A 57,671-nucleotide genomic window follows, 5' to 3' on the forward strand; every position below is an offset into this window, starting at 1 on the left:
GGCGCGCGACATGATCCTGCAATCCACACTGCCGGACGGCGTGCAGGTGAAGATGCCGGGCATCGTGCCAAGCTGTCCGACACGCCGGGCGAAGTGCGCTGGCAGGGGCCGGAGCTGGGCGAGCATACCGCGTCCGTGCTGGCGGAAATGGGCATGACGGCGGGCGATATCGAGCGCCTGCGCGAACAGGGAGTGGTGCAATGCTGATCGTCCAGGAAGTCTCCCCGCGCGACGGACTGCAGATCGAGCCGGTGTTCGTGCCGACCGATAGCAAGGTGGCGCTGATCGATGCGCTGTCCTCCGCCGGGTTCTCGCGCATCGAAGCAGGTTCCTTCGTTTCGCCCAAGGCCATTCCGGCCCTGCGTGATGGCGACGAAGTGTTCCGCCGCATCAAGCGCCGTCCGGGTGTGAAATTCGTGGCGCTGGTGCCGAACCTGAAGGGCGCCCAGCGCGCATTGGAGGCAAGTGCGGATGAACTGAACCTGGTGATGTCCGCCAGCCAGACGCATAACCGCGCCAATATGCGCATGACGCGTGCCCAGTCGCTGGCGGCTTCCGCGACATTGTTCAGGCCACGGGCGACGCGGCCACGCTGAACGGCGCGGTGGCCACGGCCTTCGGCTGCCCCTTTGAAGGCAGGATCGACGAAGACCTGGTGATGGCTATCGTCGACGACTACCTGCAGATGGGCATGCAGGGCATCACGCTGGCCGATACGACCGGCATGGCCAATCCGCTGCAGGTGGGGCGCATCGTGCGGCGCGTGCTGGAGCGCGTGCGCACCTCCCAGCTCACGCTGCACTTCCATAACACGCGCGGGCTGGGGCTGGCCAATGTGCTGGCGGCCTATGAAGCGGGCGCGCGCCGATTCGATGCATCGCTGGGCGGCCTGGGCGGCTGTCCTTTTGCACCCGGCGCTTCGGGGAATATCTGCCGCCGAAGACCTGGTTCATATGTGCGAGGAGATGGGGATTCCGACCGGGATCGATCTGCCTGCACTGATCGCGCTCTCGCTCACACTGCCTCCCGTGCTGGGGCATGACTTGCCGGGCCAGGTGGTCAAGGCGGGCCGCAACTGCGACCTGCACCCCACACCGCCTGAACTGCTGGCCGCCGCGGCCTGACCAAACCAAAACCAACCAGATGACCGGCCCTGCGAAGCGCCGGCAAAGGAGACTTTTTATGTCCACGCAAACCACACTGGCTGCCGGTGCGGCCAATACGGCGGGCGCCGCAGCAGGCGCCGATGCCCTCACCGAAGCGGCCGTCGTGCGCAAGACGGCCTGGCGCATCATGCCGCTGATCATGATCTGCTATCTGTTCGCCTTCTTCGACCGCATCAACATCAGTTTCGCCAAATTCCAGCTGCAGGGCGACCTGGGGCTGAGCGACACGGCTTATGGCCTGGGCGCCAGCCTGTTCGTGGTCGGCTATGTGCTGTTCGAAGTACCGAGCAATATGATGCTGTACAAGGTCGGCGCGCGGCGCTGGATTGCGCGCATCATGATTTCCTGGGGTATCGCCACGGCTGCCATGGTGTTCGTGCAAAGCGAGTGGCAGTTCTACGGCCTGCGCTTCCTGATCGGCGCGATGGAAGCGGGCTTCGCGCCGGGCGTGCTGTATTACCTGACGCTGTGGTTCCCCACCAGCTTCCGCGGCCGCGTAACGTCGATGCTGTTCCTGGCGTCTGCCTTCGCCGGACTGTTTGGTGCGCCGTTCTCGGGCCTGATCCTCAGCAATCTGGAAGGCGCGATGGGCATGCGTGGCTGGCACTGGCTGTTCCTGCTGGGCGGCGTGCCTTGCGTGGCGCTGGGCCTCGTCGTGCTGAACCAGCTGAAGGACCGTATCGAGGATGCGAAGTGGCTCTCACCGGCCGAGCAGGCCACGCTGCGCAACAGCATCACGCAGGCCGCGCCACATGGCGCCGGGCATTCGCTGTGGGCGGCCATCAAGACGCCGGGTTTCCTGACCCTGGGCCTTGTGTACTTCCTGATCCAGATCGCATCCTATGGCCTGAACTTCTGGACGCCGCACCTGATCCGCAGCGCCGGCACCCAGAATTCGACGGTGATCGGTCTGCTGACGGCCGTGCCTTATGTGTGCGGCGCCATCAGCATGGTGCTGATCGGACGCCTGTCCGATGCCAGCGGCCAGCGGCACAAATACGTGGCGGGTTTGCTGATCCTGGCTGCGTTGGGCTTCTTCAGCGCGGGAATCTTCGACAAGCACACCGGCCTGCTGGTGCTGGCGCTGGCCGTACTCGGAGCGGGTGTGGTGGCGTCGATCCCGGCCTTCTGGGCGCTGCCGCCGAAGCTGGTGACCGGCGCCGGTGCGGCGGGCGGTATTGCGCTGATCAACACGCTGGGCCAACTGGGCGGCATCGTCAGCCCGGTGATGGTGGGCCGTATCAAGGATGTCACCGGCAGCACCACGCCCGCGCTGTATGTGATCGGCGGGCTGGCGCTGCTGTGCGCACTGATCGTGCTGCGTGGCCTGCCGCAGCGCCTGCGGCAGAAGGAGTGATCAGTACAGCGGCGTGCCGGCGTTCTTCGCCGCGACGAAGGCTTGCCAGTCCAGCGTGACCTGGGTGGCGTAGTCGTAGGCGAAGTTCGCCAGCTCGGACTTGAAGCTGCTCTTGCTGGTCACGGCATCGGTCACCTGCTTGTCGATGCTGTAGCTGACGACGGTGGCGTCATAGTCCTGGTCCGCCAGCGCGTGGGCCGAGGCCAGCGCCTGGCCCAGGTAGGTGGCGGCGGTATTCGGCTTGCCGGCTGTGCTCAGCGCCGCCAGGTCGATGTCCTGCTGCCACGGCGATTTTTCGTGCAGGAAGAAAGCCATGCCATTGGCGCTGGTGTAGCCGGCCAGTACATCTGCGTTGATCAGCTGGGCCTTCAGCGTGCGCGCCACGCGGTTGCCTTCGTTGTAGGCGTAGGAAGAAGCAGGCAGCTTGCCGTTGTTGATGGTGGCGACCGCGCCGGAGACGGACTGCCTCATTTCGACGATCACGTCGTCCGAGGTGGAGGAGGATGGGCCTTCCAGCAGCAGGTAGTAGCGCAGCTTGCCCAGGCTGCCGACGCCGGAGCCCAGCTTCTGGCGGATGTCCTTCACGGTGTAATAGCTGGCTGCATACTGCTTCGATGCGGCGATCGAGTTGATGTAGCCGCTCATCGAATTCACCAGCGCCGTGTAGGTGGCGCCGCTGACGGGCACCAGCTGTGAGGTGGTCTGGAATACGCGTGCCGAGCCATTCAGTTGCGTGTATTTGGACAGCAGGCTGCTGCGGGAATCGGAGGCGCCGGCGCTGATCGTGTCCTGCACGGCGCCGCTGGTGTTGCCGTTCTTGAGCTGGAAGGTGAGTTCGTCGCCCGTGCCCTTGAAGGCGTCCATCTTGTCCAGGTAGGCACCAACCATGGTGTTGATGGCGGTCGTGATGTCCGCATCGGCGATGCCGTTTTCGCGGCCGGCCAGGATCATGCTGACTGCGAGACGGCGCAGGTCCCACACATACTGGCCCAGATAGCCCTCATCGAAGTCGCCGACGGCGAAGACTTGCGTGCCGCTGGAGTCGCGGTTCGAGCCGAAATTGCCGATATGGGTGTCGCCGCCCAGCCAGGTGTAGCCGGTTTGCACACTGGTGTAGAGGGAAGCGGGCAGGGTGGCCATGTCCTGCATGAAGACATGGTCGGTGCCGCGGTAGAACAGGAAGGGGCTGCCGGCCATGGTCGACATCTTGGTCGCCAGGTCCGCGCTGTTCGTCGCTGCGAACTGGTGGTTATAGGTGTAGACCTGGTTGACCACCCACGACGGGCGGGAAGAGGCTGCGTGGGCATGCATGGCCAGCACGGCGCTGGCCACCAGGAGAGCGATTTTCTTCATGTTTCTGCGTTCCTATCGGCGGTGGCAAATGGCCGCGGTATAGGAACGCGAGATGACAGGCCGATGACGCTGTGTGGCGCGCCCTCAGACGAAGAGGTTGAGAATGCCGTCCAGACCTACGAAGTTGAGGGCCACGCTGGCCTGTTCGCGCACCACGGGCTTGGCGCGGAAGGCGACGGACATGCCGGCGATGCTCATCATTTTCAGGTCGTTGGCGCCGTCGCCCATCACGATGGCCTGCTCCGGCGTGATGCCCAGCGAAGCGCAGACGTGCTCCACGGTCTTCTTCTTCACTTCAGCGTCCACGATCTCGCCCAGCACGCGGCCGGTCAGCTTGCCGTCGATGATTTCGAGTTCGTTGGCGCGCGTGAAGTTCAGGCCGAGGCGCTGCTTCAGGTGCTCGGTGAAGTAGGTGAAGCCGCCGGAGACGAGCAGGGTTTGCAGGCCCGCGGCCTGCACGGCTTTCAGCATTCGCTCCGCGCCGGGGAAAGCTGCAGGCGCTCTTCATATACGCGCTGCAGGGCGGAGGCGTCCAGGCCTTCCAGCAGGGCCACGCGGCGGCGCAGGCTTTCGGAGAAATCAAGTTCGCCGCGCATGGCCGCTTCGGTGATTTCGGCCACTTGCGGCTTGAGGCCCTGCATGTCGGCGATTTCGTCGATGCACTCGATGGTGATCAGGGTGGAGTCCATGTCCATCGCCACCAGGCGGAATTCGTTCAGGTGGTGATGACCCATCATATAGGTGGCATCCAGCTGGGCGGCATGCGCGGCGACCTCGATGGTCTGGCGCAGGGCGGGCGAATAGCTGATCCCTTCGCAGCGTACGGCGTTTCCGAAACGCGGTGAATGGACTTGGGCGCGGTCAGGGCGGCAATGCGCTCCAGGCGCGCTTCACAGTCGCCAGTGCCTTGCAGCACCAGGTTCATCGTCATGTCGTCGGTCGTCTTCATCAGGCAGTCAATTGTTTTATAGCAGTCTTGATCTGGTTCACACGTGCCGTAAGATCCGGCATGTTTGCGGTAATTTTAAGCTTATCCTGGCCATTCAGCTTGATGTGTCGCTGATTCTGGATCAGGTGAATGATGCGCATCGGGTCGATGGGCGGTTTGGACATGAATTGCAGGTTGGCAGCCTCGCTGTGCGCGTCGATCTTGATGATACCGACGGTCTTGGCCGCGATGCGCAGGCGGTGGGTCTCCACCAGCGCCTTGGCCTGCTCCGGCAGTTTGCCGAAGCGGTCGATCAGCTCTTCCTGCAGGGAATCGATGGCCTCCTGCGTTTCGCAGTTGGCCAGGCGCTTGTAGATGGACAGGCGCTCGTGCACGTCGCCGCAGAAGTCCGCGGGTAGCAGGGCGGGAACGTGCAGGTTGATTTCGGTGGTGGTGGCCAGCGGCGCGGCCAGGTCGGCTCCTTGCCCGCCTTCAGTGCCCGCACGGCTTCGTTCAGCATGTCGGTATAAAGCTGGAAGCCCACTTCCAGCATTTCGCCGGACTGGTCCTCGCCCAGCACCTCGCCTGCGCCCCGGATTTCCAGGTCGTGCATGGCAAGGTAGAAGCCGGAACCCAGTTCTTCCATCTGCTGGATCGCATCCAGGCGGCGTTGCGCCTGTTTGGACAGGCCCTGCACCTCGTTGACGAGCAGGTAGGCATAGGCCTGGTGGTGCGAACGGCCGACGCGGCCGCGCAGCTGGTGCAGCTGGGCCAAGCCGAATTTGTCGGCGCGGTGCATGATGATGGTGTTCGCGGTCGGTACGTCGATACCGGTTTCGATAATCGTGGTGCACAGCAGGATGTTGTAGCGCTGCGCCACGAAATCGCGCATGACTTTTTCCAGGTCGCGTTCGTGCATCTGGCCGTGGGCCACGGCAATGCGCGCCTCCGGCAGCAGCTCGGTCAGCGCCGCCAGGCGGTTCTGGATGGTATCCACCTCATTGTGCAGGAAATAGACCTGGCCGCCGCGCTTCAGCTCACGCAGCACGGCTTCGCGGATGATCGAACCATTCTCGTTGCGCACGAAAGTCTTGATGGCCAGTCGCTTTTGCGGCGCGGTGGCGATCACGGAGAAGTCCCGCAAGCCTTCCAGCGCCATGCCCAGGGTACGCGGGATCGGCGTTGCGGTCAGCGTCAGCACGTCCACTTCGGCGCGCAGGGATTTCAGCGCTTCCTTCTGGCGCACGCCGAAACGGTGTTCCTCGTCGATGATGACGAGGCCGAGGCGCGTGAACTTTACGTCGTCCGACAGCAGCTTGTGCGTTCCGATCACGATATCGACCGTGCCTTCCTGCATGCCCTTGATGGCGTTGGCGATTTCCTTGCCCGTGCGGAAGCGGGACATTTCGGCGATGCGCACCGGCCAGTCGGCAAAACGGTCGGCGAAGGTCTGGGCGTGCTGCTCGGCCAGCAGCGTGGTAGGCGCCAGGATGGCGACCTGTTTGCCGCCCATGACGGCAATGAAGGCGGCGCGCAGCGCCACTTCCGTCTTGCCGAAGCCGACGTCGCCGCAAACCAGGCGGTCCATCGGCTTGCCGGACGTCATATCCTTCATCACGTTCAGGATGGCCGCTGCCTGGTCCGGCGTTTCGTCGAAGCCGAAGCTTTCGGCGAAACGCTCGTAATCGTGGGACGAGTATTCGAAAGCGTGGCCCTGGCGTGCGGCGCGGCGGGCATAAAGGTTCAGCAGCTCGGCGGCGGTGTCGCGCACCTGTTCGGCGGCCTTGCGCTTGGCCTTTTCCCACTGGCCGGAACCCAGCGTGTGCAGCGGCGCATCTTCCGGCGAGCCGCCGGAGTAGCGCGAGATCACGTGCAGCTGGGGAGACGGGCACATAGAGCTTGGTGTCCTTGGCATATTCCAGGTGCAGGAATTCGGTTTCGCCTTCGCCCAGGTCCATGCTGGTCAGTCCCATATAGCGCCCGATGCCGTGATTGATGTGGACCACAGGGTCGCCGATCTTCAGCTCGGACAGGTCGCGCACCATGGACTCGACCTGTGTCACAGCCTCCTGCTTCTTTCTTGCCGACGCGGCGGCCGGTGCCGGCATACAGCTCGGTTTCTGTAATGAACGCCAGACCCTCGTCCAGTTCGAAGCCGGCATGCAGCGGCGCGCTACGCCCAGCACGACTTTGGCGTCAGACGCGAGGAAGCCCTCGTAACCTTCGATCAGTGGTGGATGCAGGTCGAATTCGGCGAAGTACTGCTGCAGCGTTTCGCGGCGGCCGTTCGATTCGGCGCAGATCATCACGCGGCGGCCGCTCTGCATGAGGTAGGCGCGCAGATTGGTCAGCGGATCGTCCAGGTGACGGTTGACGGCGATGTTCGGCACTGGCGCGCTGAGCTCCGATGCGGGCGCGGACATATCGCGGCTGATCGCAATGCGCGGGTGCGGCTTGGCCAGCACGAAGAATTGCTCGTCGCCGAGGAAGATTTGCTCGGGCGCGAGGATGGGACGCTCGCGGTCCGCCTTCAGGAATTTGTAGCGCGACTCGGTATCGGCCCAGAAACGCTTGATGGCAGCGTCGATGTCGCCCACCATGGCCAGCGAGGCGCCTTCGGGCAGGTAGTCGAAGATGGTCGCCGTCTCGTCGAAGAACAGAGGCAGGTAGTCTCGATGCCGGCGGAGGCGATGCCGCTGCTGATGTCCTTGTAGATCACCGTGCGCGACGGATCGCCTTCGAAGGCTTCGCGCCAGCGGCTGCGGAAGGTGGTGCGTGCCGCTTCGTCCATCGGGAATTCGCGGCCCGGCAGCAGGCGCACTTCCTTGACCGGATACAGCGAGCGCTGGGTATCGGCATCGAAGGTGCGGATGGTTTCCACCGTGTCGCCGAACAGGTCGAGGCGGTAAGGCAGGGCGGAGCCCATCGGGAACAGGTCGATCAGGCCACCACGCACCGAATATTCGCCCGGCGACATCACCTGGGTCACATGCGTGTAGCCGGCAAGCGTGAGCTGGGACTTCAGTCGGGTTTCGTCCAGCGACTCGCCCTGCTTGAAGAAGAATGTATAGGCGGCCAGGAAGGAGGGCGGCGCCATGCGCACCAGGGCGGTGGTGGCGGGGACCAGGACCACGTCACACTGGCCGGTCTGGATCTCATGCAGGGTTGCCAGGCGCTCGGACACCAGGTCCTGGTGCGGCGAGAAAGCGTCGTATGGCAGGGTTTCCCAGTCCGGCAGCAAGTGGCAACGCAGCTTGCCTTCGGCGAACCAGGGGATTTCTTCGAGCAGGCGCTGGCCGTCGCTGGCCTGGGCCACGATCACGGCCAGCATCTGGCCGCGCGATTTCAGTTCAAGCGCGGTCTGCGCGAGCGCATACGCATCCGCGGAGCCGAACAGATTAGGCAGCACAAAGCGGTTGCCGGGCTTGGGTATTGCTTTTTTTAAGTCAAAGGACATGCAGAAACGGAGGCGCTATCGAATGTCTGGCCCCACATTATAGTGCAGGGCACTGTCGCACGCCGCAAACCTACTCGTATGCCGTAAGCCGCTTCTGCTCCTGTGGCGTGAAGCGGGCGTCGCGCAACTGTTGCAGCGCGGCCGGGTCGCCGCCGAGGCGGGCGCGGTCAGCGCTGTAGGCGGCAATCCGCCGCCGCCAGTCCGTCTCCTCGCGATCCACCTCGGCCAGGCGCGCCGCAGCCTCGGGAGAGAGGGCCGCCGCACGCTGGCGGTAGACTTCATTGTCATCCGCTCCCCGGCTGCGCGACTCCGCCACGGCTGTTTCCAGCGTCAGCACCCGCGTTGGCGCATCGCGCTCCGCCCGCTCGACAGCGGACAGGCGGCTCTCGGCCGCAGCCAGCTTCGCCCGCCGCTCGGCTTCGCTCAGTTGCCTGTCCTGAGCAATTTCCAGCCGCGCCAGCGTTTCGCGGTCGCGTGCATCGGCCGCGCCGAACAGCCCTGCGAATTCGCTCAAGCTGAAATAATCCCTGCGCAGCCGCTGCATGGCTTCAAGACGGGCGCGCGCCGCCCCGGCGGCATCGCGCGCGGCCGGCATGGCGCGTTCCACGGCGACGAGCGCACGCTTGTAGGAAATATAGCGGTCGAGCAGGGCTACTGCCTTGGCGGCGGCCGTCGCGGACAGGCGCGTGCGCAGGTCGCGTTCGATGCCGGCGCGGATGGCGGGCAAATCCTGCTCACCCAGCGCCGACAAGTAGTAGTCGAACAGGTGCAGCAACTCTTCGTTGATCACCAGGTGGTCAGACGCGTCCTGGCGCAAATCCCCGTCCGGCCGCGTGCCGGCCATGGAGGGCGCGAAGGGAGGCGGCGCGGCGGCGATGGCGGCCGTTGCCGACTGCGCGCTGGCCGCCGGCAACGGCGCCGCGCCGGGCGGCCACAGCACCCATACCGCGGGCGCCGCGGCCGCCACGGCCAGGGCTGAATACTTCAGCAGCCTCACAGGCCCAGTCCCTGCAGGCGGTTGGCCTGCTGGCGGTAGAGAGTAACGGGGCTGGTTTCGAACAGATTGCTGATGCCTATCATCTGATTGACTTCGTCGAGGTGGTTGAGGGCATAGTCGTCGCGGATCACGCGGCCCAGGTGGCTGGAGCAGCTGGAAACCAGTCCGTCATTTTTCGCACCGCCGAAGGCGAGGGAGGTCAGGGCCAGGAAGGGATCGGCCGGGTCGAGCGCATTGGTCCAGGGCTGCGCCCCGCTCCAGGAGAAGTAGTAGACGCCATTCACTTGATAAGCGCCTTCGCCGCAAGCGGAAATGGGCACGCCTTCGGGATGCTGCGCATTGAAGGCTGCCGTGCCCGCGGTGCTCAGCGACACCGCAGCGGCGCGCGAGCTTTGCGGCAGCGTGGGGCTGCCCGAGATCAGCGAGATCAGGCCGGCCAGGCCATTCGCCACGTCGTACGCTACCTCCGGCGCCGCGCCGATCAGCACATCCGCCACCTTCGAACCCTTGTTCACGCCGCCCACGCTGGTCACGGAAGCCACCAGGTCCGGCCGCACCGACGCCACATAGCGCGAGGTGGGGCCGCCATGGCTATGGCCGATCAGGTTGACCTTCGATGCGCCGGTGGCTGCGAGGATCTGCTTCACCTGCAGCAGCAACTGCTCGCCGCGCACTTCCGTGCTGTTGGCGGCGGACACCGACGTCACATACACGGCGGCGCCGCCGCTGCGCAGAGCGGGCGCAATGTCGTAGAAATAGTCGACGGGACCAAGGCTGTCGAAACCGAACAAACCGTGCACGAGGAACGATGGGATAACGGGTCTGGGTATAGCCGGCGGCCCAGGAAGGGAGGGAGAAGCAGACCAGCAGCAGGAGGGACAGGCACATCAGGATGCGTTTCTTCATATTGTCTCCTAAGTGAAGTGCGTGGAACCGAGCAAGCGCTCGGTTTTCCTGAGGTTAGCACCGCATTTTACGAAATCAATGTGATTTCGCAAAATATGTCGAAATTACACGGCTATAATCATTTCACTACTCAAATAAAGCGCGGAGCGATTCTTGTCGGCCAGTTTCGATTTCAAGCAATTCCAGGCCACCACGCCGCTCGACGGCACCACCATCTGGACCTGGCTTTTCACCCGCAACGCGCAGCGCATTACCGTCAAGCGCGCCAGGCCCGCACTGGAAAATCTCGAGAAAATCTTCGCGGCCACTTTCCGCCTCGCGAATGAAGTCGGCTTCCGCGCGATGACCTTGCGCGACCTGTGCCGGGAAACGGGGCTGTCGATGGGCGGCCTGTATGGCTACATCGCCAGCAAGGACCAGCTGGCGGAAATGATCGAGGACGTGGTGCGCCACGCCAGTGGCGCCGTACCCGAGTGGTTCGCCCATATTGAAGATCCGCTGGAAAGGCTGGAGGCGATGGTGCGCGGCTGGATCTACCTCTCCGAACTGCTGCAGCCCTGGTTCTACTTTGTTACATGGATTCGCGCGCGCTGAAGCCCGAGCAGCGCGCCACCGCCAAGGAATCCGAGCTCAATGTACAAGGCGTGCTTGCAGACACCATCCGCCAGGCCGCGCCGGACCGTCCCTGCAATCCGGAACTGCTGGCCGCGCACTGCCTGGCCGCTTTCCAGGACTGGTATGTGAAACGCTGGAAGTATCGAAGCAGTAGAATTGACGTCGATGAATTTGCCGCCAGCGTTGTGGCGGTCGTGCGCAACGGGCTGTCCTGATCTGTTTTAGGCAGGGCAGGCGAGCAGCATGGCCGTGATGTTGTCGCGGCTGCCGTCCTGCTTGGCCATCTCGATCAGGGCGGCGCAGGTGGATTCCAGGCCCTGAGTTGCGGCATGCGCCAGGACCGCTTCGATGGCGCCTGGTTTGGCGTCGCCATACAGGCCGTCGCTGCACAGCAGGAAAACGTCGCCCGGCGCCAGGGGCAAGGCCGCCACGTCCGGTTCCACATCGGGACCGGGGCCGATGGCTTGCAACAACAGATTTCGCGGCGGAAGAGGCTCCGGCATGCCGCGCTCCAGCGCCTGCTGGTAGAGCGTGTGGTCATGGGTCAGTTGCTGCAGCACGCCGCCGCGCCAGCGGTAGATGCGGCTGTCGCCAACGTGCAGCAGGACGGCCGGCGCGCCGGGTTCCGGCTGCCACAGGGCGCTCAGGGTCGTGCCCATGCCGAAACCGTCGCCCAGACCCGCCGCCACATTCATCTGGTAGATGCGCGCATTGACGTTGCGCACGGCATCCTGGGCAGCATGCACGGAACGCGGCGCCGCGCCGGTCCAGGTGTGGTCCGGATCGGCGGGGTGCGGGTGCAGGGCGTTCAGCTCCTGCACCAGGAGGAGCAGCGCTTCCGTGCTGGCGATGGCGCCGCCGGCGTGACCTCCCATGCCGTCCGCCACGGCGACCAGGCCAAGCGTGGTATCGATCAGCAGATTGTCCTGGTTCGATGGGCGCACTGTGCCCGTGTCGGTGAGGCCGCAGGCGATACCCATTGCGAGCGTGTGCGGCACAGGTGGCGACAGGGGAATCATCGTATCAGCTCCGCGCGCTGCAGCACGCTCTTCGGGGGCGTCACGCCCAGTTGTCCGGCTACGTCCGCATTGACCAAATAGCTGAAACTGGCGAGCGTTTCGACCGGAATGGCATCGGGGCGCACCCCATGGAACAGGATCTGTGCGGCCTTGTGTGCGGTCAGGCGACCCCAGCTGGTTGTAGCCCGAGACCAGGCCGAACATGGCCTTGCTGCGGCGCAGGGTCACTTCGGTGGCGGCGTAGGTCGGCAGGCGTGCCTCCAGCGCTGCCTGCGTGAGCACATGGCGGTGGACGGCCAGGAAGCTGTCCGGCCGATGTAGAGCAGGTCGGTCCGTTGCCGCGCCAGTTCGACGACCAGGCCGGGAAGGGCGTCCGCGCGCGGCTGTCCGCTGTCATCCAGCGGCACGGGGCGTTCCAGCAGCAGGCAGCCGCAGCGCGCCGCTTCGGCGCGCAAGTCGCTTACCGTGAATTGCGAGTTTGGTTCATTTGGCGTGTAGATGATGCCGATGCGCCGGAAGCGGCGCCAGGCCTGGATGGCGTTCATCTGCAGCCGCACCGGCACCATATGGCTGGCGCCCGTGATATTGCGGCGGGACGAGACCAGCGAACTCACCACGCCGGCGCCCCGGGGCGCGGCCACCATCGTGAATACAATGGGGATTTCGGACTCGTGCACATCCGGATTGACTTCGCTTTCCTTGCCTGCAACGGCCAGCGTCACAGGTGTGCCCAGGTGTAGATCAGGTCGGCGCCCAGGGCGCGGGCCTCGGCAAGCAGGGCCGGGACGCGGCTCGTGTCCAGCTCCACATTGCGCACGATCAGCTCCGCTTCCAGCTTCTGCTCCCCCAGATACTCGCGGAAACCCTGCTCCACAGGCGTTTCGCCCCGGTAGAGGATCATATAGATACGCGGGATATGGGGCTGGCCATGATGGGCCAGCGCAGACAGCGGCGCCGCGGCCGCCATCAGGGCCGCGCTGCGCATGAAATGCCGTCGTGTGAGGGTCATGCAAGGAATTGTAGCACTGCCTCACTGGCCGGGAGGTGGCGGCGGTGGTGGAGCGGGCGGCGCTGGTGGCGCGGGCGCCACGCCTGGGTTGGTGGCCGGCAAGGCGCCATCGGACGGCGCTTCGCCTTCCGGCGCCAGCGCCTGATCCACGTCGATGCCGCGCACGGTCGGATCGTTGGCATATTCCTCGAAGATCCACTCGCCGTCCAGCTGCACTACGCCTTCGGGCGCGGAACGCTCGACCGGCGCGCGTCTGGCCAGCGCCACCTTCATATAGTCGATCCAGATCGGCAGCGAAAGGGTAGCGCCGAATTCGCCGCCCGCCCAGGGATTTCGGCTCGTCATAGCCCATCCAGGCCACGCTCACGATGCCGCCGCCGTAGCCGGCGAACCAGCCATCCATGGCATCGCTGGTGGTGCCGGTCTTGCCCGCGATATCGCTGCGGCCCAGGCGCTGGGTGGCAGCCGCGCCGGTGCCGGAGCGGGTCACCTCGTGCAGCATGCTGTCCATGATGAAGACATTGCGCTCGTCCAGCACGCGCTCGCCTTCCTGCGCCGCGGTTGGCGCCTTGGTTTCGGAGAGCACCTTGCCCTTGCTGTCCGTAATGCGCGAAATCAGGTAAGGCTTGACGCGGTAGCCTCCGTTGGCAAACACCGCATAGGCGCTGGCCAGTTGTTCAGGTGTGACGGAACCGGTGCCGAGCGCCATCGTGAAGTTGGACGGGTGCTTGGCAATGTCGAAGCCGAATCTGGCCAAATGCTCATGCGCGTAAGGCACACCGACAGCGCGCAGGATGCGCACCGAGGGCACGTTCTTGGAAGCGGCCAGCGAGCGGCGCATCGTGATCGGCCCATCGAACACATTGTCATCGTTCTGCGGACGCCACGGCTCGCCGTCGGCGCCGCCCGGCAGTTCGATCGGCTCGTCCAGCACCATGGTGGCGGGCGAATAGCCCTTTTCCAGTGCGGCGGAATAGATGAAGGGCTTGATCGAGGAACCCGGCTGGCGCCAGGCCTGGGTCACGTGATTGAACTTCTGCAGCGTGTAATCGAAGCCGCCCACCATGGCGTGATAGGCGCCGGTGTCGGCGTCCAGCGATGCAAAGGCCGCTGCCACTTTGGGTACCTGGCTGATGGACCAGGTCTTCTTCTCACTATGCATGACGCGCACGATGGCGCCGGGCGCAGCTTGAAGGTGGGCTTGGCCTTCTCCGACAGGGCCGACGCGGCCAGTTTCAGGCCGTCGCCGGTAATGGTCAGCTGTTCGCCATCCACCGTTTCCACTTTCACAGCGCTGGAGGACGCTTCCAGTACCACGGCAGGGATCAGGCCATCGCTGCTCATGCGCTTGGCCAGCGCTTCGTCGATTGCATCCTCGCGCGCTTCATCATCGGCGGGCAGATCGATATAGGCTTCCGGACCGCGGTAGCCGTGGCGCTGGTCGTAGGCGATCACGTTGCGGCGTACGGCTTCGTAGGCGGCATTCTGGTCGGCGCTGAGGATGGTCGTGTAGACGTTGATGCCGCGCGTGTAAGACTCTTCCTTGTACTCGGCATACACGACCTGGCGCGCCAGTTCGGCCACATATTCGGCGTGGGTGTCGAATTCCTGGCCGCGGCTGTTCACGTGCAGCGGCTCGCGCTTGGCCTTCTCGTATTCCGCGTCCGTGATGTAGCCCAGTTCATGCACGCGGGCCAGCACCACCTGCTGGCGGACCTTGGCGCGCTTGGGATCGGAGATTGGATTGTGGCGCGATGGATTCTTCGGCAGGCCCGCCAGCATGGCGATTTCCGCGATCGACAGTTCCTTCAGCGATTTGCCGAAATAGACCTGGGCCGCGCCGGCAAAGCCGAAGCTGCGCTGGCCGAGGTAAATCTGGTTCATATAGAGCTCGAGGATCTGGTCCTTGCTCAGGGCGGCCTCGATCTTATAGGCCAACAAGACTTCGGTCAGCTTGCGCGACACGACTTTTTCCGGCTCAGGAAGAAGTTGCGCGCCACCTGCATGGTGATGGTGGACGCGCCCTGGCGGAAACCGCCGGCGAGGTTGGCGCGCGCTGCGCCGAGGGCGCGGATCCAGTCGATGCCGCCATGCTCGTAGAAGCGGGTGTCCTCGATGGCGAGGATGGTCTTCTTCATCATCTCCGGCACGTCCTTGATCGGCACGAAGTCGCGGTGCTCTTCGCCGAATTCGCCGATCAGCACTTTATCGGCGGTGTAGACGCGCAGCGGAATCTTGGGGCGGTAATCGGTGACGGCTTCCAGCGAGGGCAGGTTGGGAGCGATGACAAGCAGCATATAGCCGATCACTGCGGCGACGCCGACGACGGCGGCAATGCCCGCGGCAATCAGACCACGGATGACGTTACGGCGGTTCAGCCAGGAGGGCGTTGCGGATCGAGGTTCGGTCAAGGGAGCTCTCTCGGTTGCGAAGTCGGGCAATTATAGACTATGCACCAGGGGCGGCTTATGCCATAGTGCGGGCTGCACTTTCAGGAAACAAACATGCCAAAGGATCAAGGTATGCCCTTCGAAGGCCAGCCGCAGGTACGGCCCTATATTCCCGATGAAGCGATTCTTCCCGAGCTGACGATACGCTCCCTGCTGCTCGGCACCATACTGGGCATGGTGTTCGGCGCGTCGTCTCTTTATCTGGTGCTGAAGGTCGGCCTGACCGTCAGCGCCTCGATCCCGGTAGCGGTGATTTCGATTACCTTCTTTGGCCTGGCCAAGCGCCTGGGCGGCAAAGACGCCAGTATCCTCGAAAACAGTATTGCGCAAACGGCCGGTTCGGCGGGCGAGTCGATCGCCTTCGGCCTGGGCGTGACGATGCCGGCTATACTGATCCTCGGCTTCGAACTGGAAATCACGCGCGTGATGCTGGTGGGCGTTCTTGGCGGCCTGCTCGGCATCCTGATGATGATTCCGATGCGGCGCACGATGATCGTGGACCAGCACCGCGAGCTCAAGTTCCCCGAGGGGACGGCCTGCGCCGAAGTGCTGAAGGCTGCCGCCAGTAATGAATCTAGGCTGGCGGCCGGCGAGAGCCTGCAGGAGGAATCCAGCGCCGCCCGCGATGCGCGGCGCCGTGCGCGCATCATCTTCGGCGGCTTCTTCGTTGGCCTGTTGTACAAGGCGATGAACGTGTCACTGAAGGGCTGGAAGGATACGCCGGAAGTGGTGCTGGGCGCGCCGCTGAAGGGCGGTTCCATCGGCGCCGAAGTGTCGCCTGAACTGCTGGGCGTGGGCTATATCATCGGCCCGCGCATCGCGCTGACGATGACGGCGGGTGGCGTTCTGTCCTACCTGCTGCTGATCCCCATGATCAAGTTCTTTGGCGATTCGCTGACCACGGTGCTGTCGCCGGGCACGATGCTGATTTCGGATATGGGCCCGAACGATGTGCGCAGCGCCTATGTGCTATATATCGGCGCCGGCGCTGTGGCCGCCGGCGGCCTGATTTCGCTGGCGCGCGCCATGCCGATGATCTGGCGCAGCCTGAGCGCGGGACTGGCTGGCGTAGGGAAGGGCAGCCGTGCCGACAGCACGCGCCGTACCGAGCGCGATATTCCGATGAAATGGGTAATGATCGGCTGCCTGGGCATCATCGCCGCCATCACGGCCGCCACGCCACTGCATATGAATGTGCTGGGCGCGCTGCTGATCCTCGTATTCGGCTTCCTGTTCTCCACAGTTTCCTCGCGGCTGACGGGCGAAATCGGTTCTTCGTCCAACCCCACCTCCGGCATGGCGGTGGCCACGCTGCTGTTCACCTGCCTGATCTTCCTGCTCATGGGCTGGACCGGTGGCCAGTATTATGTGACGGCGCTTTCCGTCGGCGCCATCGTCTGCATCGCTTCGGCCAACGCGGGCACGACGTCGCAGGACCTGAAGACCGGCTTCCTGGTCGGCTCCACGCCGCGCCTGCAGCAGTATGCAATCCTGGCCGGCTCGCTGGCTTCGGCGCTGCTGCTCGGCCCCATCCTGCTGCAGCTGAATAGTTCCAGCACGGTCTATGTGCCTGCGGCCCAGGTGGCGCCCGGCCTGATTACCGATGCTTCGCGCCTGAGCGCGACCGCGAAGCTGGAAGGTCCGCAGGCGGCCGGCGACAGCCATACTTACAGGGTCTGGCAGAAGGCGGACGACAAGGGCGGACCGGCCGGCAAGTATCTGGTGGCAGATGACGGCAAGGCTGCGTACTTCGTCGACCCGGGCATCAACGGCACACATACCAGGCGTCCGGACGGCACTGAGGTGAAGAAGTACGATGCGCCGAAGGCGGTGCTGGTGTCCTACATTATCAAGGGCATCCTGGACAATCAGTTGCCCTGGACGCTGGTAATGCTGGGCGTGATGATTGCCGTGGTGCTGGAGATGTCCGGCGTAGAACCGCTGTCGTTCGCTGTTGGCGTGTACCTGCCACTTTCGGCCACATTGCCGGTGGCGGTGGGTGGCGTGCTGCGCTGGCTGGCGGACCGCCGCAACAGCAAGCTGCCGCAGTACCAGGGCCTGAGCGAGGAAGAGATGCAGGCGGCGGGCGATCGCAGCGAGGGCGTGCTGCTGGCGTCGGGCTATATCGCGGGCGGCGCGCTGGCAGGCATCGTCATAGCCATCACGGCCGGCGTGATGACCGATTTCGATACGATGATGACGAATTGGGCGGAGCACAGCAATCCGTTCTACAGCGGCGCCAGCGCGGAAGCACTGACCCTGCTGCCTTATACCGTGCTGATGGCGCTCCTCCTGTGGGTGGCGCGCGAGAAAAAACAAACCTGATAACAAAAAGGAGATTGGGAATGAGGAAGACGCTGTCTGCTGCAAGCCTGCTGTTGATCGCCGCTTCTGCCGGGGCGGCCACGCAATCCATTGACTGCGGGCGACTGCTGGACGTGAGGGCCGGCGTGTGGCGCGATAAAGTGACTGTGGTGGTGGAGAATGGCAGCGTGAAGTCGATTGCACCGACGGCCGGCAAGGGCGATGTGGACCTGAGCGCCATGTCCTGCATGCCGGGCTTCATCGACATGCACGTGCACCTCGCGTCCCAGACCCAGCCGCAGGTGGAAGCCCTGCGCAGCCAGCTCACCCTCGATCCCCAGGACCGCGCCTACAAATCCGTGGCTTACGCCGAGCGTACGCTGATGGCCGGTTTCACCACCGTGCGCGATCTGGGCGACAGTGAAGGGCTGAACCTGTCCCTGAAGCGCGCCATCAATACCGGCGCCATTCCCGGCCCGCGCATGTTCACAGCCGGTAAATCGATTGCCACCACGGGCGGCCACGCCGACCCGAGCAACGGCTATTCGCGCGAACTGCGCCATCTGAAGGGCACGCCGGGTCCGGAGGAAGGTGTGGTGAACAGCCCCGAGGAAGCTCGCCAGGCCGTGCGCGCCCGCTACAAGGAAGGTGCGGACGTGATCAAGGTCACTGCTACCGGCGGCGTGTTGAGCCAGGCCGCCAGCGGCATGAACGCCCAGTACACGGAAGATGAGCTGAAAGCCATCGTCGCCACGGCCAAGGACTACGGATTCAAGGTCGCCGCCCATGCCCACGGCGCCGAAGGCATGAAGCGCGCCCTTCGCGCCGGCCTCGATTCGATCGAGCACGGCACCTTCATGGACGACGAGGCCATCGCCCTGTTCAAGAAAACCGGCGCCTGGTATGTGCCGACCATCAGCGCGGGCCGCTATGTGGCGGACAAGTCGAAAGAGCCGGACTACTATTCGAACCTGGTCCGCCCGAAAGCCGCCGCCATCGGTCCGCAAATCCAGGGCACCTTCGCCCGTGCCTACAAGGCCGGCGTGAAGATCGCCTTCGGCACGGACGCCGGCGTTTTCCCGCACGGCGACAACGCAAAAGAATTTGCTTACATGGTCGAAGCGGGGATGCCGGCGCTGGATGCGATCCGCAGCGCCACGTTGAACGCCGCCAGCCTGCTCGGCCAATCCTCCCGCCTCGGCTCCCTGGAGCCAGGCTTCGCAGCCGACATCGTCGCCGTCAGCGGCGACCCCCTGCAGGATATCAGTCTGCTGCAGAAGGTGCGCTTCGTGATGAAGGAAGGCGTGGTCTACAAGCAGTAATATCTCGCGCGAGGCCGCCTCATCACCTGGGAGGCGCGCCTCGGATCGTGGCCTGCGAAGGCATCGCGCATATAGAGGGACACTGATTTTTCCGGATTTTACTAAAACGCGATATTCCATACTACTTCATGCTAGGCGCCGCTATTTTGTCGGAGACTGCCCAGTACCCCACATGCAGCCGACGGCAGAATCCGGGCCAGGACACCGGGTCCTCACGATAAACCCTGATGAATCTTGAAATGCCTGGTGGCAGTCGGGTGATCCGACGCGCGGGAAGCTGTCACTAAATGGTTGCGCTAAACTCCTAAGAGTCGTATCTTGTTGGAAACTTAAGAGGACGGCATGGCAGAAGCACGGCAGGACGTTGATTGCGATGTATTGGTAGTCGGCGGCGGCATCAATGGCGCGGGCATTGCGCGCGATGCGGCCGGCCGGGGACTATGCGTCGTGCTGTGCGAGAAGGACGACCTGGCCTCGCACACTTCGTCGGCTTCGACCAAGCTGATTCACGGCGGCCTGCGTTATCTCGAATACTATGAGTTCGGCCTGGTGCGCAAGGCGCTGGGCGAGCGCGAGGTGCTGCTGCGCTCTGCGCCGCACATCATGTGGCCATTGCGCTTCGTGATGCCACACAATGCCGGGCAGCGTCCGGCCTTCATGATCCCGCGCCGGGCTGTTTTTGTACGATATGCTCGCCAAGCGCCAGCTGCTGCCTGGCTCAAAAGGCGTCAACCTCAGTTGCCATCCGGCGGGGCGTCCGCTGAAGCCCGAATTCACGCGTGGCTTCGAGTATTCGGACGGCTGGGTGGACGATGCACGCCTTGTCGTGCTGAACGCGGTGGACGCCTGCGCAAAGGGCGCCTGCATCCTGACCCGCACGGCCTGCATTGGCCTGGAACGCCAAGCGGATCACTGGACAGCCACGCTGCGCAAGGCGGACGGCACGGAAAAGCGCATCACGGCGCGCTATGTGGTGAATGCCGCCGGTCCGTGGACGCCGTCCTTCGCCGCAGCGGCGCTGCACAAGCCGCAGGCTGGAAATCTGCGCCTGGTGAAGGGCAGCCACATCGTCGTGCGCCGCATCTTCGAGCATGACAATGCCTACATCTTCCAGAACGGCGATGGCCGCATCGTCTTCGCAATTCCCTACGAGCGCGAGTTCACGCTGATCGGCACCACGGACGTCGATTACAAGGGCGATCCGAACAAGGTGGCGATCGAGGAAAGCGAGATCACCTATCTGTGCAAGCTCGCCAGCGAATACTTCCGCGAGCCGGTGCGTCCGGCTGATGTGGTGTGGACGTATGCAGGCGTGCGTCCGCTCATCGAGGATGAAGCCGCCGACGCGAAGGCTGTGACGCGCGATTACCGCTTCGAGATCGACCACGCCAACGGCGCGCCGATGCTGAGCGTCTTTGGCGGCAAGATCACCACTTTCCGCAAGCTGGCGGAAGAGGCGGTCGACCAGATCTGCAAATCCCTGGGGACGCCCAAGCGTGCCTGGACAGAAAACGCCTGCCTGCCCGGCGGCGATCTGTTCGGCGCCCAGCCGCAGAACCGCAGCGTGCAGGAGTTTTGCCAGTGGACGGCGGCTTTGCAGGTGAAATATACCTGGCTGTCGCCGGACCTCGTGCGGCGATTCGCCCGCGCCTACGGCACGCGCATCCACACGCTGCTCGATGGCCGCGCATCGCTGGCCGATATGGGGGAAGAGATTTTGCCGGGACTGTACGCGGCCGAGGTGGACTACCTGCGCCGCAAGGAGTGGGCGGTAACGGCGGCCGATATTCTGTGGCGCCGCTCCAAGCTTGGCCTGCATCTGCCGGCCGGCGCCGAAGCCAGGCTCGACGCCTGGCTCGCGGCTCAAAACTAAACCAAAGGCGTAACCCTGGTGTCAGCCACGATGTGGCTGACACCTGCTTCTGCCGTGGGTTTTACTTCACGCCGTGCATCAATTTCTGAATGAACGGTGCCAGAAGGAACAGCAGCACGCCGCCGCCGATCAGGATCCAGAAGCCCTGGGTATAACCGGTCAGCGCGGATTCAACGGACATGCCATGCTCGCCGGACATCAGCGATGCCACGATACCGGACAGGTTGTTGCCGATACCGGTGGACAGGAACCAGCCGCCCATGCCCATGCCGACCAGGCGGGTCGGCGCAAGCTTGGTCACCATCGACAGGCCGATCGGCGACAGGCACAGTTCACCGATGGACTGGATCACGTAGACCATGAACAGGGTCCAGAACGGGATCTTCTGCTGTTCGTCGACCAGGTGGGTCAGTGCGTACATCAGCAGGCCGAAAGCCAGGCCGTTGCCGATCAGGCCCAGTGCGAACTTGCGCGGGATCGAAGGGTTCATGCCGCGCTTGCCCAGCATGACCCAGATCGCTGCAACCACCGGTGCGAATACGATGATGGCGATCGAGTTCACGGACTGGAACCAGGCGACCGGGAAGTTGAAGTCGCCCAGCTGGCGGTTCACGATCTGGTCGGCCAGGAACGTGAAGGAGCTGCCTGCCTGTTCGAAGAAGCACCAGAACATGATGTTGAAGGCGAAGATCACCATCATGGCGATGGTCTTGTCGCGCGCGACCTTGCCATTACGGATGCCTTCGACCACCAGCATCACGGCCAGGATCAGGAACAGCACGGTCAGCACGCCTTGCAGCGCCTGCGCGCCTACGGCCAGCAGCGAGTACACGACAGGGATTACAGCCAGGCCGCCGATGGCCACGTAGATCACAGGCTTGATGCTTGGCGAAGCCGGAGCGCCAATGCCCTTCAGGGCAGCGCGACCGATATAGAACCATACAAGGCTGATCAGCATGCCGATGCCGGCGGAGATGAACACGATCTTGTAGGCAGGGGTGTCGCCGGTGTTGAAGATCTTCTGCGCCAGCAGCTGGGTGATGATCGGTGCCAGGAAGCCGCCGACATTGATGCCCATGTAGAAGATGGTGAAGCCGGAGTCGCGGCGGGTGTCGCCCAGCGTGTACAGCTTGCCGACCATGGTCGAAATATTCGGTTTGAACAGGCCGTTACCGACAATGATCGTGGCCAGGCCGAATTTAAATATAGTCGGATCGGGCAGTGCGATCATGAACAGGCCGGCCGCCATGAAGACTGCGCCGACCAGGATGGAGCGCTGGTAGCCGATAACACGGTCAGCGACATAGCCGCCGAACAGCGCGCCGGCGTAGACGAGAGCGAGGTAGGAGCCGTAAGTGAGGTTGGCGTCCGCCTGGCCGGCCGCGTCGCCGCCGAAGAATTGCGAGACGATGTAAAGCACCAGTGCCCAGCGAATGCCGTAGAACGCAAACCGCTCCCAGAACTCGGACATGAACAGCATCCAGAGCGGAGCAGGATGACCCATGATCTGCTTGAATTCCGGGATATTTGCTTCTGTTGTAACTGTGGTTTGACCGCTCATGCGGCTTCTCCTGGACGAAAAAAGATCGCATTTTAATGCACGTCACGCGCTTCAAGGGTAAATTCCATGCTGTGTTGCAGCAATGTGGTATGTTTGCCAAGCTTGCATCTGTAAGACCGAACGCAGAGAGCGTATATTGGGGGTGCGGGCCGAATAAATGTCAGTCAATAAGGAAAGCCGTATCATGGAACTCAACGTTGTCGATACACTCATCGCCCCGGAAGGGAAGCTGGAAGTCCTGTCGAAAGCCGAAGTGGCGCAGTTGCTGGACTCGGGTAAGGGCGGCCTCTATAACATCTTCCGCAACTGCGCCCTCGCGGTGCTGAACTGCGGCAGCACAATCGACGATGGAAAGGAACTGCTGGACCGCTACAAGTCCTTCGATATCAATATCCTGCAGCGGGAACGTGGCATCAAGCTGGAAATCAAGGGGGCGCCGGCCATCGCTTTCGTGGACGGCAAAATGATCAAGGGTATCCACGAGCACCTGTTTGCGGTGCTGCGCGATATCGTCTTTGTGAGTAATGAGGTGACGGGCAATCCGAAGTTCGATTTGTCGCGCACCGAAGGCATTACCGACGCCGTCTTCCACATCCTGCGCAATGCGAATGTGCTGAAGCCGGCGACCAATCCGAATATGGTGGTGTGCTGGGGCGGCCACTCGATCAACCGCGCGGAATATAACTACTCGAAGGAAGTTGGTTATCAGCTTGGCCTGCGCGGGCTGGATATCTGCACCGGCTGCGGTCCGGGCGCGATGAAGGGGCCCATGAAGGGCGCCACCATCGGCCACGCCAAGCAGCGCTTCACCGGCGGACGTTACCTGGGCATCACGGAGCCCGGCATCATCGCGGCCGAATCGCCGAATCCGATCGTGAACGACCTGGTGATCATGCCGGATATCGAGAAGCGCCTGGAAGCCTTCGTGCGCGTGGGTCACGGCATTGTGGTGTTCCCGGGCGGCGCCGGCACGGCGGAGGAGATCCTCTACATTCTCGGCATCCTGCTGCATCCGGAGAATGCGGACATCCCGTTCCCACTGATCTTCACCGGTCCCGAGACGTCGCGCGAGTACTTCGTGCAGATCAATGAGTTCATTGGCCAGACCCTGGGCGCCGAGGCGCAAAGCCGCTACAAGATCATCGTCGACGATCCGGAGCTGGTGGCGCGCGAGATGCAGGAGGGAATGAAGCAGGTACGCGAGTACCGCAAGTCGCGCAGCGATGCTTATTACTTCAACTGGGCCTTGCGCATCGACGAGGAATTCCAGCGTCCGTTCGCGCCGACGCACGAGAACATGCGCAACCTGTCGCTGCACAAGCAGCAGCCGGTGCACGTTCTGGCAGCGAATCTGCGCCGGGCGTTTTCGGGCGTGGTGGCGGGCAATGTGAAGGAAGAGGGCATCCGCACGATCGAGAAGTACGGCCACTTTGAAATCCACGGCGATAAGGAAATCATGGGGCCGATGGACTCGCTGCTCGCCTCCTTCGTCGCACAAAGCCGCATGAAGCTCGCCGGCAAGGCTTATACGCCTTGCTACCGTGTGATCCAGTAAGGGCCAACGGTACGCTGCGGCGGATCAATGATCCGCCCTACGCGGCAACACTACTTGGATGAAAAAAGCCGCCGAGGCCAGATGGCCAGGGCGGCTTGTTCCGTCGTGCGGAACTGCTTGTGCCGTCGGGCGGCGTAGGGCGGATCAATGATCCGCCGCAGCGCAGAAGCAAACTCTGATCAATCCTCCTTGCGCATGTGCGGGAACAGCAGCACATCGCGGATATTGGGCGAGTCGGTCAGCAGCATCATCAGGCGGTCGATGCCGATGCCGCAGCCGCCGGCTGGCGGCATGCCGTATTCCAGCGCACGGATGTAGTCGGCGTCGTAATACATGGCTTCATCATCGCCCGCTTCCTTGGCTTCAACCTGCGACAGGAAACGCGCCGCCTGGTCTTCTGCGTCATTCAGCTCGGAGAAGCCGTTGGCGATCTCGCGGCCGACCATGAACAGCTCGAAGCGCTCGGTGATGCCTTCGCGGCTATCGGAAGCGCGGGCCAGAGGCGAGACTTCCACCGGGTAGTCGATGATGAAGGTCGGTTCCCACAGCTGCGCTTCCGCCGTCTCTTCGAACAGCGACAGTTGCAGCGAGCCCAGGCCCGCGTGCGCGTGCGGCTTCACGCCGAACTTGGCCAGTTCTGCCTTGATGAATTCCATGTCGTTCAGCTGCACTTCGGTGTAGTGCGGAGCGTACTTGTTGATCGCGCCGACGATGGTCAGGCGGTGGAATGGCTTGGACAGGTCCAGCTCACGGCCGCCATAAGTCAGCACCGCGGTACCCTTGGCGTCGATGGCCGCCTGGCGGATCACGGACTCGGTGAAGTTCATGATCCACTCGTAGTCGGTATAGGCCGCGTAGAATTCCATCATCGTGAATTCAGGATTGTGGCGGACCGAAACGCCTTCGTTGCGGAAGTTGCGGTTAATCTCGAACACGCGGTCGAAGCCGCCCACCACCAGTCGCTTCAGGTACAGTTCAGGAGCGATACGCATGAACATCTGCATGTCCAGCGCGTTGTGGTGAGTGATGAAAGGCTTGGCCGCCGCGCCGCCCGGAATCGGGTGCAGCATCGGAGTTTCCACTTCCATGAACTCGTTCTTTTCCATGAAACGGCGGATCGACGAGATGGCCGCGGTGCGCGCCTTGAAGGTGCGGCGGGTTTCCTCGTTCATGATCAGGTCCACGTAGCGCTGGCGGTACTTGGTTTCCTGGTCGGCCAAACCGTGGAACTTGTCCGGCAGCGGACGCAGCGCCTTCGTGATCAGGCGCAGTTCGGAAACCTTGATCGTCAGTTCGTCGGTCTTGGTCTTGAACAGCGTGCCGGTCACGCCCAGGATGTCGCCGAGGTCATAGTGGTGGAAGGCTTCCATCGCCGCTTCGCCGGTAAGGTCCAGGGTCAGGTAGACCTGGATGCGGCCATCCGAGCGCACGCCGGAGGCATCCTGCAGGGTGGCGAAAGCGGCCTTCTTGCCTGCTTCGCGCTTCAGCATCATGCGGCCCGCCAGCACCACGGTCACCGGCTCGGCTTCCAGTTCCTCGCGCGTCTTGCTGCCGTGCTGCTGCTGCAGGTCGGCCGCCTTGTGCTGGGGACGGAAGTCGTTAGGGAAGGCGACGCCTTTTTCGCGGATCGCGGCCAGCTTGGCGCGGCGTTCGGCGATGATCTTGTTGTCGTCCTGGCCTGGTGCCTGGTCTTGGACTTGGGTTTCCGTTGTCATGATGTGATGTAGGTATTGATTGATTTAATTATTTTGCCGAGCTGCCCGCAAACAGCTCGGCGATATTCAGTTCGCTGAAGTCGCGCGCAACGCAGATCACGTTGTCGAAATCCTTGAACGCTTCAGCAGGCAAAGTGGTTGTCAGCACCACGCAGCGCATGCCCGCGCGGCGCGCCGCTTCCACGCCCAGGGGCGCGTCTTCGAACACGATGCAGTTCTCGGGCGCGGCGCCGCAGCGCTCCGCCGCGAGCAGGAACACGTCCGGATTCGGCTTGCCGCGAGCGACATCGGCCGCGCCGACGACTGCGTCGAAGTGACGGCGCAGGTCGAGCCCATCGAGCGTGAACACGATATTGGCCGGCGGCGCGGCGGTGGCCACGGCCAGCTTCACGCCCTGTTCCTGGGCTTCTTCGATCAGCTGGTCGAACCCTGCGACCGTTTCCAGGTGCGGGGCATAGAGCTCGCGGTACAGGGCTTCCTTTTCCGCGTCGAGCAGGGCGCTTTCTTCCTTCGTCAGGTGCTGGCCCATGTAGTGGCTCATGATTTCATGGCCCTGGCGGCCGGCCGTGTTTCGGAAGAATTCGTCCGCATCGATGGTGTGCCCGCGTTGCTCGAAAAAGGCCACCCACGATTTGGTGTGGAAGGCCATGTTATCGACAATGGTGCCATCCATATCGAAGATGAAAGCGCGATGGGTCATCAGATGCCTTGCTTCAGGGAGGCGGAGATGAAATCATCCAGATCGCCATCCAGCACGTTCTTGGTGTTGCCGGTTTCGAAGCCGGTGCGCAGGTCCTTGATGCGGGACTGGTCCAGCACGTAGGAACGGATCTGGTGGCCCCAGCCCACGTCGGTTTTCGAGTCTTCCAGCTTCTGCTGCTCGCTCATGCGCTTGCGCAGTTCCAGTTCGAACAGCTTCGCCTTCAGCATGTCCATCGCTTCGGCCTTGTTGCGGTGCTGAGAGCGGTCGTTCTGGCACTGCACGACAATGCCGGACGGGCCGTGCGTGATACGCACCGCGGAGTCGGTCTTGTTGATGTGCTGACCACCGGCGCCCGATGCGCGGTAGGTGTCGATGCGCAGGTCGGCCGGGTTGATCTCGATCTCGATCGAGTCATCCACTTCCGGATACACGAACAGGGACACGAAGGACGTGTGGCGGCCGCCGGCCGAGTCGAACGGGGACTTGCGCACCAAGCGGTGCACGCCGGTCTCGGTGCGCAGGTGGCCATAGGCATACTCGCCTTCCACCTTCAGGGTCGCAGTCTTGATGCCGGCAACCTCGCCCTCGGATTCTTCCATCACCTCGACCTTGAAGCCCTTGCGTTCGCAGTAGCGCAGGTACTGGCGCAGCAGCATGGATGCCCAGTCCTGGGCTTCGGTGCCGCCGGCGCCGGCCTGGATGTCGATGAAGCAGTTGTTCGGGTCCATCGGGTTGCTGAACATCCGGCGGAATTCCATCAGCTCGATGACTTTCTGGATTTCAGCGGTGTCGGCGATCACGGCTTCCAGCGTATCGTCGTCGCCTTCTTCCTTGCCCATCTCGAACAGTTCGTTCATGTCGCGCAGGTCGCTCTCGGCCTTTTGCAGGGTGAGCACCACGCCTTCGAGGGACTTTTTCTCGCGGCCCATGTCCTGGGCCTTTTTCGGGTCGTTCCAGACCGCCGGATCTTCGAGTTCGGCGTTCAGTTGTTCCAGCTTCTCGGACTTCTTATCGAAGTCAAAGATACCTCCGAAGTTCGGCTTCGCGGGTCGTCAAATCCGCGAGCAGGGAGGAGAGGGCATTGATGCGTTCAGCTTCCATGGTTTTCTTGGTCTGATAGTGATGAAATCAAACCTTGAATTATACCCTAGAGGCGGGGTGCCGGCGCTGCACGTCAGGCTCCCTCCTGCAGCATGGCAGCGTGGCAAGGTATGATGCGCAAATTTCAACCTGGTATTTTCACTATGCGCGTCCGTTTCCTCGCCTTCGCCTGCTCGCTGCTGTCGGCCTGCGGCAGCCTTCCCCCGCCTCTGCCCAACGGCACGCAAGCGACGCTGGCAGTGCTGGAAACCACGGACCTGCACGCGAACGTGCTAAGTTATGACTATTACAAGCTTTCCGGCGACGATACGCTCGGCTTTGAGCGCACGGCTACGCTGATCCGGCAGGCGCGGGCGGAATTTTCGAATACGCTGCTGCTCGATAACGGCGACACGATCCAGGGCACGGCGCTGGCCGACTATCAGGCCCTGGTCGCGCCAGTCAGCTGTGAGCAGACCCTGGCCATCTACAAGGCGATGAACGCACTGGGCGTGGAAGGCGGATCGGTCGGCAACCACGATTTCGACTACGGTCTGGATTTCCTCCAGCAGGTGACCGGCAGCCGCTTCGATGTGGAAGGCGTCACGCCGCGCGCCCAGCCTTGCGCCGGCGCACAGTTCCCGGTCGTGTTGGCGAATGTGTCCAGCCTCAAGACCGGCAAGCCGTTGTTTGCGCCATACCGCATCCTCGACAAACGCATCACTGCGACTGATCCGGATGGCAAGCCGCTGCAGGCTACCCTGAAGGTCGGGATCATCGGCTTCACCACGCCTGCCATCATGGGCTGGGACAAGCGTTGGCTGGAAGGGCGCGTCCGCACCGACGGCTGGCGTGAGGCGGCCGCGCGCTATGTGCCGCAATTGCGCGCAGAGGGCGCCGATGTTGTCATTGCCATTGCCCACGGCGGCCTGGATGGCAAGCCTTATTCGCCGGACATGGAAAACGGCGCCTGGTATCTGGCCCAGGTCCCCGGCATCGACGCGCTGCTGCTCGGGCATTCGCACGAGGTTTTCCCGAATGCGTCCAGCAAATCCCCGGCCTTCAGTCTGCCCGGCGTGGACAAGGCCCGCGGCACCCTGCATGGCGTGCCTACAGTGATGGCCGGGCTGTGGGGCAAGCAGTTGGGCGTGATCGGCATGCGGCTGCGTTATGAATCCGGGCGCTGGCTGGTTGATCGCGACCGCACTGTTGTTGAAACGCGCGCCATCGTCGGCGCGGACAAGCGTCCGGTTGCTGCCGATGCTTCGATCGCGCCGCTGGTCGCCGCCGAGCACGAAGCGACGATCAAGTACGTAAAGACGCCGATCGGCAACACGGACTTCCGCATGTCTACCTATTTTGCGGACGTAGGCGATGTGAGTGCGATCCAGATCGTGAATCAGGCGCAGGCGGATTACCTGTCGCGCTACGTGAAGGCGAACTTGCCGCAATACGCGGCACTGCCGGTGCTGTCGGTCTCGGCGCCGTTCAAGTCCGGTTCCGCTGGCCCGGCCGACTATACAGACGTGGCGGCCGGCGCCATCGCTCTGAACAACGCGGCCGACCTTTATCTCTACCCGAACACCCTGTACGGTGTGAAAGTGAATGGCGCCGGCCTGAAAGCCTGGCTGGAACGCGCGGCGGAGCGCTATAACACCATCGATCCCACGCGCACCTCGCCGCAGGAGCTGGTGAACCCGGGCTTCGCAGGCTTCAATCTCGACGTGCTCACGCATCCGGATGTGCGCTACGAAATCGACCTGTCGCAGCCACCCGGCCGTCGCATCAAGTCGCTGAGCTACAAAGGTACGCCGGTCGGCGATGAAGAGGAATTCCTGGTCGCGACCAATAACTTCCGCGCGACCGGAGGCGGCGGCTTTCCGGGACTGGATGGCAGCAAAACCATCTTCACTTCCCCTGACGCCAACCGCGACATCCTTATCGCCTACGTGCAGTCAGCCAGGGCGCTGACCCGGGCCGCCAACGGCTCCGCGCGCAGCTGGCGCTTCGCGCCGTTGATCACCAAGGGGCCGATTGTGCTCCGCTCCGCTCCCGGCAAGCTGCCGCTGGCTCGCGAAGCAGGATTGACGAGCGTCAGTGAAATGCGGGAGGACGACGGAAAGGGATACGCGCTGTATCGGATCGAGCTGTCAAGGCCGGCGGATCAATGATCCGCCCTACGCCGCGTTGGGCCGGGACGCTAAGCCGGCGGCTTAATGAACCCTTGGCTTATCCTGCTGCACCAAAATAAACGGGCTCACAACCGTCGCCCACAACTGGGCGTCGCTGTCGATCCATGATTGGCACTGCTGGTCCGAGACCTTGGCCAGCATGCCTTGCTCCATCCATTGTGTGATATAGGCCTTGTCATCGTGGGCGACGCGGACGGCGACGTCCACCAGATCGAGCTCGTTGGCGACCCAGACCACATTGCCCTGGGCGAAGTGCTTGAGCAGTTCGCTCCATGGCAGGCGGGCTGTTTCGCGGTTGATTTTGTCGCGGAGTTCAGTGTCTTTTTCGGGCTTGAGCTGCATGGAAATCTCTTGAATCGGTTAAATCTGCTCGACGCGGGGCGTCGGGGAACCTTCCCATGTTAACCGATAGGCCTCGCCTTTGCGAACATTGCCTACCAGTGCGGGACGGAAGCAGGCGAGGTTGGTGCCGCCTTCGCGCCGCACGCTGGGGTAGATCAGGCCCGTGGACTCGGCCGCCAGAAGACGCGTGGCCAGGCGCTGGGAGGCAACGTAGCTCTGCGGATCGAGGCAATTCTCATACTCGGCCAGGTCGCGGATGTCGTGGAACTGGGCGGAGAAGTCGGCCAGCATCGCCTGGTAGCTGACGCTGTCGTCGAAGCGGTCGATCTCGGCGTATTCCACGGTCTTGTGGAAGATCACTTCGGCCAGCGCGGTCTCTGCTTCGAAGGCGCAGTACCATGCGCCGCGCTCGCCCGTATTGAAACGGCTGCCTTCAGGACGGGCGTAGGTGAAAGCAGCGTTGATGCTGCGGTAGTTCGGCACGTACAAACACCAGCTCTTCGATGCTGATGCCGGGCGCGCCGCCATGTTCGGCCAGCAGGCGCGCATTGGTCGCGTTATCGAGTTCGAACAGGTCGCGCAATTCGTCGTCGTTGTCGGCCAGGGCGGAGAGGACGGAATCTTCCTTGTCCACGAAGCGGGACGGGATCAGGCGGTAGGTGTCGAACTGGCGCAGCAGGCGCAGCGGAGGGAGAGCCGTCAATTACAGCCCTCCACGGCGCGCGTCGAGTAGCTGGCGCACGGTCTGCATGGCGAGCATGCCGCCCGCGATCATGAAGGCCAGCGGCGTGCGGCCGCAGAAGATCACATTGCTGTTTGCGAGGCTGACCCATTCATCGGCGAGCTTGTCGCCATAAATGATGTGCAGCGACTTGTAGATGCCCAGCAGGTAGGAGATGCGCGTGATGCGGTCGACCTCCAGCACCCGCTCCGGGTTCTTTTTCCATTCGTAGAAGGTGCTGCTGGACAGGCCGCCCAGCAGCTCGCGCGCATCCTCGTCGCGCAGCTTCCACGCTGACGCCAGCTTGAAGAAGCCCTTCAGCGCGGCACGCGACAGGCGTTCGCGTTCTTCGCGCTGGCTCAGGTCCACCGGCATGGCGGGATGGTAGGGTGTTTTGGGGTAGGCAAAGGCGGAATTCATGATGTCCTCCGTTTATGGACTATTTATACTCCGATTTCGAGTTCGATGCAAGTGTTGCGCGCGGTCAAAGCCCGGTGCCGGCGGGGCTGACAGTATTGAAGGCATCGGTTTTCATCGGGAGATTTTGCGGTGGAGCAACTTTTGCCTTGGGTCGAGCGCGAATTGCGGGAGTTTCGGCGTAACAGCTCGGATTTTGCCGGGCGCTATCCACGTGTGGCGGGGCAGATGGGCGGCAATGGGCGCGGGGCGCCGGATGTAATGCGCGATCCCCATGTTGACCGTCTGGTTCAGGCAGTGGCGGTGCTGCACGCCCGCATCGCTCATAGCCTCGATCGTTCCAGTCCGCTGTTGGACGAGGCTTTGCTGGGGAGCCTGTTTCCTGGCCTGCTGCGTCCTTTTCCGCCCGGCGCCGTGTTTCAATTGCCTTTCGATGCCGCTGCCGGCACTGAATTGCAGGCACTCGCCGCCGATGGCCGCCGCTTTCGGTTTCGACTTTGCGCTGGTGCCCCAGGGGCTCGGCAGCAGGTGGCGGCGCTGGATTGGCGTCCATATGCCGGCCCGGGTCAGGTTCATCTGCTTTCCCTGACGATTGAAGGCTGCATTGACGCCGAGCGCTTGCGTCTCTACGTGCACGCCGAACCGGTTCTGCGCGCGGCCTTTCAGGATGCTGTACTCATGCGCGCCAGCCAGGCCTGGGTCCCGACTTGCCGCGGCACGCTGGAGGCGCTGCGCGAGGTTCCCCTGCGCGTCGCAGGCTTCGGCGAGGCCGGGGAGCAGGGCTGGCAAGTCCTTCGCGCCTGGCAGTGCTTCCCGGAGCGCTTTAACTTCCTCGAACTGGACCTGGGCGCATTGCGGTGGCATTTGTCGCCCGTCGCTGACCACGTGACGCTGCATCTGGCCGTACCGATCCGCGCCGATTCCGCTCTGGCCCGCACGCTGGCCCGGGTTGAGGCGTCGAACCTGCTGACCGGTTGCGCGCCTGCCGTCAATGAGTTTTCCGCCGCCGCTGCGCCGATTGATGTAACTGGGCGGATCATCGAATACGGCCTGTCGCCGGCCGATCCCGCGCATGTGATCTGCTCCATCGACAGCGTTCACCTTCTGCGTGGACGCTCGCTGTCCGCGCTGTCGCCACCGGCTGCGCTGCGTTTTGGCCTGCCGCCGTCCGGCGCACCAGCTGCCGCCGCCGGCTGGACTGCCCGCCGGGCGCTTCACGGCGAGCTCGGTGCGCCGATGCGGATCACCTTTGCCGCCGAGGGCGGGCCGAGCGCCTTCGCGCCAGGGGACGATCGGCGCGGGGCGGCGGCGGGGAGCGAGGCGGTGACGGCGTCGGTGGGGCTGACTTGTTGTGACCGGGTGGTGCCGGCCGGGATTGTGGCGGTCGAGCCGCAGGGGGCGCTGGTAAGCGCGGTAAGCAAGCTGCGTGAGGTGGAGGGCGGGAAGTCGCTGAGGTGGCGGTTGCTGGCGATGCTGGCCCTGGAGGCGCGCCCGCCGGATCTCGAGAGCTTGCGGCTGGCGCTCCTCCTGCAGGATCTGTCCGGCTCCGAGGCAGCGGACAAGCTGCAGGAAGCGCTGGTGGACGTGAAGACTGCGCGGGCCACGCTGGCGCTGCGCCACAAGCACGGTACGGCGCGAATCGACGGCACGGAGGTGCGCGTAACGCTCGATGAGCGCGCGCTGGTCGGCACAAGCGTGGCCGTTTTCGCGCACGTGATCGACCAATATCTCTCTCACTCAGTCCACCTGAACACGTTCATGCAGCTGGTGGTCATTTCGGCAGAAACAGGCGAGGAGCTGATGCGATGCAGGCCGAGGAACGGCAATCTGATGTTGTAGGCGTCAGCTATTTCAGGCTGCTGCAGCTGCTGCGCGGGCAGGGCCTCGAGCCGCGGGCACAGAACGAGTTGTCGCTGGCGTTTCCGGCGGACGATATCGCTGGCCGCGACGGCGCCAATGTGCGCCCGGCGTTTATGGGCCTCCTGGGCGTGGCTGGCGCTCTGCCATATCACTACACGGAGCGCATTGCGTCGGCAGTGGATGAGGGGCCGCGCGAGTTTCTTGATTTGTTCTCGGCGCGGGCGCTGGAGTTGTTTGATGCGGCCTGGCGCAAGCATCGTCCGCCTTGCGAGGCCTTCATGCGGCTGCTGATGGCGCTGGGCGGGGCGAGCGATCCGGCGCTGGCGCAGTATGCGGGACTGACAGGGCGGGCGATCGCCTCGGCGCAAGCGATGCAGAGGGCGCTCAGCGAGTACTTTGGCGTGGAGGTGCGGGTCGAGCAGTTCGTTGGCGGATGGCAGATGTTCGCGGCGGCGGATCGTAACGCGCTGGGGCGGGGGTGTGCGACGCTGGGGCGTGATGTGGCACTGGGGGAGCGGGAGTGGCGCTGCGATCAGGGTTTGCGTGTTCATGTCGGACCGCTGGCGAAGGCGGAGTATGCCGCGTTCCTGCCGCGCGAGGCGGGCGCGCAGGCGCTGGCGAGGATGGTCGGCGGGATGGCTGGCGGGGCGGCGGGCGACGGGGAGGTGTGCGTGCATTTGGCCGCCAGCTGCGTGCGCGCTGCCACGCTCGATGGGGCCGCGCAGCTGGGCTACAATGCCTTCGTGCTGACGTCCGAAGAGAATGAGCCTCGCAGCGAGCTGCGATACCAACTATAAGAGGAGCGCCAATGAAGATCCTGACGGCCGCCGCGGCACTGTCGCTGGCGGCAAGCGCGTATGCCGCCCCGGGCAACGCCGAATTGAAACAGCAAGTCACCGACACCGAACGCGCCTTCGCCGCGACGATGGCCAAGCGCGACTTCGCCGGCTTCACCAGTTTACTGTCCGACGAAGCGGTCTTCCACTCAGGCCCCAAGCCGCTGCGTGGCAAGGAAGCGATCAGCCAATGGTGGAAAAAGTACTACGAAAAGCCCGACGCGCCATTCTCATGGGAGCCGGATGATGTGGAAGTGCTGGATTCCGGCACGCTCGCCCATTCATCGGGCCCCGTCTACGACCCGAAGGGCAAGCTGATCGCCCGCTTCAATTCCGTGTGGCGGCTGGAAGCGCCGGGGAAATGGCGCATCGTGTTCGACAAAGGCCAGGACGTGTGCAATTGCAAGCGCGAGGCCGAGCAGCCGTAAAGCGGAAATCACGCCGGTTCGGCGTGCTCCACCAGCAGTTGCACGCGCGTGACGCCATTGTATTCATTGGCATCGAGGCGGAAGGCCACGCGGGCGCGCTCGCCCAAGGCGTCCGTATGGCCGAACCAGATCGCGTCGTAGCGGCTTCCGTTTTTCTCCAGCATCAGCTTCAGGTGGCGCTCCTTCAGGATGCGCTGGCTGACCACGCGGAACTCGTCGCAGAACACAGGCGGCGCAAAGCCCTGGCCCCAGACCTGGCCGTCCATCAATTCGATAAACTGGGTCGTGTAGTAACCATCCTCCAGCGGGCCGTCGGTTTCAACCACGCGCTCCAGCTGATGCTCGGACAGCCATGATTGACCGACAGCCTCGAAGGCCTTGCAGAAAGCATCGAAAGCCTCGGCGCGCAGGCTCAGGCCCGCAGCCATCGCGTGGCCGCCGAATTTGTCGATCAGGCTGGGGGCGCGCTTCGAAACCAGATCCAGCGCATCGCGCAGGTGGAAGCCGGGGATGGAGCGTCCGGAACCCTTGATCATGCCGTCCCCGCAGGAGCGAAGGTAATGGTCGGACGGTAGAACTTTTCCTTCAGGCGCGAAGCCACAATGCCGATCACGCCCTGGTGCCAGGTTTCGTCGAACACGCAGATTGTGGTGCTGTCAGAAGGCTGGAAGTCTTCCAGGTGCAGCATGGCCGCGCTCTGCATCTCGGCCTCGATCTCGCGGCGCTGCAGGTTGATGTCGTTCAGCTGCTGCGCCAGTTCCCAGGCGCGGTTCTCATCGTCCGTGATCAGGCACTCGATACCGAGGGACATATCCTCTAGCCGGCCCGCTGCGTTCAGGCGCGGACCCAGGGCAAAGCCCAGGTCAAATGGGGATGCAGTGCGCGCCTGGCGGCCGGACACGCGGAACAGCGCCGACACGCCGGGATGCATGCGACCGGCGCGCATGCGCTTGATGCCCTGCGCCACGAGGATGCGGTTGTTCGGATCGAGCCTGACCACGTCGGCCACCGTACCCAGGGCCACCAGGTCGAGCAGGGAATCCAGCTTGGGCTGGGTCTGGGCGTCAAAAATGCCGCGGCGGCGCAGTTCGGCGCGCAGGGCCAGCAGCACATAGAACACCACGCCCACGCCGGCCAGGTGCTTGGACGGGAAGCCGCAGGAAGGCTGGTTCGGATTCACGATCACGCGCGCATCGGGCAGCGCGTCGCCGGGTAGGTGGTGGTCCGTGACCACCACTTCGATGCCGCGCCGCTTCGCTTCCTCCACGCCTTCGATGCTGGCGATGCCGTTATCGACCGTAATGATGATGTCCGGCGACTTCTCGCGCGCGGTCAGCGCCACGATTTCCGGCGTGAGGCCGTAGCCATACTCGAAGCGGTTGGGGACGATGAAGTCCACGTCGGCACCCATCGCGCGCAGGCCGCGCAAGGCGGTGGCGCAGGCGGTGGCGCCGTCGCAGTCATAGTCGGCCACGATGACCATGCGTTTGCGCGCGGCGATTGAGTCGGCCAGGAACGCGGCTGCCGCATCAATGTGCAGCAGGCCGGATGGCTGCATCAGCGCAGCCAGCTCGCTGGACAAGTCTTTCGGATCGCACAGGCCGCGTGCAGCAAACAGGCGGGCCAGCACAGGGTGGATGCCGCCCTGGCGCAGTAATTCGGATTCGCGCTCGGGGCAGGGACGGATGGCAATGCGGGTCATGTCGAGAGATTCTTGAGGGTCTGCTTGCGCCAGAACTGGCGCAGCGTCATTTTATTGGTACGGAAGGTGGTCACGCCATCGCGGTCGGTCAGCACCAGCGTGAGATCGCCGATACGGCCGTCGCGGACTGCCGCCAGCAGCGGAACGAACCATTCCTGCTCCAGGTACTGCACGCCGGCCAGCCAGCCGCCCCAGTCGTTCGCCAGGCCGGCAGGCAGAAGGTGGCCCAGCACGGCGGTGCGGCGTTCGCCCGCCACGGCCAGCAAACGCGCCGCGCCGCCTTCGCGCAGCTCCGGCGTGCCGAGTGCGGCCATCCACGATGGCGCTGACGATACGAGCACCGGAGCGGCGGGAGCGGTGGGGCCGGTGGCCTGCGCTCCGCCCCACATCCAGAAGGAGTTCACTGGCGGCAGGCGGCGTGCCTCGCGCGCCAAGTTGACGGGATGCTCATGCCACAGCATCTGCACTTCGTTTTGCAGCTTCTTGAATCCCAGCGCGTTCGAGCCGGTCGGCATCCAGTCGGCCAGGTTATTGCCCATGGCCGCATCGGGCGAGGCGGTGTCGAGCCCGGACCAGTCGTCGGCGCGCATGAACCAGGTGTTCGCGTCGCCATACAGCAGATGGTTGAAATAAGGCTTCACCACCTCGAACAGGGCGCGCGAATCCGCTTCGTCCAGCTGCAGATTGCGCGGATCGGCCATGATCAGGTGGGTGCGCGCCAGCTGCACGTGCACCGGATGGACGATGAACCAGTAACCCTCGCTCTGCGCCATGCCGAAGCCGCTCATTACGGCGGCGGCCAGCGGCGCATCGGCGTGGCCCGGCGAGAGCCAGCTTTCATGGGGCAGCACGCGCGCATCGGACTCGAAACGGCGGCGTTCATGCAAATTGTTGCGCGAAAGCAATGCTGCGAGGGAGGGCGCCTGCAGGGGGCGGTTGATCTGCGCTGCCAGCTCCTTGGGCGGCAGGGCGAAGGGAATTACGACGGTAGTGGAAGCCATGCGGCATTGTAGTGGATAGGCGGGCCACATGAAATGCTGTTTATATGGCAAACTGCGGGCTTTCGCGTCTTTCCTGCCAACGCACTACATGGGTCTCTTACAAAAATTGCCATTCGAATGGCTGGTCGGGCTGCGCTACACGCGCGCCGGCAAACGCAGTGGGCGCAATAGTTTTATATCGTTTATTTCAGCGACTTCGATGGCAGGCATCGCGCTGGGCGTGGCGGCGCTGATCGTGGTGCTGTCCGTGTACAACGGCTTCCAGAAAGAGGTCACGGAGCGCATGCTGTCCGTGCTGGGCCATGTGGAAGTCTATGACATCAGTGGCCTCGGCATGGCTGACTGGCACGCTACGGCGCGCGACGCGTTCAGGAATCCCGAAGTGCGCGCAGCCGCACCATTCGTCGAGACCCAGGGCATGCTGGTGCACGGCGGCGACACGCTGCGGCCCGCCGTGGTGCGCGGCATCCTGCCGGCCGAAGAGCCGAAAGTCTCGGACATCGCGAAGCAGATGAAAGAGGGCAGCCTCGCTACGCTGCAGCCCGGCGCTTTCAATATCATCCTCGGCATCGAACTGGCGCGCCAGCTTGAGGTCAATGTTGGCGGCAAGGTGGCGCTGGCCCTGGCCGAGGGTTCGTCCTTCTCCAGCGTGGCGCCGACCCTGCGCACGTTTACAGTCAGCGGCATTTTTGAGGCGGGCCACAATGAATTCGACTCCGGACTGGCTTATGTACACCTGGAAGACGGCGAACAGCTGGTAAAACTGAACTCCCCCTTCGGCCTGCGCCTGCGTCTGCAGGATTTGCAGAAGGCGCCGGAAGTGGCGTTCGAGCTGAAGCAGACCTTGCCCGGCAAGCTGCTGGTGCGCGACTGGTCCAAGCTGAATACCACCTGGTTCGCGGCCGTGAAAACCCAGAAGACCATGATGTTCATTATCCTGACCATGATCATCGCCGTGGCGGCCTTCAACCTTGTGGCAACCCTGGTGATGACGGTAACGGACAAGCAGGCCGATATCGCCATCCTGCGCACGCTGGGCGCTTCGCCGCGCTCCGTGATGAAGATCTTCATGGTGCAGGGCGCGCTGGTGGGCGTGCTGGGGACGGCGTTCGGGGTGGCAGGCGGCGTGGCTTTGGCAATGAATGTGGACGTGATCGTGCCGGCGATCGAGCACCTGTTCGGCGTGAAGTTCCTGTCCAAGGATATCTATTTCATCAGCACCGTCCCGTCGGACCTGCGCTGGCACGACGTGACCATCATCGGCTTCACCTCGATGGCGCTGGCCTTCGTGGCGACGCTGTACCCCAGCTGGGCGGCGGCCCGCGTGAAACCGGCCGAGGCGCTGCGCTACGAATAATATGAAGAACCTACCTTACGAATGGATGGTCGGCCTGCGCTACACCCGCGCCGGGAAGCGCGACAAGCGCAACAGCTTCATTTCCTTCATCTCGCTGATCTCGATGAGCGGCATCGCACTGGGTGTGGCGGCGCTGATCATTGTACTGTCGGTGATGAATGGCTTCCGCAAGGAAGTCACGGACCGCATGCTGTCCGTGCTGGCCCACGTTGAAGTCTTCGACAAGAACGGCTCCATGCCGGACTGGCAGGAGCAGGCGCGCAAGGCCATGACGAATCCGGAAGTGAAGGGCACGGCGCCCTTCGTGCAGACGCAGGCGATGCTGCTGCATGGCGGCGAAATCCTGCGCCCGGCCGTGGTGCGCGGCGTGCTGCCGGGGCAGGAGCCGAATGTTTCCGACCTGGCGAAGACGGTCAAATACGGCAGCTTCGATGAGCTGCGTCCCGGCGAATTCAATATCGTGATGGGCATCGACCTGGCGCGCGCGCTGCAACTGAACCTGGGCGACAAGGTGACGATGGCGCTCGCCCAGGGCACAGTAACCCCGGCCGGCGTAGTGCCTCGCATGCGCAGCTTCACGCTGGTTGGCGTGTTTGTGGCCGGCCATCCGGAGTTCGACTCGGGCCTGGCCTTCATCCATATCGAGGATGCGCAGAGAATGTTGCGCCTGGATGCACCGGCGGGCCTGCGCCTGCGTCTCGCGGACATGCACAAGGCCCCCGAAGTGGCGGAAGACTTGAAGAAGCTGTTCCCGCCCAACCTCACGGTGCGCGACTGGTCGAAGCTGAATGCCAACTGGTTCGCCGCCGTACAGACCGAGAAGAAGATGATGTTCATTATCCTCACGCTGATTGTGGCCGTGGCGGCATTCAATCTGGTGTCGACCCTCGTGATGACGGTGACCGACAAGCAGGCCGATATTGCCATCCTGCGTACGCTGGGCGCTTCGCCGCGCTCGATCATGAAGATCTTCGTGATCCAGGGCGCGCTCGTCGGCGTGCTGGGCGCCTTGCTGGGCGTGGCCGGCGGTGTGCTGGTGGCCCTGAATATTGATGTTATCGTGCCGTTTATTGAACACTTACTGGGAGTGCAGTTCTTGTCGAAGGATATCTACCAAATCAGCACCGTGCCGTCCGATATGCACTGGGCGGACGTGGGCGTAATCGCCGTGGTCTCCGTGCTGCTGGCCTTTGCCGCCACGCTGTATCCGAGCCGCTGGGCGGCGTCCGTGAAACCTGCGGAGGCGCTGCGCTATGAATGACGCCGTGCTGTTCGCCCGCAACCTGGGCAAGACCTTCCGCGAGGGCAGTTATGCGGTCAAGGTGCTGGAGGGGATAGATTTCGAAGTGCGCCGCGGCGAACGCGTGGCGATCGTGGGCGCGTCCGGCTCGGGCAAGTCCACGCTGCTGCACCTGCTGGGCGGGCTGGATACGCCGACCGCCGGCGCGGTGACCCTGCAGGACAAGGACCTGGCCTCCCTCAGTGAATCGGCGCGCGGCGACTTGCGCAATCGTGCGCTGGGTTTCGTCTATCAGTTCCATCATTTGCTGCCGGAGTTCTCGGCGCTGGACAATGTGGCGATGCCGCTGATGATCCGCCGCATGAATCGCGCCGAGGCGCTGGAACAGGCGCAGGCCATGCTGGCCCGCGTCGGCCTGGCCAAGCGCGTGAGCCACGTGCCGGGTGAACTGTCTGGCGGCGAGCGTCAACGTGTGGCGCTGGCTCGCGCGCTGGTTACGCAACCGGCCTGCGTGCTGGCCGACGAACCGACCGGCAACCTGGACCACACGACGGCCGAAGCGGTGTTCGACCTGATGCTGGAGCTTTCGCGCACCCTGGGCACGGCCTTCGTGATCGTCACGCACGATCCGGAACTGGCCCGCCGCTGCGACCGTCTGCTGCGCCTGACCGATGAAGGGCTGCGCCAGGAGTAAGACCATGTGGATCGATACGCACTGCCATCTGGATGCACACGAATACGGCGAGCGCTCACTGGATGTGGCGGCGCAGGCGTCGGCTGCGGGCGTCGACATGATCGTGATTCCGGCTATTGACCGCGGCAATTTTTCGGCTGTCCGCGATCTCGCGCATGCGGCGCCGAACGCTTGTTATGGCCTGGGCATCCATCCGATCTGCGTGCCGCGCGCTAGCGAGGATGACCTGGTGTTCATGCGCGAGGCAGTGGCTTCGGCAATGTCCGACCCGCGCTTCGTCGCAATTGGCGAGATCGGGCTCGATTTCTTCATTCCCATGCTGTGCGAGCCGGATATGCGCGAGAAGCAGGTCTTCTTCCTGCGCGAGCAGTTGAAGATTGCCCGTGATTTCGGGCTGCCGGTGCTGTGCCACGTGCGCAAGTCCCAGGACCAGGTGTTGAAGCATGTGCGGCAGATCGGACCGGCCGGCGGCATCGCACACGCCTTCAACGGCAGCTTCCAGCAGGCGCAAGCCTATATCGACGAGGGCTTCAAGCTGGGCTTCGGCGGCAACCTGACCTTTACCCGCGCCTTGCAGATTCGCCGTCTGGCGGCCGAACTGCCGCTGGAGTCCATCGTCATGGAGACGGATGCGCCGGATATAGCGCCTTCGTGGGTCCACCCCGGGCGTCAACACCCCGGACCAGGTTCCCCGCATCGCAGCCGCGCTGGCCGAATTGCGCGGCGCGCCGCTGGATGAAGTGCGCACCGCCACTGCCGCCAACGCGGCCGCCATCATGCCTCGGCTGCGCGCGTTGATCGGCTGACTTCAGAAGTTGTAGCGCATGCCCAGCCGGTATTCCCTGCCGATCAGGTCATACAGGGCAGGATTGGCGCCTAGGGGAATGCCAGGCGCCGCTGCCGGCGACCTGTCCGCCACATTATTCACCTTGAAATAGACAATCGTTTTCTTCGACAGATTGAGACTGCCGCCCAGGTCGACATAGAATGCCCCCGCCATGTGGTTGTTATCGATAGTCTGGTGGATATTTGTCGATACCGGGCAATTGGTCTGGCACTCGATGAACTCATTGCTGACCACACCACTGCTGATCCAGCGTTCGCTCAACGTCAGGCTGCCACGGTCGCTATCCCAGGATTGAGATGCCAGCACTTTCCACCTCGGCGTGCTGCCGCGGTTCGCGCCGGCGCTTTCCGTGGGGATGGTGCCGACCACGCCGGAGTCGGTCAGGAAGCTGATGGTATGAGTGGCCAGTGCGCGGAAGGTGAGCCTGCCCGGCACGTCCAGGGCGGACAGACTGCTGCGGTAAGCCATTTCGACATCGTATCCCTTGACGAACTGCGACGCCAGGTTGAATGCCTGTAAGGTGACGTAGTTGGTGTTGGGAATCGGGCTATTGAGCAGCATCGTCGAGCAGATTTCCTGGTTGCCGGCCACGCAGAGATCCACCAGCTGCTGCGACGACAAGGTGGCGATCACGCCTTTGATCCTGATGTCGAAGTAATCCAGCGAAGCGCTGAAGCCGGGCGCCCAGCTTGGCTGGTTGAGCACCACGCCGAAGATGGAGTTGCGGGCGAGCTCAGGACGCAACTTGGTGTTGCCGACGGTGCGTTGCTGGACCGTGAGGGTATTGCCCTGGTAAAGATTGGTGCCATTGATGACCACTGGCGCAGCGAAAAGTTCGCTCAGATTGGGCGCGCGGACATCTTTTGAGGTCACGGCGCGCAAGCGCAAGCCATCCCAACCGGTCCAGGTCGCACCCAGCTTCCAGCTGCTGACCATGCCCGAGGTGCTGTAGCTGGTGCGGCGGTCGGCCAGATTGATATTGGCCTCGCCCCAGGTCGCCGACTTCAGCACGGGAACATTGAACTCCAGATAGGCTTCCTTCACGTTGTAGGCGCCATTCGCATTATGGTAATTACCGGAAAACCAGTTATTGCCGATCTGCGTATTGAGCAATGGGTCGGCGGGATAGGTAGCGGTATTCGGCGTATCGCTGGTGACGCCGGCGCCGTAAGGATCGCCGACCACCCGGTAGCTCTCGCGCCGGAATTCGGCGCCGGTGGCAAGCGACACCGGCCCGGCCCAGTTGAAGAATAATTCACCGCTCATGTTGGCGCTGGCGACGCTTTGTCGCTGGACCGAGTGCTGGAATGCGCCGGCGGGCGGCAGCACGTAGTTGATCGCCTCGGCACTCGGGGTCACATTACCGAAAATATTCAGCGGTTTGCATCCGGACGCCGCTGCAACCGGATTACGGCAGATAATCGTGCCGTCCGGGCCGCGGATGGCGTCAATGGCGGCGTTGTAATGCGCATTGAGCGACAAGTCGCGCACGGCGATATCGGTCTGATTCCGGCCGTATTCGGCGTAGGTATCGTAGGACCAATCGATACCGAACATCGGGAACTTGCCGTTGGCGCCGATGACCAGGCGTTGCTGGGTACGCTCTGGATGGACGTTGATATTGCGCGGGAAATTGCCGTTGCCGGTACCGTACTGAAATTTCGTGATGTTGTTTGCAGCGCACGCAGCCACGATGGACGCGGGCAGGAAAGGATTGTCGCACTGGATGGTCAGGTTGGCATTCTTGATGGCGCCCGGAACCGGTGAAAACGCCGAGTTGACGCTGGCCAGGTTGACCGAAAAATACAGCTCATGGTCGTCATTGATATCCAGCCCTGCGCGCATGTAAGCCACTTTGCGTGTCAGGTCCATCGCCAGGTTCGAGCCGCCCTGGATGGTGCCGCTGCGGTCACCACCGACGCAGGCGGGATTGATACAGCCAGTCACGGCGCCGGTCCCTGTCGGGACGCCGTTGGAGCCATAGTTATACGGGAACGGCACGCCATTGTCGCCAAAGGCGGTGCCCTGCAGCGGGCCGCTGGTGATCAGGCCGTAGCGCGCGTATTGATAGGGTTGGGAACGATGTACGAATCTTATTTGCGGCTTGCCATCCGTGCTTTCGCTCAGCGAGCGCGTTTGAAGGTCGGGATTGGTAAACCAGTCGCGTCCACCGACGCCGATCTCGCCGAAGCCCACTGAATCGATACCGCGTTCGCGGCCATATTCGCCGCTGGCCACGACGTGCAGCCTATCATCGAGAAAAGCCCGGCCCCACGCGGCCTGCAGGGTGCCGTTCCTGTCGTCGCCATAGGTGGTCTGGCCGCCTTCGATATTGCTCTTGAAGCCGACAAACTTCTTGTCGGTGATGAAGTTGACCGCGCCACCGATGGCATCCGAACCGTAGGATGCCGAGGCGCCGCCCGTGACCACGTCGACCCGCTTGATCAGCAGTTGCGGAAACTGGCTGATATCGGTCACGCCGGTGACATTCGCCCCGATCACACGCTGACCGTCCAGCAGCGTCAGCGTGCGGATCGGCCCCAGTCCGCGCAGACTCAGGGAACTCAGGCCCTGCACTCCGCTGCTGGTGCTGTAGGTAAAAGTAGTGCGCCCCGTGCTGCCTTGCAGGGCGGGCAGTTCGATCATTGTGTTAAAGACGTTTGGTTCGGCACTTTTGGCCAGGTCATCGGCGCTGAGTGTCGTAGTCGGCGTGGGCTGGGTAAAGCCGCGCGTGGAAATGCGCGAACCGGAAACGGTCACTACGCTCATGTCGTTGGCTGGTGTGTTGGCGCCACTATCTGTGGAAGATGTCGGTTCCGGCGAGCTCTCCTGAGCATGAGTCGGTGAGGAAAGTGCGCAGAAGGTGCTGGCAACCGCCATGCAAAGCAGTTTCTTTTGAATCGGTTTCATGTATCTGTTGTCCCCATGTTTTTTAAATATTTAGTACAGCTGCCTGCGAGCATAGTCCTGGCAATATTTTTTTTCTAATAACATATTGAAGCGTTCTGATATCTTTATGGATATCGGTATGAAGGCATTCGGCGGCCGGCCTGAATTGCTTGATACGGCTCAATCATTCATCGCGCTGGTGGCCCGCGATGGCCGCGCGCCGCTACTATTGGGCGATGCGGGCAGCCATCCTCGGTTTTGTAGCCGGTGCGGCCTGGCTGCATCAGCAGCCGGTCCTTCCCGCACGTCCGTGGCTGTTACTGTCACTTGCCGCAGTCGCCAGCCTCCTTCTTTTTACCGTTCTCCTTCGGCGCACCGCCACTGGGGGCGAGGCGCCTCTTTATGCTGACGCTGCGAACTGGCGGCTGCGCTGGTGGCGCGGAATTGCGCTCGGTGCGCTGAAGGCGGCGTGCGTGGCGGTGCTGGGCGGGATGCTCGGCTACTACTGGGCAGCGGCGCTGGCGCAGAGCGCGCTGGAGCCGTCGCTGGTGAAGGAGGATGAGGGCAAGGACTTCATCGTGGTTGGCACGATCGACAATCTGCCTTATGTGTTTGATGGCGGCGTGCGGTTCAACTTTGCCGTCGAACGCACAGGGGCAGCGGGCTCGGTCCCGCCGCGGATCGCTGTCTCCTGGTACGCCAACCTGCGCGGCGAGCCGGTCGCGGTGCCACAGATCCTGCCCGGCGAACGCTGGCGGCTGAAAGTGCGGCTGCAGCGGCCGCATGGCAACGCCAACCCCTTCGGCTTCGATTACGAACTCTGGCTGCTGGAGCAGGGCGTGCGCGCCACAGGCTACGTTCGTGGCGAAGGCCCGAACGAGCGGCTGGACAGCTTCGTGCCTACGCCCATGAACTTGGTCGAGCGCACCAGGTCCGTGCTGCGTGCAAAGATCCAGCGTGCGCTGGAGGGCCGGACCTATGCCGGGGTGATCGTCGCGCTGGCGATCGGCGACCAGCGCGGCATCCCGCAATCGGACTGGCAAGTCTTCAACCGCACCGGGATCTCGCACCTGATTTCCATCTCCGGCCTGCACATCACCATGGTCGCCGGACTCGTCGCGCTGCTGGCGACATGGCTCTGGCGACATTCCTTCTTCGTGCGCGGCGCCGCGCTGCCGCTGCTGCTGCCTGCGCAGAAGCTGGGCGCCATCGTCGGCATGTCCGCGGCGCTGGCCTACGTTGCGCTGGCCGGCTTCGGCATCCCCGCTCAGCGAACGCTCTACATGCTTAGCGTGATCGCAATAGCGTTGTGGCTTGACAGGCTGACAAGCGTGAGCAACGTGCTGTTGCTGGCGGCTGGCGTGACGGTGCTGCTCGATCCTTGGGCAGTGATGTGGCCCGGCTTCTGGCTATCGTTCGGCGCCGTCGCGACCATCCTCTACGCGTCGCTGGGGCGTCTCGAACGCCACAGCTCCCGCAGACCCGCAACGCTGGGCGTTCCGGCCGGGCCGCACATCAACCGCGCCATGCCGATGACGCGGCGCGACCGCATGCTGCGTGGATTGCGAGCCGCAGCCGTTACGCAGTATGCCGTAACGGTCGGCCTGGTCCCGCTGACGATGCTGCTGTTTGCGCAGATTTCGGTGATCAGCCCCGTGGCCAACGCCTTCGCCATCCCCCTCGTCAGCCTGCTGGTCACGCCGCTCGCGCTGGCGGGCAGCGTTCTGCCGGAACCAATTGGAGCGCCGCTGCTGCTGGCCGCCCACGAACTGGTGCGGGCGCTGGCGGCCGCGCTCACCTGGTGCAGTGCGCGGCCATTCGCCATCTGGTCCGCGCCCACGCCCGAACCGTGGATGTTCGCCTGGGCGCTGATCGGCACAGCCTGGACGCTGGCCCCGCGCGGCTGGCCGGTGCGCTGGCTGGGCCTTGCAACCTGGGTGCCGCTGCTGACGGCCCAGCCCAGCCACCCGCCCCCCGGCGAACTGCAGGTGACAGCGTTCGACGTGGGGCAGGGCATGGCATTGCTGATCGAGACGTCCGGCCATCGCCTGCTCTACGACACAGGGCCTTATTACTCGCCCGGATCCAACGGCGGCAACCGCGTGATCGTGCCTTATCTGCGTGCCCGCGGCATCCACCGGCTGGATGGGATCATCGTCACGCACAGCGACGCGGACCACTCGGGCGGCGCGCTGGCTATCCTGGAAAGCGTGCGCACCGGCTGGGTGCTGTCGTCGCTGGGCGAAGGTCATCCGATTGCCAGGGCAGCCCCGCTGCACAGGCATTGCGAGGCCGGCCAGAAATGGGAGTGGGACGGCGTACGCTTCGAAATGCTGCACCCGACGGCCGAAAGCTATGCAAACCACGCACTCAAGCCAAACGCGCGAGGGTGCACGCTGATGATCCGCGCCGGCGCGCACGCCATGCTGCTGCCTGCCGATATCGAAGCCGCGCAGGAAGCGGAACTGGTCGCGCGCGATGGGGACGCATTGCGGGCCGACGTGCTGCTTGTGCCGCACCACGGCTTATGTAAGCACTGCATGTCGCATCAAGAAATGTAGCGGCATTCGTTAAGGTGCGTCGCATGAACAGTTAAGGTGTATGCTACGGCAAACCCCTCGGTGCCGGAGTCGAACACGGCATTTTGGCTCCAATTGCCTGGTGCGGGACGTTCGATCTCGGTGCCGCCAATGTACTACCTATATTGAATATAATCAATGGAGCGGAGTCAATCGTGAAGCAGCCAAAGCCTAACAGGCATGTCTCAATTGACCAGTTCAAGCTGCTAATGGCAATGGCCGTGCTAGACGAAGCGGATATGCCATCCATCCGTCGAAAATGTATTTGCAATTTGGAACGTTGGTATACGAGGGGAACATGGTGCTCAGCATATGATGAGTGGCGAGTGCTTCTCACTTCGGGGTCCGATCAAGACGTAATCGACGTCATGATAGGCCGCGATCAGAACTCAAACCGACTAAGACAGTCGGCTCCCTATGTCGGAATAATTTCGCAGGAAACCCGCGTTGCATTAATGCGCAAAGCAGGCCTCACACCCCCATCGGATGTAGCCATGGCGAGAGCAGAAGCATTTTTGGCATCTGAGTTAGCGCATAGTTCGAGTCTTTAAGGCGTCCTCTAGCAATTCCACGACGACAGTTGGAACGCTCACACTTTTTCTCTGCAGGAGCGTTGCTGCGGCCGAGAGGTTGAGCAAGTCTTCATACATGCGCGCAGGCAAACGGACGAGGACCGCTTTTTTACTCTGAGGTGAAGTGATTGGGTTCATCTAAAGTTGAGCTGAATATTGTTGTGGAATGTTGTTCATTTAATAAAAATGGGCCGCAAATGCCGTGGCCTATTGTGCCCGAAGAATGGACCATACCACAATGGATATCGTTCGGGCGCAACATGACGATGCGGGTGCTTTGCAAGCTGTAGGGGCTGCGATCCGGTCGTTAAGGAAGGGAAAAGGGCTCTCTCAAGAAGAGCTCTCGCACCGCTCATCCATCGACCGAAGTCACATGGGGCGGATTGAACGCGGCGAACGAAATCTCTCTATTTTGAATCTACTCCGAATCTCTCAAGGCCTGGCTTGTCCCCCCTCAGAGATCTTGCGTAAAGCAGGATTTTAATCATGAGGTACAACTGCCTTAGCACCTTCTTCTGAGATTTAGCGTATTGGTATTGACCTGCGTGCTTCTGGTTGGCGGACTGGAGTGCCAGCCCACTCTGGACATTGTGTCCGAACTCGATTGCTGCCACCAATCCTGCTATCATCGCTTTGCCTCAAATGTGTTTGGAGGTCAAGGGTGACGGGGCGTGATTCTCAAGGTTCGTCGTCAGACTCGAAGTGGTAAATCTGACGATGTCGCTTCAGATAACTACGTTGATCTGCATTTGGCGTAGGTATGCGCGCGTTCGGCGATAAACCAAGTAGCTGCAGCTCCGCGTGACTGATTAAGGTGCTCTTGATCACAATGCTACCGTCGTCTCCAAATGTAACGTAGCCCCTATCGAACAGCTTGTCGATAGCAGGCGACAGTAATAAGCCGTTGTGGGGATCGACCTTCTCGCTATCATTGGATAAAGACCATGGCACGATGTGGGACGCAACGAGAAGTTCATTTCTTGCCAGGCCTGTGATCGCGCATTTCCCTTCCCAGAGCGAGATCAAGTCTGCACGGAACTGTCCTTGGCCTACCCGGGCTTGAGCAATGACTTCGCGTGTACCTCCTTTCTTCTTCGGTCCTCCACCTGATGGCTTTTGACGTTGAGACTGATCGCTAATCTGAAGTTCGATGTCGCCCAAGTGGCTCATGATAAGTGCGCCAGCGCCTAAAGGTAGGCTCACCATGTACATCTGAGCTGTACCGCCATTCCTATCAAATAGCGCCGGTTTGCACGCCTGGTTGTGCACTGCAATTAGAGTTTCTTTGAATAGGGCAACGTCGATCGGCGTCTCCAACTCTTCAAGCTTCACATCAACCCTGAAACCGTCAGCCTTCCACGCGTCGAACGTTCGATTTGCGGGGCGCGCAGATGCCATTGCGTCGGACGTAGCCACGGCAACGTCAATGATTTCACCTTTCCGATGGCAAAAGATTACATCTCCGCGCCTGACCTTTTGCAGGCAGTCCCAGCCGGCATTAGTAACCTTGGAGCCATCTTCTTTGTACCCAAACGCTGGCGCCCAAAGGAAGCTATGCTCTTTTACCTCCTTATGTGACAGCCCTAGGTTAACCCAGTAAAAACTCGGAGAACTTTTGTCCTTAGTTACCGCTCCTGGCAAGGTGAGAGGCTTTTTCGTAGGCACGCCCGAGATCAATTGATAACGAGTCCACCGCTGTATTGGATCGTTGGCTGCTGCGAATGTGGCAGCCGGGAAGAATTGGAGACTATTTGGGCGATACCGGATGTTTAGGATGTCGGTAGTGAAGGTGGGGTTGTCAAGATGGCTCGTGTCTCCACCTACCTCGTTGACTTCGGCCTTCATCTGCTCGAACCAACCATTCCTCTTGAACGTCTCGACCGCATCCTTCGCTTGCGTCGACGAGATGCATTCCACATCGCTGATACTTGCAATGAACTGTATCGCTTTGTCAGGTCGTCGTGCATATACGACCACGTCGAAAGGCGAATTATCTTTAATCAGGGTTTCGTAACTGTCATTCACTCCTTGAAGGAACGCATACCTCCGACCATCAATCGCCCATTCTGCTCGGAACAGCCACTCTTCATAGCCGAACCCATTAGCGCTGCAAAAAGTATTCGTCTCGAGCCTGGCAGCTTCGCCAGTGGGGGCGCGCCAGTTCTCGCTGTTATAGGCAATTCGAGCAAATTTCGGCATACGCTTTGACAGTGCAGTAATAGAAGCATTATTTTACAACCGTCATAGGCGGGCCGCGTAGCTATTTGACGCCTATCCGATTTGGCACAGAGAAGTAACTAACGATTCCGCAATCGATATTGGAGGCTTGTCCGGCATCTGAGTCTCGTTGTCAGCCGACGAACTTTCAACTCGGGGCCAGTGAGCCAAATTTTTTATTTCGAGGTCAGCACCCGATTCTGGCGCTTCGGCAGCAGGATTGATATGGCCTTCACCGTATGATTGCGGTCCCTTTCACGGCCTGGGGTTGGGCCCGCCTCGCTCTCTTGCCGATGACCACGGCGTTCTTCAGTGCCTACTACGGGAACCTGCTTGTAATATGGTCGCAGCAAACGATGATGCCGGCTTGGACAACCCTGATGGCGGACGCCGACCCCGACCCCGACCCCGACCCAGACGGCGACGCTGCGGTTTTGAGTCGTGTTAGTTTTTCTGGCGTCAGAAATATTCATCAATGGGTGAGCGGCTTGTTCGCCAATTGGCGACATTTTCATGCAGTCGAGGAAAATATTTATTTGATATAATTTACCTGCGAAGACTCACAACAGAGGCCAGGTTGGGGAAAAAAAACAAAGATGGCGTCTTGACTTCCTTGCCGGCTCCCAGTCCGTGGCCAGGTGCCGATGCTCGCTTACTAGGAGTTGGGGCAGGGTTGCCGATAGATAAATTGGCTCGTCTAGCAACGTTCAGTGCGGATGATTTTGAGAGATTCACTCTTGAATGGGCGAGTGACTATCTTGGCAAGACAGAAGAAATTTTTGAGGTCCAATGGCGGGGAGGAGCTGGTGATAAAGGGCGCGATGTTATCGCGTGGCTTGATGCCCCAGATGTAAAACCACGAAGATGGCGTCTTTATCAGTGCAAACGATATGATGCCAACTTGGGTCTAAATAAGGCTGGAGTAGAGATTGCCAAAATGCTCTACTACACTTTTATTGGCGACTACACTGTTCCGGAGAGCTATCATTTCGTCACTCATCGCGGCGTTACTTCTCCATTCCAAGACCTTCTCGACGATCCGGAAAAACTCAAGGCGGCAATGTTGTCAACGTGGAATGAATATGCTTCCGGCATTAGCTCGTCTGCGAAAATGGATCTGAACGACAGCTTAACGCAATATATCAAAAAGTTTGATTTTAGTATCTTCAGGGCAAAGCAACCAATCGAACTGATCAACGAGCACGCCGAAACCAAATATCATCTTGTAGTGTTTGGCGCTCCCCTAATAGACCGCGCACCACCCCCACAGCCGCCGTCGGTCGTAGCAGCGGCTGAGGCAAGGTACATCGCGCAGCTTTATGCCGTCATCAGTTCGCACCTCCAGAAGGAAGTACAATGTTTGAGCGATTTTGAGACTAGCAAATACCACGTTGGTCTATTTAAACGGTCTCGCCTTACATTTTACAGCGCTGAGGGGCTTTTCGAGTTGGCGCGAGATCAGTTCTCCAGCACCGCACTATTCGATTCGCTCGTGGACGAGTTCGAGCATGGCTTAGTTTATTCTTACACCGAGCCATCAGAAGAACCAATTGAAAGACTGAAAAATACGGTCATGGCCGCGCAAAGTCTACAACTGGGTGCGCATGCCCTTGCTCCACACATGAACAGTAAAGACCGTGAGGGAATGTGCCATCAGTTGGCAAATAAAGATATTGTTGATTGGTGCGCCTATGACTGATATCAATCGACCGAGTAAAAGGTGGCAACTGCGGCCCTTCAATTCGCCCCTTGAGTGTGCACTTCGGACTTTATTCATTCTAAACGCCTCGCGAAATTTGCGCTTTGATCTGCAACGAATAGTTGCATATGATTATCTCTTGGTGCATTCGGGGGACATCGAGAATGGGCCAAAAAGCTTGCACCCGCAGTTCCCCACAGAGGAACTGAGCTGCTCGTTAAACGTGAGCTAATACAGGCGGGTATCAATCAGCTTATTGCGAAAGAACTTATCCGGATTGATTTTGTGCCGCAGGGTTTTTTATCTGCGCAACTGACCTTACCCCGGCATTCATTCGCCTCTTAAAATCTCAATATGCGCTGGAATTGCAAGGTCGTGCGGAGTGGGTTGTGAATTATTTCTATAATTATACAGATCGCGAACTTGAAGCATATATAACTAGAAATATCGGTCGCTGGGGCGCCGAGTTCGAGACACTCGTTGCGATGGACTTTTTGGAATTGTAATCATGCTTCAGATAAGGAAAATACTCATACGCGGAGACGGCGTCGAAGACGCTCTAGTTAGCTTTGGAGCTGGTGCAAATGTACTTGCTGGCGAGTCTGATACTGGTAAGAGTTATTTACTACAATGTCTCGACTTTATATTTGGTGCAGAAAAAATCAAGCACTTAAAGGAAGCTACGCCCAGTTATAAAAGTTTGTTCGTTGAGTTTGAGAACTCAAGGAATGAATTTCTCACTCTAGTTCGCCCGCTTGATGGGGGGAAGCTTCGTGTTTATCGTTCAACGATCAAAGAAATTTCGGGCAATGGCGAAACCATAGATCCGAAGCGTTCTGGAAAGAGCATTCGGCCAGATATCACGTCTGTTATTCTTCCTTTCGCCGGCATCGATGATGCTCACTTGAGGAAAAATGTTCTCGGACAGACGCAGCGCTTAACTGTGCGTACTCTTGCTCCCTTGTTTTTCATCGGTGAAGTCACCGTAATCGATGAGTATTCACCAGTCTTGGGGCGACCGGCGTATGACACGACTGTTCTGAAGCGTACACTCTCATACTTGTTAACGGGTACCGATGACAGGGATGTTGTTGCCTCTGAAGCCAACGAGGTAATCAAGTCGCGGCTTAAGGCCAAGCTTGAGGTAGTCGTCGACCTTCTCGCTCCTCTTGACGCCCGTTACGGAGGAGCCAGTCAAGAACCGATGGTCGATGAAGAACAGATAGAAGAAAGTTTAAACAAATTATCCGAAGCGCTTAATGAGTTTGGTAATGAACGGGGCGGTATCTTGCAGAACGTGCAAGAGCTAACCAAAGTCAGCCTGAAGGCGGAATCGCAATTACTCGGAATTGGAGAACTTCGCTCAAGGTATGCTTTGCTTGACGAAAGATACACGTCCGACTTGCAGCGGTTGGACTTCATCGCGGAAGGAGCGCATTTCATAAGTGCTCTTCAAGACGTGAATTGTCCACTGTGCGATCAGGAAATGCCAGATCACGAGCATATTACGAACAACTCTTCCCAGGTTCGCGAATCAGCCGTCGCAGAGGCTGCTAAAATTAAGGCGCATAAATACGACTTAGCTCAAGCGATATTTGATATCGACAAGATGCGGGCCGCTGTCTCGCTTGAGAAGGAGCTTGCTGCACACAGAATTGCTTCGTTGCAAGATCGAGTGGATAGCTATATCGCGCCACGGATGTCTGAACTTTTGACGGCGTACGAAGAACACCTCAAACGACGTGCGGACTGGGAAGCGAATAAGCTGGATCGAGAACGATGGTCTAACCTTGTGGCCCTCAAAGGCAGCCTCGAACAAGAGATTTCGTCTAGCGTTGCGCCAAAACAAGCTTGGGATGGTATCTCGACCATCGCACAACGCGATCTTTGCGTTGAAATTGAAGGCGTACTTCAGGATTGGGCTTGGGGCAAAGACCCGCGGGTTGAATTTGATGAGAAAGTGTATGACATCGTAGTCGATGGGCAGCCGAGGGAATCGCATGGGAAGGGAGTCCGTGCGATTCTGTATTCGGCCTTCACAATCGGCCTACTGAGATATTGCGCTAAAAAGGGGCGACCACACTTTGGCATCGTAGTCATAGACTCACCGCTCACCAGTTATAAGAAAAAAGGTGCAAAAAATGTTCGTGGGGCGGTGGGTGAGATACCGTTAGGTGTGGAAGCTGCTTTTTGGGAGTCCCTAAAAAATGTCCCTGACACTATGCAAGTGATTATTATTGAAAATAAGGAACCTCCGGCTCATGTAGCGGATTCAGTTCATTATGAATGGTTTGCGGGAGATGATGCGAAGGACGGCGAGCGGTCCGGTCTCATTCCAAAGCCGAATAATTCCACCTAGAGCTCGATCCCTTTCGATCCTCTTGCGTTATCACCGGCTGGGTGCAGATTTGTAATGTCTAGCCTAAACACTGGAAACAGGAAAAAAGATCCTCGCCTTTGTATTGTGCCCCGAGTGTTGATCTGCACTGAAAACCGAGTCGGCTTCTTAACAAATTTGCAGCTGAATCGGGCCCACCTCGACTGGACATCAGGGTGATCGATGTGACCCTGCTTGGCGTTATTCGATGGTCGCATGTGTGGGACCCGCTCCACCAAGAGAAATGGCCAGACATCTTGGCATGAGGGCTCATACGACTGCATGGCCGCATTCGCTAGGTAATGGAAGGAGAGGCAATTTAAGTGCGGCAATTAGGCGAGTAAACACACTTGCCTAGACTGAAACCGCTAAAATTGTTTGGGCAAAGCTTCGTGTACCATAAAAGAAATAATATTAATCAAATTTAATTGCTTTCAGAGGGTCTCGTGAAAATATGCTTTATTTGGGTTCGGCGATTTCGAAATTTCGAAGACTTCGGATTAAACCTATCTAGTACGGAAAAATTCAGCTATGCGGATGGAGAGTTGCGCTGGGACGATGTGAGTCCTCTCCCCGTTGACTTTTTTGGTAGGGAGATTTCGGAGGTGACTGGAATCATAGGAAGAAATGGCTCAGGGAAAAGTAATGCTTTAGAGTTGATCTGTCACGCCACAAAAGGCGGAAGAACATCAATCGGCGATGACTTCTTGATCGTCACTCTAGAAAATGGCAAATACGTTTGTCACTATGCTTTCGCGTCGCTACCACCGCCAATGGTACCCCAAGAAATGGAACTGAGAGTGTACGATCAGAAGTTCTGTTCGGCAAAGGTGGCTTATTTTTCAAACGTGTATGATGAGCGGAGGACCACGTTTCATAACGATATTGCCGATATTTCTTTAAACACATCAGTTAAGCGGTCGTTATCGAGCAAAAAGCAGATAACGAGTTTCGAGAAGCAGATTCGATTGGTTAATTCGAAAATGTTTAGGAATTTAGATATCGACTTGCCTCCCAAGGTCCAGCTGATTAGCAAGCTATGGTCGGCGCGAACAGCATTCCGTATCGAAAATTCGTTTTCAGAGTATTCGAGCGAAATGAAAGTATTTCGCTCAAGTTTCCGTGAGAGAGCGCGCGACATTACAACAGTTAGTAAATTTGTTGCGCTCTTGAAATTTGGCTATTTTATAGAGGCCTATATATCTTACGACCGGATTCGTCGGGCCGATGAAGGAGGCGCCAGGAAATTCTTTAGGGGTCTAAAAAAGTTATTTGGTGAATTGTCAATTATAAGATCAACGGAAGAGATAAGTGATAAATTGATTGAATATTTGGAGGATACCTATACTCCTGAGCAATTATTTTCGCCTACTGAGTTGTCGAATGGGAAGTATCGTCAAGGCTCGTTCGATTTCAGCTCTTTCAGAGAGCAGTTGTATTTCATTAGAAATATTAAAGAAATGGTTTCTGAATTGAGGCCTGAATACTATTCAGAAGGGCTTCGTGCACGAAACATTGAATATTTCACCTTCAATTACCAATCAAAAGAAGCGCGAAGATTTATATCCGATTATACTGAATTGTTCGGAAAAGCTGAACTCTTCGAGATAGACTGGGTAGGGATTAGCTCTGGGCATAAGGCATATCTAAATATCTTCGCATCTTTATATCAGGAGTTGAAAGCCACACGTCAAGAAACGCTAGTTCTGTGCATCGATGAAGGAGATCTGTATCTACATCCGAGTTGGCAGGTAGAGTTTTTTGATAAGTTGACAAGCAATATCCCCAACTTATTCCCAGGCAAGGTTCATCTAGTATTAACCTCGCATTCGCCTTTTCTATTATCAGACTTGCCTCGGCAAAATATAACAATCTTAGATCCAATGACTGAGGGTGGAGCGATGAACGGGATAGACCTCTCATTTAATACGTTTGGCGGCAATCTTTATGATCTCTACTCTGAACCATTTTTCTTAGGGAGCAAAAGAACTAGTGATTTTGCTTATCGAAAGATAAAAGAAATCGTGGAGAAGGTCGAATCTGGGAATCTGTTGCGATCGGAGAAGAACGATATTCTACGAAATGTATCCAATTATGGAGATGACGTCATTCAATTTCGTCTTCGTGAGATGCTGAAAAAATGATATCGATATCTGAACATATCCAACGACCTGATGCAGATGTTTACTTAACCAGCTTGGCGATGAAGCATTGGCATGAGTTGAATAAGATCAATGTGACTGGAGAGTACAGAGCAAATTCATTGATCGCGAAAGTTGGGAAATATCTCGACCTCTCGTATGAGGCTTCTTATTTACATGATTACGCTGAGGGCGATCTCGGAAAGCTTGATAGACATAAAACATTCTTCGCCGCGTTGCTCGAGTACGATAACATCTGTCTTGAACAAATAATAGTTTCAAAGCCAGAAGAGCTTGACTCGATTCGTAGCGAAATAATGCAGATCTTAGAGGAGGGCGACCTATATTGTGTTCGTGATGGGATTGAAGAGCAAACTTCGTTCGGAAGGTTATTGAGCGAGAAAATATTTTCTTATAAAAATTTTAGGAATTCAATTTCTTGTATAAACCTATTGCGGTCGATAGGATTTGGCTCTACCACATGCCCGTATTGTAATTATAATAAACTTGATTTGGTTCCAAATCTAGGCACTAAGGCAGTCGATGATGATACGGTGGCGTACCTTGATATGGATCATTTCTTTTCCAAAGCACGCAATCCGTTCTTCGCTATATCTTTTTTTAACCTAATTCCAAGCTGCCACTCGTGTAATTCGACTGATAAAGGAGTGAAAGTTTTTTCGATCGAGTCTCAAATTCACCCATATTTTGATTCCTTTGATGATTATTATCGCTTCCGTGTTTCTTTGATAGCGTATCTGGGCGATCCTGCAAATGAGGTTTTTATCGATGCTATCAGGAATAAGCCCAATGATAATTCCCCAGGGCATTTCAACCTAGTGTCAAAATATAATAACATTCTTCCGGAGATACAATCTTTGGTTGCTAGGTACTCAAAATATAAAAAATACATCGGCACAAATGAAGAACAGATGTTTGTTGAACTGCTGCTTGGGGATATTCCGCAAGATCGTACAAACATTCTGCGTCATGCTACTGCGAAAATTAAGAGAGATATTTTGAAGCAGATTGATATAACAGGCGCATTAAAAATAGCTTGAGAAGGTCTTTACGTGGTTGTCGCACCTGCAAAAATCCTAGAAAAGCAACAGCCCGCATCTGGGGAAGGGCCTTCTGGAACCCGATCTGTCGCGCTGCAATCTGAAAATTTCTGACGTCAGAAATCTTGTCGGAGGTTAATAACGAAAGCAGCGTCAACTGATCGAATGGATGCGCCGCTCGGTCGTCAGGCTAGCCAGGCGTTCATTTAGCTCTTGGATGATAGCGTCCTTCAACTCAAGAGCCTTCATTAGCTCTTCAACCTGAACGCTCAAATCATACTGATGTCTGGCTAACAGTGCCACTTGGTGTTGTGCCTCCTCGGCCAACATTCTGTATTCAGCCAATCGATTGGCCGTGTTCCGTCTTTTCCTTGCAGTAGGTTCTTTGTTTTCAATTTGACTCGTAGTTTGCCGAATTTCGTCAAGCACTACTGAGTGAGACCGATACAACGTTGCGCGATCCACACCCGCTTCCTTTGCCAAAGATTTTGCAGAGATCTTCGTTCCGACAGGAACTACAGTTACATTACCAGAGCGAAGACGTTCTAGTGCTCCCCAGAGCTTCGTTCTGGTCTGTGCATGAACGCGCTCACGGAATGCCGTGCCTGCCCCTTTTTTGTCGGGCGTAGGATAGATCATGTCTCACTTCCATCGAGGCGTCTAAGTACTTTTTCAGTCAACTGAAGAATCTCTTGAGCTCGTGCTTTCCCGCCTGGTCCCATGTCATCGAGATCAAGCGCCTCAAGCTGTTGCTGCCTGATACCTTCCCAAACTGGGCGATGTTCTTGACCGATGATGCCGTAGTGGCAGTCAACGCACGTTTGGGCTTGGAAGACGCAGAGCCCTCCGCAGCCAGATCCCTTCGAATTTCCAGCACACCACGAATGTCCCGTACCGTTCAAGGAAATCGTACCTGCATATTCCTTAACGAGTTGCTCTTTGTTCTCAGCCGTCCGCACTGTGGTCCTCCATTGCTTGAGCCATTCCGCTCCAGCCGCGACAGGTGAATCGGTCGTGAGGTACGCGTGCACAATCTCATAATGCCGTTCGTTTTTCTCGTTCGCGATCATTTCGATCAGCTCAGTGTCGACCTCATATTCATCGCTTGCGCCATCTGCGTAATAGACCG

36 protein-coding genes and 11 pseudogenes (2 of these 47 running past the window's edge) are annotated in these 57,671 nt (G+C 60.4%); 25 read left to right on the top strand and 22 right to left on the bottom strand.

What is annotated here, in order from left to right; translation table 11 throughout:
• The 3 genes and pseudogenes from ACHMW6_RS14870 to ACHMW6_RS14880 form a co-directional block, all read left to right on the top strand.
• A pseudogene (locus ACHMW6_RS14870) lies at nucleotides 1-207 on the top strand (CaiB/BaiF CoA transferase family protein); it begins 990 nt to the left of the window's first position.
• Nucleotides 201-1,124 (top strand): annotated as a pseudogene (locus tag ACHMW6_RS14875) (hydroxymethylglutaryl-CoA lyase). The pseudogenes ACHMW6_RS14870 and ACHMW6_RS14875 overlap by 7 nt, the downstream one beginning before the upstream one ends.
• A gap of 58 nt (nucleotides 1,125-1,182) precedes the next feature.
• Nucleotides 1,183-2,523: an MFS transporter gene (locus ACHMW6_RS14880; protein ID WP_395407858.1), complete on the top strand. Its 1,341-nt coding sequence runs from the start codon at nucleotides 1,183-1,185 to the stop codon at nucleotides 2,521-2,523.
• Here the strand turns inward: ACHMW6_RS14880 and ACHMW6_RS14885 are convergent, their stop codons facing one another.
• The 5 genes and pseudogenes from ACHMW6_RS14885 to ACHMW6_RS14905 form a co-directional block, all read right to left on the bottom strand.
• Nucleotides 2,524-3,876, bottom strand: a complete 1,353-nt coding sequence (locus ACHMW6_RS14885; protein WP_395407859.1) for a DUF2252 domain-containing protein — start codon at nucleotides 3,874-3,876, stop codon at nucleotides 2,524-2,526.
• Nucleotides 3,877-3,960: 84 nt separating this feature from the next.
• Nucleotides 3,961-4,801, bottom strand: a pseudogene (gene serB, locus ACHMW6_RS14890) (phosphoserine phosphatase SerB).
• Between the two features lie 23 nt (nucleotides 4,802-4,824).
• Nucleotides 4,825-8,261: pseudogene (gene mfd / locus ACHMW6_RS14895) on the bottom strand (transcription-repair coupling factor).
• Nucleotides 8,262-8,331: 70 nt separating this feature from the next.
• Nucleotides 8,332-9,258, bottom strand: a complete 927-nt coding sequence (locus ACHMW6_RS14900; RefSeq protein ID WP_395407860.1) for a lipase secretion chaperone — start codon at nucleotides 9,256-9,258, stop codon at nucleotides 8,332-8,334.
• Nucleotides 9,255-10,164: pseudogene (locus ACHMW6_RS14905) on the bottom strand (lipase family alpha/beta hydrolase). Before ACHMW6_RS14905 ends, ACHMW6_RS14900 begins: the two are co-directional and overlap by 4 nt.
• A 153-nt stretch (nucleotides 10,165-10,317) precedes the next feature.
• Between ACHMW6_RS14905 and ACHMW6_RS14910 the strand changes: the two are divergent.
• Complete coding sequence (locus ACHMW6_RS14910) at nucleotides 10,318-10,758, top strand: TetR/AcrR family transcriptional regulator (protein ID WP_395407862.1); 441 nt, start codon at nucleotides 10,318-10,320, stop codon at nucleotides 10,756-10,758.
• The gene (locus ACHMW6_RS14915) at nucleotides 10,740-10,994 is read left to right on the top strand and encodes a hypothetical protein (protein ID WP_395407863.1); all 255 of its coding nucleotides are present in this window, start codon (nucleotides 10,740-10,742) and stop codon (nucleotides 10,992-10,994) included. The genes ACHMW6_RS14910 and ACHMW6_RS14915 overlap by 19 nt, the downstream gene beginning before the upstream one ends.
• A 6-nt stretch (nucleotides 10,995-11,000) precedes the next feature.
• Here the strand turns inward: ACHMW6_RS14915 and ACHMW6_RS14920 are convergent, their stop codons facing one another.
• From ACHMW6_RS14920 to ACHMW6_RS14935, 4 genes and pseudogenes are all read right to left on the bottom strand, one after another.
• Nucleotides 11,001-11,798, bottom strand: a complete 798-nt coding sequence (locus tag ACHMW6_RS14920) for a PP2C family protein-serine/threonine phosphatase (protein ID WP_395407864.1) — start codon at nucleotides 11,796-11,798, stop codon at nucleotides 11,001-11,003.
• Complete coding sequence (locus ACHMW6_RS14925) at nucleotides 11,795-11,923, bottom strand: hypothetical protein (RefSeq protein ID WP_395407865.1); 129 nt, start codon at nucleotides 11,921-11,923, stop codon at nucleotides 11,795-11,797. Before ACHMW6_RS14925 ends, ACHMW6_RS14920 begins: the two co-directional genes overlap by 4 nt.
• A gap of 99 nt (nucleotides 11,924-12,022) precedes the next feature.
• On the bottom strand, nucleotides 12,023-12,832 hold the full coding sequence (locus ACHMW6_RS14930) for an ABC transporter substrate binding protein (RefSeq protein ID WP_395407867.1): 810 nt from the start codon (nucleotides 12,830-12,832) through the stop codon (nucleotides 12,023-12,025).
• Nucleotides 12,829-15,218 (bottom strand): annotated as a pseudogene (locus tag ACHMW6_RS14935) (penicillin-binding protein 1A). The gene ACHMW6_RS14930 and the pseudogene ACHMW6_RS14935 overlap by 4 nt, the downstream one beginning before the upstream one ends.
• A 93-nt stretch (nucleotides 15,219-15,311) precedes the next feature.
• On the opposite strand from ACHMW6_RS14935, the gene ACHMW6_RS14940 reads away from it, so the two are divergent.
• From ACHMW6_RS14940 to glpD, 4 genes and pseudogenes are all read left to right on the top strand, one after another.
• The gene (locus ACHMW6_RS14940) at nucleotides 15,312-17,582 is read left to right on the top strand and encodes an OPT family oligopeptide transporter (protein WP_395407868.1); all 2,271 of its coding nucleotides are present in this window, start codon (nucleotides 15,312-15,314) and stop codon (nucleotides 17,580-17,582) included.
• 20 nt (nucleotides 17,583-17,602) lie between these two features.
• Entirely contained in the window at nucleotides 17,603-18,883 is a 1,281-nt protein-coding gene (locus ACHMW6_RS14945; RefSeq protein ID WP_395407869.1) for an amidohydrolase family protein, read from the top strand.
• Nucleotides 18,884-19,225: 342 nt separating this feature from the next.
• Nucleotides 19,226-19,552 (top strand): annotated as a pseudogene (locus ACHMW6_RS14950) (FAD-dependent oxidoreductase); the annotation flags it as partial.
• A gap of 19 nt (nucleotides 19,553-19,571) precedes the next feature.
• Nucleotides 19,572-20,756, top strand: a complete 1,185-nt coding sequence (gene glpD, locus ACHMW6_RS14955) for a glycerol-3-phosphate dehydrogenase (protein ID WP_395407870.1) — start codon at nucleotides 19,572-19,574, stop codon at nucleotides 20,754-20,756.
• A 61-nt stretch (nucleotides 20,757-20,817) separates the two neighbouring features.
• Here glpD and ACHMW6_RS14960 read toward each other — a convergent pair whose 3' ends face one another.
• Entirely contained in the window at nucleotides 20,818-22,317 is a 1,500-nt protein-coding gene (locus ACHMW6_RS14960; RefSeq protein WP_395407871.1) for a peptide MFS transporter, read from the bottom strand.
• 184 nt (nucleotides 22,318-22,501) lie between these two features.
• Between ACHMW6_RS14960 and ppnN the strand changes: the two genes are divergently transcribed.
• Nucleotides 22,502-23,872 carry a nucleotide 5'-monophosphate nucleosidase PpnN gene (ppnN, locus tag ACHMW6_RS14965; RefSeq protein WP_395407872.1) on the top strand — a complete coding sequence of 457 codons (1,371 nt, stop codon included), beginning with the start codon at nucleotides 22,502-22,504 and terminating at the stop codon, nucleotides 23,870-23,872.
• Between the two features lie 179 nt (nucleotides 23,873-24,051).
• On the opposite strand, the gene lysS is transcribed toward ppnN, so the two are convergent.
• From lysS to prfB, 3 genes are all read right to left on the bottom strand, one after another.
• On the bottom strand, nucleotides 24,052-25,587 hold the full coding sequence (lysS, locus tag ACHMW6_RS14970; protein WP_395407873.1) for a lysine--tRNA ligase: 1,536 nt from the start codon (nucleotides 25,585-25,587) through the stop codon (nucleotides 24,052-24,054).
• A 28-nt stretch (nucleotides 25,588-25,615) separates the two neighbouring features.
• Nucleotides 25,616-26,287, bottom strand: a complete 672-nt coding sequence (locus ACHMW6_RS14975) for an HAD family hydrolase (protein WP_395407874.1) — start codon at nucleotides 26,285-26,287, stop codon at nucleotides 25,616-25,618.
• Nucleotides 26,287-27,391, bottom strand: a protein-coding gene (gene prfB / locus ACHMW6_RS14980) for a peptide chain release factor 2 (protein WP_395407875.1) whose coding sequence is annotated in 2 segments (ribosomal slippage) — nucleotides 26,287-27,309 and nucleotides 27,311-27,391 — 1,104 coding nt in all. Because the reading frame shifts where the segments join, the coding sequence is not laid out codon by codon here. The genes ACHMW6_RS14975 and prfB overlap by 1 nt, the downstream gene beginning before the upstream one ends.
• 143 nt (nucleotides 27,392-27,534) lie before the next feature.
• Between prfB and ACHMW6_RS14985 the strand changes: the two genes are divergently transcribed.
• The gene (locus ACHMW6_RS14985; protein ID WP_395407876.1) at nucleotides 27,535-29,541 is read left to right on the top strand and encodes a bifunctional 2',3'-cyclic-nucleotide 2'-phosphodiesterase/3'-nucleotidase; all 2,007 of its coding nucleotides are present in this window, start codon (nucleotides 27,535-27,537) and stop codon (nucleotides 29,539-29,541) included.
• Between the two features lie 42 nt (nucleotides 29,542-29,583).
• On the opposite strand, the gene ACHMW6_RS14990 is transcribed toward ACHMW6_RS14985, so the two are convergent.
• From ACHMW6_RS14990 to ACHMW6_RS15000, 3 genes and pseudogenes are all read right to left on the bottom strand, one after another.
• Nucleotides 29,584-29,904, bottom strand: a complete 321-nt coding sequence (locus tag ACHMW6_RS14990; RefSeq protein WP_395407877.1) for a DUF2288 domain-containing protein — start codon at nucleotides 29,902-29,904, stop codon at nucleotides 29,584-29,586.
• An 18-nt stretch (nucleotides 29,905-29,922) separates the two neighbouring features.
• Nucleotides 29,923-30,607 (bottom strand): annotated as a pseudogene (locus tag ACHMW6_RS14995) (RES family NAD+ phosphorylase).
• Nucleotides 30,608-31,045, bottom strand: coding sequence for an antitoxin Xre-like helix-turn-helix domain-containing protein (locus ACHMW6_RS15000; RefSeq protein ID WP_395407878.1), 438 nt, complete (start codon nucleotides 31,043-31,045; stop codon nucleotides 30,608-30,610).
• Nucleotides 31,046-31,174: 129 nt separating this feature from the next.
• Here ACHMW6_RS15000 and ACHMW6_RS15005 point away from each other — a divergent pair, with 129 nt between their 5' ends.
• From ACHMW6_RS15005 to ACHMW6_RS15015, 3 genes are read left to right on the top strand one after another with little or no spacing between them, the layout of a single operon-like run.
• Entirely contained in the window at nucleotides 31,175-32,881 is a 1,707-nt protein-coding gene (locus ACHMW6_RS15005) for a type VI secretion system baseplate subunit TssF (RefSeq protein ID WP_395407879.1), read from the top strand.
• Nucleotides 32,848-33,699 (top strand): type VI secretion system baseplate subunit TssG, encoded by an 852-nt coding sequence (tssG, locus tag ACHMW6_RS15010; protein ID WP_395407881.1) that lies wholly within the window; start codon nucleotides 32,848-32,850, stop codon nucleotides 33,697-33,699. The genes ACHMW6_RS15005 and tssG overlap by 34 nt, the downstream gene beginning before the upstream one ends.
• A gap of 11 nt (nucleotides 33,700-33,710) precedes the next feature.
• Entirely contained in the window at nucleotides 33,711-34,166 is a 456-nt protein-coding gene (locus ACHMW6_RS15015) for a YybH family protein (RefSeq protein ID WP_395407883.1), read from the top strand.
• An 8-nt stretch (nucleotides 34,167-34,174) separates the two neighbouring features.
• Here the strand turns inward: ACHMW6_RS15015 and recJ are convergent.
• Both recJ and ACHMW6_RS15025 read right to left on the bottom strand, forming a co-directional pair.
• Nucleotides 34,175-35,868: pseudogene (gene recJ / locus ACHMW6_RS15020) on the bottom strand (single-stranded-DNA-specific exonuclease RecJ).
• Nucleotides 35,865-36,869, bottom strand: coding sequence for a hypothetical protein (locus ACHMW6_RS15025; protein WP_395407884.1), 1,005 nt, complete (start codon nucleotides 36,867-36,869; stop codon nucleotides 35,865-35,867). Before ACHMW6_RS15025 ends, recJ begins: the two are co-directional and overlap by 4 nt.
• A gap of 88 nt (nucleotides 36,870-36,957) precedes the next feature.
• On the opposite strand from ACHMW6_RS15025, the gene ACHMW6_RS15030 reads away from it, so the two are divergent.
• From ACHMW6_RS15030 to ACHMW6_RS15045, 4 genes and pseudogenes are all read left to right on the top strand, one after another.
• On the top strand, nucleotides 36,958-38,226 hold the full coding sequence (locus ACHMW6_RS15030; RefSeq protein ID WP_395407885.1) for a lipoprotein-releasing ABC transporter permease subunit: 1,269 nt from the start codon (nucleotides 36,958-36,960) through the stop codon (nucleotides 38,224-38,226).
• Between the two features lies 1 nt (nucleotide 38,227).
• The gene (locus ACHMW6_RS15035; RefSeq protein ID WP_395407886.1) at nucleotides 38,228-39,487 is read left to right on the top strand and encodes a lipoprotein-releasing ABC transporter permease subunit; all 1,260 of its coding nucleotides are present in this window, start codon (nucleotides 38,228-38,230) and stop codon (nucleotides 39,485-39,487) included.
• Complete coding sequence (gene lolD, locus ACHMW6_RS15040) at nucleotides 39,480-40,160, top strand: lipoprotein-releasing ABC transporter ATP-binding protein LolD (protein ID WP_395407887.1); 681 nt, start codon at nucleotides 39,480-39,482, stop codon at nucleotides 40,158-40,160. The genes ACHMW6_RS15035 and lolD overlap by 8 nt, the downstream gene beginning before the upstream one ends.
• Nucleotides 40,161-40,164: 4 nt before the next feature.
• Nucleotides 40,165-40,966: pseudogene (locus ACHMW6_RS15045) on the top strand (TatD family hydrolase).
• 2 nt (nucleotides 40,967-40,968) lie between these two features.
• Here ACHMW6_RS15045 and ACHMW6_RS15050 read toward each other — a convergent pair.
• A complete protein-coding gene (locus ACHMW6_RS15050) occupies nucleotides 40,969-43,776 on the bottom strand; it encodes a TonB-dependent receptor plug domain-containing protein (RefSeq protein ID WP_395407888.1) in 2,808 nt (935 codons plus the stop codon).
• 329 nt (nucleotides 43,777-44,105) lie between these two features.
• Here ACHMW6_RS15050 and ACHMW6_RS15055 point away from each other — a divergent pair, with 329 nt between their 5' ends.
• Both ACHMW6_RS15055 and ACHMW6_RS15060 read left to right on the top strand, forming a co-directional pair.
• Complete coding sequence (locus ACHMW6_RS15055; protein ID WP_395407889.1) at nucleotides 44,106-46,457, top strand: DNA internalization-related competence protein ComEC/Rec2; 2,352 nt, start codon at nucleotides 44,106-44,108, stop codon at nucleotides 46,455-46,457.
• A gap of 828 nt (nucleotides 46,458-47,285) precedes the next feature.
• The gene (locus tag ACHMW6_RS15060) at nucleotides 47,286-47,531 is read left to right on the top strand and encodes a helix-turn-helix domain-containing protein (RefSeq protein WP_395408617.1); all 246 of its coding nucleotides are present in this window, start codon (nucleotides 47,286-47,288) and stop codon (nucleotides 47,529-47,531) included.
• A 194-nt stretch (nucleotides 47,532-47,725) separates the two neighbouring features.
• On the opposite strand, the gene ACHMW6_RS15065 is transcribed toward ACHMW6_RS15060, so the two are convergent.
• Nucleotides 47,726-49,246 carry an HNH endonuclease gene (locus ACHMW6_RS15065; RefSeq protein ID WP_395407890.1) on the bottom strand — a complete coding sequence of 507 codons (1,521 nt, stop codon included), beginning with the start codon at nucleotides 49,244-49,246 and terminating at the stop codon, nucleotides 47,726-47,728.
• A gap of 493 nt (nucleotides 49,247-49,739) precedes the next feature.
• On the opposite strand from ACHMW6_RS15065, the gene ACHMW6_RS15070 reads away from it, so the two are divergent.
• The 5 genes and pseudogenes from ACHMW6_RS15070 to ACHMW6_RS15090 all read left to right on the top strand — a co-directional run bounded on the left by ACHMW6_RS15070 (nucleotide 49,740) and on the right by ACHMW6_RS15090 (nucleotide 56,542).
• Nucleotides 49,740-50,963, top strand: coding sequence for an ABC-three component system protein (locus ACHMW6_RS15070; RefSeq protein ID WP_395407891.1), 1,224 nt, complete (start codon nucleotides 49,740-49,742; stop codon nucleotides 50,961-50,963).
• Nucleotides 50,956-51,469 (top strand): annotated as a pseudogene (locus tag ACHMW6_RS15075) (ABC-three component system middle component 2). Before ACHMW6_RS15070 ends, ACHMW6_RS15075 begins: the two are co-directional and overlap by 8 nt.
• A 2-nt stretch (nucleotides 51,470-51,471) precedes the next feature.
• Nucleotides 51,472-53,322, top strand: coding sequence for a hypothetical protein (locus tag ACHMW6_RS15080; RefSeq protein WP_395407892.1), 1,851 nt, complete (start codon nucleotides 51,472-51,474; stop codon nucleotides 53,320-53,322).
• A gap of 464 nt (nucleotides 53,323-53,786) precedes the next feature.
• Nucleotides 53,787-55,484 (top strand): AAA family ATPase, encoded by a 1,698-nt coding sequence (locus ACHMW6_RS15085; protein ID WP_395407893.1) that lies wholly within the window; start codon nucleotides 53,787-53,789, stop codon nucleotides 55,482-55,484.
• Entirely contained in the window at nucleotides 55,481-56,542 is a 1,062-nt protein-coding gene (locus ACHMW6_RS15090; protein WP_395407894.1) for a hypothetical protein, read from the top strand. Before ACHMW6_RS15085 ends, ACHMW6_RS15090 begins: the two co-directional genes overlap by 4 nt.
• Before the next feature lie 153 nt (nucleotides 56,543-56,695).
• Here the strand turns inward: ACHMW6_RS15090 and ACHMW6_RS15095 are convergent, their stop codons facing one another.
• Both ACHMW6_RS15095 and ACHMW6_RS15100 read right to left on the bottom strand, forming a co-directional pair.
• Nucleotides 56,696-57,181, bottom strand: a complete 486-nt coding sequence (locus ACHMW6_RS15095; RefSeq protein WP_395407895.1) for a TetR family transcriptional regulator — start codon at nucleotides 57,179-57,181, stop codon at nucleotides 56,696-56,698.
• A protein-coding gene (locus ACHMW6_RS15100) for a hypothetical protein (protein WP_395407897.1) crosses the window boundary here: on the bottom strand, nucleotides 57,178-57,671 show its 3' portion. The gene runs 259 nt beyond the window's last position; only the last 494 of its 753 coding nucleotides appear in the window; the start codon falls outside the window, past its right edge; its stop codon occupies nucleotides 57,178-57,180. Before ACHMW6_RS15100 ends, ACHMW6_RS15095 begins: the two co-directional genes overlap by 4 nt.

It is taken from the genome of Pseudoduganella sp. UC29_106 (genome assembly GCF_044055365.1).
Taxonomy (GTDB): domain Bacteria; phylum Pseudomonadota; class Gammaproteobacteria; order Burkholderiales; family Burkholderiaceae_D; genus Rugamonas.

Coding starts and splice junctions, on each gene's coding strand:
- ACHMW6_RS14880 (WP_395407858.1), top strand. CDS start 1,183: ATGTCCACGCAAACCACACTGGCTGCCGGTGCGGCCAATACGGCGGGC.
- ACHMW6_RS14885 (WP_395407859.1), bottom strand. CDS start 3,876: ATGAAGAAAATCGCTCTCCTGGTGGCCAGCGCCGTGCTGGCCATGCAT.
- ACHMW6_RS14915 (WP_395407863.1), top strand. CDS start 10,740: ATGGATTCGCGCGCGCTGAAGCCCGAGCAGCGCGCCACCGCCAAGGAA.
- ACHMW6_RS14920 (WP_395407864.1), bottom strand. CDS start 11,798: ATGATTCCCCTGTCGCCACCTGTGCCGCACACGCTCGCAATGGGTATC.
- ACHMW6_RS14940 (WP_395407868.1), top strand. CDS start 15,312: ATGCCAAAGGATCAAGGTATGCCCTTCGAAGGCCAGCCGCAGGTACGG.
- ACHMW6_RS14945 (WP_395407869.1), top strand. CDS start 17,603: ATGAGGAAGACGCTGTCTGCTGCAAGCCTGCTGTTGATCGCCGCTTCT.
- glpD (WP_395407870.1), top strand. CDS start 19,572: ATGCTCGCCAAGCGCCAGCTGCTGCCTGGCTCAAAAGGCGTCAACCTC.
- ACHMW6_RS14960 (WP_395407871.1), bottom strand. CDS start 22,317: ATGAGCGGTCAAACCACAGTTACAACAGAAGCAAATATCCCGGAATTC.
- ppnN (WP_395407872.1), top strand. CDS start 22,502: ATGGAACTCAACGTTGTCGATACACTCATCGCCCCGGAAGGGAAGCTG.
- lysS (WP_395407873.1), bottom strand. CDS start 25,587: ATGACAACGGAAACCCAAGTCCAAGACCAGGCACCAGGCCAGGACGAC.
- ACHMW6_RS14975 (WP_395407874.1), bottom strand. CDS start 26,287: ATGACCCATCGCGCTTTCATCTTCGATATGGATGGCACCATTGTCGAT.
- ACHMW6_RS14985 (WP_395407876.1), top strand. CDS start 27,535: ATGCGCGTCCGTTTCCTCGCCTTCGCCTGCTCGCTGCTGTCGGCCTGC.
- ACHMW6_RS14990 (WP_395407877.1), bottom strand. CDS start 29,904: ATGCAGCTCAAGCCCGAAAAAGACACTGAACTCCGCGACAAAATCAAC.
- ACHMW6_RS15000 (WP_395407878.1), bottom strand. CDS start 31,045: ATGAATTCCGCCTTTGCCTACCCCAAAACACCCTACCATCCCGCCATG.
- tssG (WP_395407881.1), top strand. CDS start 32,848: ATGCAGGCCGAGGAACGGCAATCTGATGTTGTAGGCGTCAGCTATTTC.
- ACHMW6_RS15015 (WP_395407883.1), top strand. CDS start 33,711: ATGAAGATCCTGACGGCCGCCGCGGCACTGTCGCTGGCGGCAAGCGCG.
- ACHMW6_RS15025 (WP_395407884.1), bottom strand. CDS start 36,869: ATGGCTTCCACTACCGTCGTAATTCCCTTCGCCCTGCCGCCCAAGGAG.
- ACHMW6_RS15030 (WP_395407885.1), top strand. CDS start 36,958: ATGGGTCTCTTACAAAAATTGCCATTCGAATGGCTGGTCGGGCTGCGC.
- ACHMW6_RS15035 (WP_395407886.1), top strand. CDS start 38,228: ATGAAGAACCTACCTTACGAATGGATGGTCGGCCTGCGCTACACCCGC.
- lolD (WP_395407887.1), top strand. CDS start 39,480: ATGAATGACGCCGTGCTGTTCGCCCGCAACCTGGGCAAGACCTTCCGC.
- ACHMW6_RS15050 (WP_395407888.1), bottom strand. CDS start 43,776: ATGAGCGTAGTGACCGTTTCCGGTTCGCGCATTTCCACGCGCGGCTTT.
- ACHMW6_RS15055 (WP_395407889.1), top strand. CDS start 44,106: ATGGCCGCGCGCCGCTACTATTGGGCGATGCGGGCAGCCATCCTCGGT.
- ACHMW6_RS15060 (WP_395408617.1), top strand. CDS start 47,286: ATGGATATCGTTCGGGCGCAACATGACGATGCGGGTGCTTTGCAAGCT.
- ACHMW6_RS15065 (WP_395407890.1), bottom strand. CDS start 49,246: ATGCCGAAATTTGCTCGAATTGCCTATAACAGCGAGAACTGGCGCGCC.
- ACHMW6_RS15070 (WP_395407891.1), top strand. CDS start 49,740: ATGGGTGAGCGGCTTGTTCGCCAATTGGCGACATTTTCATGCAGTCGA.
- ACHMW6_RS15080 (WP_395407892.1), top strand. CDS start 51,472: ATGCTTCAGATAAGGAAAATACTCATACGCGGAGACGGCGTCGAAGAC.
- ACHMW6_RS15090 (WP_395407894.1), top strand. CDS start 55,481: ATGATATCGATATCTGAACATATCCAACGACCTGATGCAGATGTTTAC.
- ACHMW6_RS15095 (WP_395407895.1), bottom strand. CDS start 57,181: ATGATCTATCCTACGCCCGACAAAAAAGGGGCAGGCACGGCATTCCGT.